54 protein-coding genes (2 of these 54 only partly in view) are annotated in these 57,671 nt (G+C 47.0%); 27 read left to right on the top strand and 27 right to left on the bottom strand.

What is annotated here, in order from left to right:
* A protein-coding gene (locus tag C170_RS18905; protein ID WP_036612901.1) for an ABC transporter ATP-binding protein crosses the window boundary here: on the top strand, positions 1 to 296 show its 3' end. It extends 1,432 nt beyond the left edge of the window; the window shows 296 of its 1,728 coding nt (coding positions 1,433-1,728); its start codon lies beyond the left edge, outside the window; its stop codon occupies positions 294 to 296.
* On the top strand, positions 293 to 2,170 hold the full coding sequence (locus C170_RS18900) for an ABC transporter ATP-binding protein (protein WP_036612899.1): 1,878 nt from the start codon (positions 293 to 295) through the stop codon (positions 2,168 to 2,170). The genes C170_RS18905 and C170_RS18900 overlap by 4 nt, the downstream gene beginning before the upstream one ends.
* Positions 2,171 to 2,827: 657 nt before the next feature.
* On the opposite strand, the gene C170_RS18895 is transcribed toward C170_RS18900, so the two are convergent.
* Positions 2,828 to 3,421 carry a hypothetical protein gene (locus tag C170_RS18895; RefSeq protein WP_036612896.1) on the bottom strand — a complete coding sequence of 198 codons (594 nt, stop codon included), beginning with the start codon at positions 3,419 to 3,421 and terminating at the stop codon, positions 2,828 to 2,830.
* Positions 3,422 to 3,736: 315 nt separating this feature from the next.
* On the opposite strand from C170_RS18895, the gene C170_RS18890 reads away from it, so the two are divergent.
* A complete protein-coding gene (locus C170_RS18890; RefSeq protein ID WP_036612894.1) occupies positions 3,737 to 4,633 on the top strand; it encodes a diacylglycerol/lipid kinase family protein in 897 nt (298 codons plus the stop codon).
* A gap of 40 nt (positions 4,634 to 4,673) precedes the next feature.
* Here the strand turns inward: C170_RS18890 and C170_RS18885 are convergent, their stop codons facing one another.
* The gene (locus tag C170_RS18885) at positions 4,674 to 5,264 is read right to left on the bottom strand and encodes a GNAT family N-acetyltransferase (RefSeq protein ID WP_036612892.1); all 591 of its coding nucleotides are present in this window, start codon (positions 5,262 to 5,264) and stop codon (positions 4,674 to 4,676) included.
* Positions 5,265 to 5,421: 157 nt separating this feature from the next.
* Between C170_RS18885 and pdxR the strand changes: the two genes are divergently transcribed.
* Positions 5,422 to 6,888 carry a MocR-like pyridoxine biosynthesis transcription factor PdxR gene (gene pdxR, locus C170_RS18880; RefSeq protein ID WP_327196647.1) on the top strand — a complete coding sequence of 489 codons (1,467 nt, stop codon included), beginning with the start codon at positions 5,422 to 5,424 and terminating at the stop codon, positions 6,886 to 6,888.
* Positions 6,889 to 6,890: 2 nt separating this feature from the next.
* Here pdxR and C170_RS18875 read toward each other — a convergent pair whose 3' ends face one another.
* Positions 6,891 to 7,517 (bottom strand): TetR/AcrR family transcriptional regulator, encoded by a 627-nt coding sequence (locus tag C170_RS18875; protein ID WP_036612891.1) that lies wholly within the window; start codon positions 7,515 to 7,517, stop codon positions 6,891 to 6,893.
* Positions 7,518 to 7,695: 178 nt separating this feature from the next.
* Here C170_RS18875 and C170_RS18870 point away from each other — a divergent pair, with 178 nt between their 5' ends.
* Together C170_RS18870 and C170_RS18865 are read left to right on the top strand one after the other, a co-directional pair.
* A complete protein-coding gene (locus C170_RS18870) occupies positions 7,696 to 9,933 on the top strand; it encodes an MMPL family transporter (RefSeq protein ID WP_036612887.1) in 2,238 nt (745 codons plus the stop codon).
* 269 nt (positions 9,934 to 10,202) lie between these two features.
* Entirely contained in the window at positions 10,203 to 11,156 is a 954-nt protein-coding gene (locus C170_RS18865; protein WP_017691781.1) for a nucleoside hydrolase, read from the top strand.
* 150 nt (positions 11,157 to 11,306) lie between these two features.
* Here the strand turns inward: C170_RS18865 and C170_RS18860 are convergent, their stop codons facing one another.
* The 4 genes from C170_RS18860 to C170_RS18845 form a co-directional block, all read right to left on the bottom strand.
* The gene (locus C170_RS18860; protein ID WP_036612885.1) at positions 11,307 to 13,025 is read right to left on the bottom strand and encodes a methyl-accepting chemotaxis protein; all 1,719 of its coding nucleotides are present in this window, start codon (positions 13,023 to 13,025) and stop codon (positions 11,307 to 11,309) included.
* 273 nt (positions 13,026 to 13,298) lie between these two features.
* Positions 13,299 to 13,832 carry a DUF3105 domain-containing protein gene (locus tag C170_RS30175; protein ID WP_051447286.1) on the bottom strand — a complete coding sequence of 178 codons (534 nt, stop codon included), beginning with the start codon at positions 13,830 to 13,832 and terminating at the stop codon, positions 13,299 to 13,301.
* Positions 13,832 to 14,044 carry a hypothetical protein gene (locus C170_RS18850; RefSeq protein ID WP_036612882.1) on the bottom strand — a complete coding sequence of 71 codons (213 nt, stop codon included), beginning with the start codon at positions 14,042 to 14,044 and terminating at the stop codon, positions 13,832 to 13,834. The genes C170_RS30175 and C170_RS18850 overlap by 1 nt, the downstream gene beginning before the upstream one ends.
* A 321-nt stretch (positions 14,045 to 14,365) precedes the next feature.
* On the bottom strand, positions 14,366 to 15,280 hold the full coding sequence (locus C170_RS18845) for a zinc ribbon domain-containing protein (RefSeq protein WP_036612879.1): 915 nt from the start codon (positions 15,278 to 15,280) through the stop codon (positions 14,366 to 14,368).
* 374 nt (positions 15,281 to 15,654) lie between these two features.
* On the opposite strand from C170_RS18845, the gene C170_RS18840 reads away from it, so the two are divergent.
* The 7 genes from C170_RS18840 to C170_RS18805 all read left to right on the top strand — a co-directional run bounded on the left by C170_RS18840 (position 15,655) and on the right by C170_RS18805 (position 23,173).
* A complete protein-coding gene (locus tag C170_RS18840) occupies positions 15,655 to 15,999 on the top strand; it encodes a Na-translocating system protein MpsC family protein (protein ID WP_036612876.1) in 345 nt (114 codons plus the stop codon).
* Positions 16,000 to 16,250: 251 nt separating this feature from the next.
* Positions 16,251 to 17,321: an ABC transporter substrate-binding protein gene (locus C170_RS18830; protein ID WP_036613093.1), complete on the top strand. Its 1,071-nt coding sequence runs from the start codon at positions 16,251 to 16,253 to the stop codon at positions 17,319 to 17,321.
* Between the two features lie 98 nt (positions 17,322 to 17,419).
* Positions 17,420 to 18,358: a nucleoside hydrolase gene (locus C170_RS18825; protein ID WP_036612871.1), complete on the top strand. Its 939-nt coding sequence runs from the start codon at positions 17,420 to 17,422 to the stop codon at positions 18,356 to 18,358.
* 204 nt (positions 18,359 to 18,562) lie between these two features.
* The gene (locus C170_RS18820; protein ID WP_036612869.1) at positions 18,563 to 19,384 is read left to right on the top strand and encodes an ABC transporter permease; all 822 of its coding nucleotides are present in this window, start codon (positions 18,563 to 18,565) and stop codon (positions 19,382 to 19,384) included.
* 4 nt (positions 19,385 to 19,388) lie between these two features.
* Positions 19,389 to 20,180, top strand: a complete 792-nt coding sequence (locus C170_RS18815; protein WP_017691790.1) for an ABC transporter permease — start codon at positions 19,389 to 19,391, stop codon at positions 20,178 to 20,180.
* Positions 20,181 to 20,198: 18 nt separating this feature from the next.
* Entirely contained in the window at positions 20,199 to 21,257 is a 1,059-nt protein-coding gene (locus C170_RS18810; protein ID WP_036612866.1) for an ABC transporter ATP-binding protein, read from the top strand.
* 176 nt (positions 21,258 to 21,433) lie between these two features.
* Entirely contained in the window at positions 21,434 to 23,173 is a 1,740-nt protein-coding gene (locus C170_RS18805) for an adenine deaminase C-terminal domain-containing protein (protein ID WP_036612863.1), read from the top strand.
* A gap of 82 nt (positions 23,174 to 23,255) precedes the next feature.
* Here C170_RS18805 and C170_RS18800 read toward each other — a convergent pair whose 3' ends face one another.
* The 3 genes from C170_RS18800 to C170_RS18790 all read right to left on the bottom strand — a co-directional run bounded on the left by C170_RS18800 (position 23,256) and on the right by C170_RS18790 (position 24,408).
* The gene (locus tag C170_RS18800) at positions 23,256 to 23,444 is read right to left on the bottom strand and encodes a hypothetical protein (RefSeq protein WP_036612861.1); all 189 of its coding nucleotides are present in this window, start codon (positions 23,442 to 23,444) and stop codon (positions 23,256 to 23,258) included.
* 117 nt (positions 23,445 to 23,561) lie between these two features.
* A complete protein-coding gene (locus C170_RS18795; protein WP_036612858.1) occupies positions 23,562 to 23,993 on the bottom strand; it encodes an SMI1/KNR4 family protein in 432 nt (143 codons plus the stop codon).
* Between the two features lie 151 nt (positions 23,994 to 24,144).
* Positions 24,145 to 24,408, bottom strand: coding sequence for a hypothetical protein (locus C170_RS18790; RefSeq protein WP_051447285.1), 264 nt, complete (start codon positions 24,406 to 24,408; stop codon positions 24,145 to 24,147).
* Positions 24,409 to 24,695: 287 nt separating this feature from the next.
* On the opposite strand from C170_RS18790, the gene C170_RS18785 reads away from it, so the two are divergent.
* A complete protein-coding gene (locus tag C170_RS18785) occupies positions 24,696 to 25,433 on the top strand; it encodes an HAD family hydrolase (RefSeq protein ID WP_036612856.1) in 738 nt (245 codons plus the stop codon).
* Positions 25,434 to 25,504: 71 nt separating this feature from the next.
* Here C170_RS18785 and C170_RS18780 read toward each other — a convergent pair whose 3' ends face one another.
* Positions 25,505 to 25,855, bottom strand: coding sequence for a hypothetical protein (locus C170_RS18780; RefSeq protein WP_036612854.1), 351 nt, complete (start codon positions 25,853 to 25,855; stop codon positions 25,505 to 25,507).
* Between the two features lie 359 nt (positions 25,856 to 26,214).
* Here C170_RS18780 and C170_RS18775 point away from each other — a divergent pair, with 359 nt between their 5' ends.
* Together C170_RS18775 and C170_RS18770 are read left to right on the top strand one after the other, a co-directional pair.
* Positions 26,215 to 26,694 carry a Dps family protein gene (locus C170_RS18775; protein WP_179088680.1) on the top strand — a complete coding sequence of 160 codons (480 nt, stop codon included), beginning with the start codon at positions 26,215 to 26,217 and terminating at the stop codon, positions 26,692 to 26,694.
* A 127-nt stretch (positions 26,695 to 26,821) separates the two neighbouring features.
* Positions 26,822 to 28,033, top strand: coding sequence for a nitric oxide synthase oxygenase (locus tag C170_RS18770; RefSeq protein WP_036612852.1), 1,212 nt, complete (start codon positions 26,822 to 26,824; stop codon positions 28,031 to 28,033).
* A gap of 49 nt (positions 28,034 to 28,082) precedes the next feature.
* Here C170_RS18770 and C170_RS18765 read toward each other — a convergent pair whose 3' ends face one another.
* Entirely contained in the window at positions 28,083 to 29,441 is a 1,359-nt protein-coding gene (locus C170_RS18765) for an MFS transporter (protein ID WP_036612850.1), read from the bottom strand.
* A 255-nt stretch (positions 29,442 to 29,696) separates the two neighbouring features.
* On the opposite strand from C170_RS18765, the gene C170_RS18760 reads away from it, so the two are divergent.
* From C170_RS18760 to C170_RS18745, 4 genes are read left to right on the top strand one after another with little or no spacing between them, the layout of a single operon-like run.
* A complete protein-coding gene (locus C170_RS18760) occupies positions 29,697 to 30,806 on the top strand; it encodes an ABC transporter ATP-binding protein (protein ID WP_036612848.1) in 1,110 nt (369 codons plus the stop codon).
* Entirely contained in the window at positions 30,796 to 31,629 is an 834-nt protein-coding gene (locus C170_RS18755; RefSeq protein WP_017691799.1) for an ABC transporter permease, read from the top strand. The genes C170_RS18760 and C170_RS18755 overlap by 11 nt, the downstream gene beginning before the upstream one ends.
* On the top strand, positions 31,604 to 32,413 hold the full coding sequence (locus tag C170_RS18750) for an ABC transporter permease (protein WP_036612847.1): 810 nt from the start codon (positions 31,604 to 31,606) through the stop codon (positions 32,411 to 32,413). The genes C170_RS18755 and C170_RS18750 overlap by 26 nt, the downstream gene beginning before the upstream one ends.
* On the top strand, positions 32,410 to 33,483 hold the full coding sequence (locus tag C170_RS18745) for an ABC transporter substrate-binding protein (RefSeq protein ID WP_036612844.1): 1,074 nt from the start codon (positions 32,410 to 32,412) through the stop codon (positions 33,481 to 33,483). Before C170_RS18750 ends, C170_RS18745 begins: the two co-directional genes overlap by 4 nt.
* A 330-nt stretch (positions 33,484 to 33,813) precedes the next feature.
* On the opposite strand, the gene C170_RS18740 is transcribed toward C170_RS18745, so the two are convergent.
* From C170_RS18740 to C170_RS18715, 6 genes are all read right to left on the bottom strand, one after another.
* A complete protein-coding gene (locus tag C170_RS18740; RefSeq protein WP_036612842.1) occupies positions 33,814 to 34,314 on the bottom strand; it encodes a hypothetical protein in 501 nt (166 codons plus the stop codon).
* A gap of 252 nt (positions 34,315 to 34,566) precedes the next feature.
* Positions 34,567 to 35,463: an Abi family protein gene (locus C170_RS18735; protein ID WP_036612840.1), complete on the bottom strand. Its 897-nt coding sequence runs from the start codon at positions 35,461 to 35,463 to the stop codon at positions 34,567 to 34,569.
* Between the two features lie 172 nt (positions 35,464 to 35,635).
* Positions 35,636 to 36,637: a cation diffusion facilitator family transporter gene (locus C170_RS18730; RefSeq protein ID WP_143781100.1), complete on the bottom strand. Its 1,002-nt coding sequence runs from the start codon at positions 36,635 to 36,637 to the stop codon at positions 35,636 to 35,638.
* Between the two features lie 144 nt (positions 36,638 to 36,781).
* Entirely contained in the window at positions 36,782 to 37,378 is a 597-nt protein-coding gene (locus C170_RS18725; RefSeq protein WP_036612838.1) for an SMI1/KNR4 family protein, read from the bottom strand.
* A gap of 528 nt (positions 37,379 to 37,906) precedes the next feature.
* Positions 37,907 to 38,677, bottom strand: coding sequence for a DODA-type extradiol aromatic ring-opening family dioxygenase (locus tag C170_RS18720; RefSeq protein WP_036612835.1), 771 nt, complete (start codon positions 38,675 to 38,677; stop codon positions 37,907 to 37,909).
* Positions 38,677 to 39,351: an alpha/beta hydrolase gene (locus C170_RS18715; protein ID WP_036612833.1), complete on the bottom strand. Its 675-nt coding sequence runs from the start codon at positions 39,349 to 39,351 to the stop codon at positions 38,677 to 38,679. Before C170_RS18715 ends, C170_RS18720 begins: the two co-directional genes overlap by 1 nt.
* Positions 39,352 to 39,578: 227 nt before the next feature.
* Here C170_RS18715 and C170_RS18710 point away from each other — a divergent pair, with 227 nt between their 5' ends.
* Both C170_RS18710 and C170_RS18705 read left to right on the top strand, forming a co-directional pair.
* Positions 39,579 to 39,944 (top strand): glyoxalase superfamily protein, encoded by a 366-nt coding sequence (locus tag C170_RS18710; protein ID WP_036612831.1) that lies wholly within the window; start codon positions 39,579 to 39,581, stop codon positions 39,942 to 39,944.
* A gap of 61 nt (positions 39,945 to 40,005) precedes the next feature.
* Positions 40,006 to 40,545: a helix-turn-helix domain-containing protein gene (locus C170_RS18705; RefSeq protein ID WP_036612829.1), complete on the top strand. Its 540-nt coding sequence runs from the start codon at positions 40,006 to 40,008 to the stop codon at positions 40,543 to 40,545.
* A gap of 290 nt (positions 40,546 to 40,835) precedes the next feature.
* Here C170_RS18705 and C170_RS18700 read toward each other — a convergent pair whose 3' ends face one another.
* From C170_RS18700 to C170_RS18680, 5 genes are all read right to left on the bottom strand, one after another.
* Positions 40,836 to 41,555, bottom strand: a complete 720-nt coding sequence (locus C170_RS18700) for a 3-ketoacyl-ACP reductase (RefSeq protein WP_036612827.1) — start codon at positions 41,553 to 41,555, stop codon at positions 40,836 to 40,838.
* Positions 41,556 to 41,633: 78 nt separating this feature from the next.
* Entirely contained in the window at positions 41,634 to 42,533 is a 900-nt protein-coding gene (locus tag C170_RS18695; protein ID WP_036612825.1) for a DUF4097 family beta strand repeat-containing protein, read from the bottom strand.
* Positions 42,530 to 43,123 (bottom strand): HAAS signaling domain-containing protein, encoded by a 594-nt coding sequence (locus C170_RS18690; RefSeq protein ID WP_036612823.1) that lies wholly within the window; start codon positions 43,121 to 43,123, stop codon positions 42,530 to 42,532. The genes C170_RS18695 and C170_RS18690 overlap by 4 nt, the downstream gene beginning before the upstream one ends.
* A complete protein-coding gene (locus C170_RS18685; RefSeq protein ID WP_036612821.1) occupies positions 43,116 to 43,445 on the bottom strand; it encodes a PadR family transcriptional regulator in 330 nt (109 codons plus the stop codon). Before C170_RS18685 ends, C170_RS18690 begins: the two co-directional genes overlap by 8 nt.
* A 295-nt stretch (positions 43,446 to 43,740) precedes the next feature.
* Positions 43,741 to 45,285, bottom strand: coding sequence for an FAD-dependent oxidoreductase (locus C170_RS18680; protein ID WP_036612820.1), 1,545 nt, complete (start codon positions 45,283 to 45,285; stop codon positions 43,741 to 43,743).
* A 369-nt stretch (positions 45,286 to 45,654) separates the two neighbouring features.
* Between C170_RS18680 and C170_RS18675 the strand changes: the two genes are divergently transcribed.
* Complete coding sequence (locus C170_RS18675; protein WP_036612818.1) at positions 45,655 to 48,477, top strand: glycoside hydrolase family 3 C-terminal domain-containing protein; 2,823 nt, start codon at positions 45,655 to 45,657, stop codon at positions 48,475 to 48,477.
* Positions 48,478 to 48,629: 152 nt separating this feature from the next.
* On the opposite strand, the gene C170_RS18670 is transcribed toward C170_RS18675, so the two are convergent.
* From C170_RS18670 to C170_RS18660, 3 genes are all read right to left on the bottom strand, one after another.
* Complete coding sequence (locus tag C170_RS18670) at positions 48,630 to 49,469, bottom strand: methyl-accepting chemotaxis protein (RefSeq protein WP_036612816.1); 840 nt, start codon at positions 49,467 to 49,469, stop codon at positions 48,630 to 48,632.
* Between the two features lie 215 nt (positions 49,470 to 49,684).
* Complete coding sequence (gene nrdG, locus C170_RS18665) at positions 49,685 to 50,194, bottom strand: anaerobic ribonucleoside-triphosphate reductase activating protein (RefSeq protein ID WP_036612814.1); 510 nt, start codon at positions 50,192 to 50,194, stop codon at positions 49,685 to 49,687.
* On the bottom strand, positions 50,191 to 52,152 hold the full coding sequence (locus C170_RS18660; RefSeq protein WP_051447284.1) for an anaerobic ribonucleoside triphosphate reductase: 1,962 nt from the start codon (positions 52,150 to 52,152) through the stop codon (positions 50,191 to 50,193). The genes nrdG and C170_RS18660 overlap by 4 nt, the downstream gene beginning before the upstream one ends.
* Before the next feature lie 481 nt (positions 52,153 to 52,633).
* Here C170_RS18660 and C170_RS30170 point away from each other — a divergent pair, with 481 nt between their 5' ends.
* A complete protein-coding gene (locus tag C170_RS30170) occupies positions 52,634 to 54,271 on the top strand; it encodes an ATP-binding response regulator (RefSeq protein WP_051447283.1) in 1,638 nt (545 codons plus the stop codon).
* A gap of 153 nt (positions 54,272 to 54,424) precedes the next feature.
* On the top strand, positions 54,425 to 55,363 hold the full coding sequence (locus C170_RS18650) for an aldo/keto reductase family protein (protein WP_036612812.1): 939 nt from the start codon (positions 54,425 to 54,427) through the stop codon (positions 55,361 to 55,363).
* Between the two features lie 138 nt (positions 55,364 to 55,501).
* Here C170_RS18650 and C170_RS18645 read toward each other — a convergent pair whose 3' ends face one another.
* Positions 55,502 to 56,614, bottom strand: coding sequence for a GGDEF domain-containing protein (locus C170_RS18645; RefSeq protein ID WP_036612810.1), 1,113 nt, complete (start codon positions 56,612 to 56,614; stop codon positions 55,502 to 55,504).
* A 272-nt stretch (positions 56,615 to 56,886) separates the two neighbouring features.
* On the opposite strand from C170_RS18645, the gene C170_RS18640 reads away from it, so the two are divergent.
* A complete protein-coding gene (locus tag C170_RS18640; protein ID WP_036612807.1) occupies positions 56,887 to 57,282 on the top strand; it encodes a Fur family transcriptional regulator in 396 nt (131 codons plus the stop codon).
* On the top strand, positions 57,258 to 57,671 hold the 5' portion of the coding sequence (locus C170_RS18635; RefSeq protein ID WP_036612804.1) for a winged helix-turn-helix transcriptional regulator. The gene runs 393 nt beyond the window's last position; only the first 414 of its 807 coding nucleotides appear in the window; its start codon is at positions 57,258 to 57,260; its stop codon lies beyond the right edge, outside the window. The genes C170_RS18640 and C170_RS18635 overlap by 25 nt, the downstream gene beginning before the upstream one ends.

Below are 57,671 nucleotides of genomic sequence, written 5' to 3'. Positions count from 1 at the left end.
TGTCCATCGCTCGCGCACTTGTTCGCCGTCCGGAAGTTTATATCTTTGATGACAGTTTCTCTGCTCTCGATTTCAAAACGGATGCTAAACTTCGTGCTGCGCTGAAGTCCGAAACGACAGAAGCGGCTGTGCTGATTGTTGCGCAACGCGTAAGTACAGTAATGGATGCTGATCGCATTCTGGTTATGGATGAGGGCCGAATTGTCGGTTCAGGAACACATAAAGAGCTGCTGGAGCACAATGAAGTGTATCGCGAGATTGTATCCTCCCAGCTGACAGAGGAGGAGATCGCATGAGTGAACGTACAGAACGTAAGTCGCCTCGTCCCCATGGTGGGCCGGGTCCAGGTCCCGGAATGGGCATGCGACCTCCCGCTGAGAAAGCAAAAGATTTCAAAGGCACACTGCGTCGCTTGATTCGTTATCTCCAGCCCCATAGTTCTCGTCTGCTAGGTGTGCTGGTTGCAGCCATTTTGAGTACCGTATTCAGCATCATCAGTCCAAAAGTTATGGCCGAAGGAACGGATATTCTCAGTAAAGGTGCCATTGCCATCCTTCAGGGTGTACAGGGAGCCGGGATTGATTTTCCTGCATTGATGAAAGTGTTATACCTGCTTGGCGGACTCTATCTATTCAGTGCTGCATTTATGTATGTTCAGCAATACCTGATGGCCGGTGTGGCCCAACGTGTTGTGTATGACATGCGTGAGCAGATCAGTGCGAAGGTTGGACGTCTTCCTTTGAAATATTTTGACTCCCGCACAACTGGGGAGACACTTAGCCGTGCCACGAATGACGTGGACAATATCAGTAATACACTTCAGCAAAGTTTGGCACAGTTCATTACGTCCATCGTCACAATTGTCGGCGTAATTATCATGATGCTGACGATTAGTCCATGGATGACGCTGATCACGATTTTGACGTTGCCACTCAGTGTAGTTGTTGTCATGCTGGTCGCTTCCCGTTCGCAAAAACACTTTGCCGGTCAACAGAAATCCCTTGGGGAACTGAATGGTCATGTCGAAGAGATGTACACGGGACACAAGGTCGTCAAAGCATTTGGACGCGAAGAACAATCCGTACAGCAATTTGAGAAGGTCAATGAAGAATTGTATGAATCTGGCTGGAAAGCCCAGTTTATCTCCGGTATTATTATGCCGCTCATGAGTTTTGTGGGTAACTTGGGTTATGTACTGATCTGTGTGGTCGGTGGGATCTTCGTTACACGTGGTTCTATCTCCATCGGGGATATTCTGGCCTTCACACAATATTCCCGTCAATTTACACAACCGATTAACCAGATTGCGAATATCTCGAATATTATTCAATCAACGATTGCTTCGGCGGAACGTGTATTCGAGTTGTTGGATGAAGAGGAAGAAGTTCCGGAGTCCAAACAACCCGTGCAATTACAGCAGCCTAAAGGTGCGGTTGCATTCCAAGGTGTTAATTTTGGATATAAAGAAAATGAACTGCTCATTCATAACATGAATATTGATGTAAAACCGGGACAGACGGTAGCCATTGTTGGACCAACGGGAGCCGGTAAAACAACCCTGATCAACCTGTTAATGCGTTTCTACGAAATTCAGGATGGTCGGATTACGATTGACGGTGCAGACATTAAGGACATGGAGCGTGGTAAGTTGCGCAGTCTGTTCGGCATGGTGCTTCAGGATACCTGGTTGTTCAACGGAACGATTCGGGACAACATCGCCTATGGTCGAGAAGGTTCTACGGAAGAGGATGTAATCAAGGCAGCCGTTGCGGCACATGCGGATCACTTTATCCGTACACTGCCTGATGGTTATGATACGGTGCTGAATGAAGAGGCGTCGAACATCTCTCAAGGGCAGAAACAGTTGCTGACCATTGCAAGAGCGATTCTGGCGAACCCGGCCATCCTCATTCTGGATGAAGCGACGAGTAGCGTGGATACACGGACCGAAGTATTTATCCAGAAAGCAATGAATGATCTGATGAAGGATCGCACGAGCTTTGTCATTGCACACCGTTTGTCTACCATTCGCGGCGCCGATCTGATCCTGGTTATGGATCATGGTAACGTGATTGAACAGGGTAATCATGATGAATTGATGGCAAGTCAGGGCTTCTACGCCGATCTGTACAATAGTCAGTTTGCGGAGCAACAACCGCAGGCGATCTGATTACACTGTAACTAACTAGAATAGCCGGGAGCACTCTTAGGGGTGCTTCCGGCTATTTGTCGTGTATCCAGAGGAGTCGATTCTAATGTGGAGCAGATTGGATCCGTTTGGATACGATGGATCTATAAGATATGAAGGAACGTTGGCATAGTAATTGGGGTTGTGGTGCTCGTCAGCCTTTCAGTTGTTTGCGTGAGATGCAGACAGGATGAGGGTTCATCCTTCGTCCATGCTAACGAATCGTAGACACCTTATATGGAGGATTATCAAGCACTCCCAATTCTAACGAACTTGAGACATGTTATTTCTCTGATAAGCAACACAAAGCGGTAAAAGAAACTGCAGAATGCGGAAATAAAGTGTCTATGATTCGTTAGAACGCCGGTATTGTGGAATTGTGCCTATTAGAGTGTGCTGAGTTCGTTAAAATATTCTAATAAACCTTAGTCATAATTGTCTTACATATGCCATGCGTGCAAAAATAAAAACGGGACGAAGCGGTGTAACTACACTGCTTTGTCCCGTTTATTTATATTTTGAATTCATTGTACATCAATCTAGATACAAGCATACGAGCATAAGCTCACCGAGTGGGACATCCAGATTAGTCATGAGATACTTTGTATGCCTCTGTTTGAACAGGGCATGACCCGCATTTTACTGATCCTTAGAATCGTTCGCAGGTTCATCAGTGTCATTGCTAGAGACCGACCTTACTTCTGCCTTCACGTCGTCGCTGTTGGCTTCCTCCAGCGCAGACGGAGCGGGTTCACCCGGGATTAATTCGCGCTGCTCAATCATGCGTTTCACAACCTCATAACAGTCATCCACATGTTTGTTACCCACATAGCGCATGGCTGTGAAGCTGAGTGCGGCAGCCAATCCCTGTCCTGCAAAGGGGACAAATTTGGCGACGGATTTGGTGGCTACGCGTACGCCGACTCTTTTCAGAACCTGTACCACCAATTCCTTGGTGATCATACGACCAATGACTTTGCTTCCGATGGACATCACGAATCCATAGATCATGGATTTGGTCTCGGGGTCCATGCCGTCCAACTGTTTTTGTGATAATCCGAATTTATTGTTAATGGCAGGCAACAGCTGCATCAGCATCCCCACATCAGCCAGTACGTCTGTACCGGGCAGCGGAACGAGTGTTGTACCGGCAGAAGCGGTAGCTCTTTTGCGAACCATGGTACGGCATTCCTTGCGAACTTGCTCCAATTGTTCCAACGTTGCCGGAATCATAGGGAATCCCTCCATTCGTATATGGTATAGATATAACCGTTTTGACTCAATTTGAATGGGTTCTCACCAGCAAAATTTGCAACCTTATGACATTAAGGTGCCGAGAAACCCTTTTTCTCATGCATACATCTGGTTAAACAAGGAAATGGTTTATGGATAAACGGGCCATCTAGCTATTACGAATGAATGAGGATTAGGATGCATACCTGATTGGGAAACCTATTTGGAATCATGATGTGTACTTAGCGAAGGGCTTGTTTACGGCTTCAACCTTTGTGGGTAAAGGTTTACAAGCATTGGAATGGAGGAAGAGGGATGGAGTTTAACAAAGCGTTGTTAATTCATCATCATCATTCGGGCAAGGCCAATCGTGAGAATACAGTGGGCCTTGTGGCTGGTGTGCTGGCTCCTGCTGTTCATGAACTCGTCATTGTACGCACGGATGAACCGGGTGAGGGAGAGATGCTGTGTCGTGAACGCGGGGAGCAATTCGATGTGGTCTTCATCCTGGGTGGGGATGGCACGGTGCATGAATGCGTGAATGGACTGGCTGATCTGCAACATCCTCCGTTGATTGGTATATTGCCTGGAGGCACCTGTAATGACTTTGCGCGTTCGCTCGGGATTTCACCGGATGCAGAGATTGCGGCACAAGAAATGCTGGCAGGTCGGGTGGTATCTATTGATGTTGGACGAGCTAATGATCGGGTGTTCACGAACTTTTTTGGCATTGGCTTGATCAGTGATGCATCGCAGAATATTAACGAGAATCTGAAAGGCGCGCTGGGGAAGCTCAGTTATTTTATCAGCACTTTACAGACAATTAGTCATACAGAGCCGTTTCGTTACCAACTGGAGGCGGATGGGAAAGAGATGGAAGGCGAAGCGGTGATGATCTATGCAGCCAATGGCCGTTTTCTGGGAACAAATGCATTGCCCTTTGCACCGGATGCGTTGCAGGATGGCGAACTGGACGTGCTCATTATTCATGAGACAGGCATTCCGCTGCTACGAGAGATTCTGTCGCACAAGCCAGAGGGAGAATGGCAACCTCAGAGTGAGAGTATTTCATACTTCAAGGCATCTACGTTAAAAGTGAAGACGGATGCGCCGATGTCAGCTGACACGGACGGCGAATTGTATATGGAGACACCCGCCGAGCTGTCGGTGCTGACGGGTCATCTGAAGTTTCTAACCGGGGAGGTTTATTAGATCCCCCGGTTTTTTAGTTTGATTTTAGTTGATCGAAAACTTAAACATTCCCTGGCTGATCTCTCATATCACGTTGCCTGAACTCATCCTCAAGCATGCTCATCTGAATGGCATCATGGTATTGATGATTGTAGAACAAGACATCCCGCTTCACACCCTCGCGCTGGAATCCAAGCTTCTCATACGTGCGAATGGCTCGCTCGTTGAAGGCGTACACCTCAAGCTCGATTCGATGCAGGTTACAGATTCCGAAGCCGTAGTCCAGCATAAGTAGCAACGCCTCGCTACCGTAACCTTTTCCTTGATGTTCCGACTGATCGATGGCAACCCGGATATGTGCACTGCGATTCTTGGCATGCATGTCCATCAGGACGACATCTCCGATGATCTGGTCATTTTCCTGTAAAGCAATAAGTAGCATGAGTCTGGTGTCATCTTGTGCAGCGCTCTCAACATAACGTTCGACCTGAGCGCGTGTGAAACTGTTCTGTGTTCCCGTCAGCCTACGCATCTCGGCGTCAAACAGACCGGGGAAGTATGCATCCACATCTGTAATCTCGAAGGGACGCAGATATATGCGCGACGTTTCTAGCAGACGTGGGATACGTGGGGAAGGTTTTGAATGTGACATTAGTTGTTCCTCCTATAGGTTCAAGGCGGGACTGATCGAGATGGCCCTGCCTCTTAAAGTTGGCGTTACACATTGATGATGACATGAGTATATCCCAATACTGTATACTTCCAAATATACAGTTTTAATTAATTTTGCAGGACAGATGAGGTGCATCATGATGATTACATTACCGAAGCTAGACGAGAACGATAGTGCGCCAATCTATGTACAGCTCTCGGATCATATCAAAAGGGAAATCATTCACGGGGATTGGGCTGAACATAGCCGATTGCCTTCGGTGCGAAAACTTGCCGAGATGCTTGGAATAAGCACTACTCCGGTGGAATGGGCCTATCAGCAATTGATCGCCGAAGGATATATATACAGTCAGCCACGTCGTGGCTATCATGTTCGTGCCATGGTGGACAGCGATCATGCCATGCAGATTGGGCAAACAGATAAACAGACAGCCGGACAAGCTCCCGTGGCCCAAAAGACGTGGTCAGACCATCAGGCAATACGCCCTGCCCGAGCAGTTCAATATGATTTTCATATGTCACGCAATGATTTCAGCCTGTTTCCAATTGCCAAGTGGCACCAATATGTTAATCGAATCTGGCGGGAAGAAGCGAAGGAGTTGTTGTTCTATGGAGACCCTCAGGGAGAATGGGGACTACGATGTGAGATTGCTGTCTATCTTGCGCAGTTCAGGGGAGTCAGCTGTTCTCCAGAGCAGATTGTTGTGGGTGCTGAACAGCATCTGCTAATGTCTCTATTAGCACAGACCCTTCTTCACAAAGGAGAATCAACGCATTCCATCGGTGTAGAGAATCCTGGATACCGACTGTTACCTGGTACATTCCACAATTATGGTTATCGGGTTGTCCCGATCTCTCTGGATCCTGATGGCATAAACTTAACGGAGCTGGAACAGGCCGGGGTAAAATTGGCGGGTGTGTCACCCTCTCACCAATTTCCACTAGGTATGACCATGCCGATCACTCGCAGATTGGCGTTGCTCGAATGGGCGGAACGAACAAAGGCATACATTATCGAGGATGATTACGATGGAGAGTTCCGGTATCATGGAAGACCAATCCCATCAATGCAGGGGCTACGCGAGAGAAGTCGCGTATTCTATATGGGTGGTTTCTCGCAGGTGCTCGCACCTGCTCTTTGTATCCATTACATGGTGCTTCCGAGAGAATTAATGGATGATTTTCGCGAAATGTATAAGAATGTTCTATTCGAGCAATCAGCCTCCCGACTCCATCAGCGAACATTGGAGATGTTCATGCGTGAAGGAGAACTGGGCAAGCATATCCGTAAAATGCGTAATGTCTACAAACGAAAGCATGACCTGATCGTTCAGGCCATTCAGATGCATTTTGGAGATCGGGTTGAAATAAGGGGTCAACATTCCGGATTCCATCTGGTATTGCGAATGGTAACCAAACAGTCAGCCACAGAATTGGTAACCGCAGCGATAGAGGCAGGGATACAGATCAGTTCAACGGAATATTTGTGGGCGAACGGGAGCAGACCAGCAGACGGCAAAAGAGAGTTCATTATCGGTTTTGCCGGAATAGAGCTGGAACGCATTGACCCGGGTATTGCCGCATTGGCTAGAATCTGGAGCTAGCATCAGTTCCGTTTAACCGCTCCATCCAGAAACAGCGCCACCAGTTCCTGCGCAAGTTCCTCGATGCTGCCGCCATTCATGTTGCGTACATCTTCGCGGTTCGCGAGCATCAGCAGTGACGTAAATGCATGGGCAAGCAGCATAGGGTTCCCGACCCGCAAATAACCATTATCCATCTCCTTCTGAAAATGGGTAGCTAGTACTTCGAATATGCGAACCTCTGCTTCCCGAATCTGAGCGAGCTGCTCCGTGTCCAGATGTTTCTCGGCTTCTCGCATCATGGTCTCCGTTTCAATATGGGAATGCTGCATCTTGGCTTCGGCAACCTTAACCAGTCGTTCTTGCAACGTACCAGGTTCATCCAGACGGAGCGAAGTCTGCTGCATGCCCATCGCCATCATGCGGGTGATGGCAACGGTGAACAGGTCGGCTTTGCTGGTGAAATGATAATAGATTGATGCTTTGGTCACATTACATAACGAAGCGATCTGCTGGAGAGAGACGGGTTCATACCCGTATTCCATAAACAGACGTGACGCGGTCATCAATATGTTTGATTGCACAGATGCTTGATCCACACCAGTTTTGGGTCTACCCGGTGAACGGGGAATGTTTGTTTTTTTGCTCATAAGTACATACCTCTTTACGTATTTAATTGCTTGTTAGAAGTGTTCACAAAATTAGGCATTGAAAAATTAACCTTCCGGTATATATAATTAACTCGATTATACTATGACCCGTGGTTCATTACTACACCATCATATATATTAGGGCTTCATAGAAACAGAATAGGGAGATGAAGAGACAATGCAGGAAGGTTCGGGTTACGGCCGCTGGGTTGCCGGCAAACGAAGCAAATGGATTACGCTGTTGGTATGGATCATTATCGCCGTTGTGCTTGGCATGGTATGGCCTGCTGTAGGTGATCGTGAAACCAATAACGCACAGGATCTGAGTGAATCTAAACCATCGGTTCAGGCAGCTGCACTTGCCGAGAAGGAATTCCCTGGTGGTGAAGGATTGCCCGCGCTGATCGTATGGCGTCAAGCCGGCGGTCTAACGGATGAGCAGATTGAGAACATTCAGGCATTAACGGAGCGACTGGATCAAGATCCGGTAGAACAACAACAGTCCGTTGTGCCACTCTATCAATTGCCACCACAGGCATTGAAAGGCCAGCTTTCGGAAGACGGAAGTACTTTGGTTATGCCACTTTTCTTCAATGAAGGTGCCGATTCAGAACAATTGAAGGAAGCTATTGAAGCACTTGAGCAAAAAACACAAGACATCTTCGGGGCAAATCCGTTCGATGTAGCCATAGATGATACCAATACACTGATTGCCCGTGTGACAGGGCCAGTAGGGATATCCATTGATGCGAGCGGGCTATTCTCCTCCGCCGATGTATCCTTGCTGATCGCTACGGTTGTACTGGTATTAGTACTGTTGCTGTTGATCTACCGCTCGCCTGTACTGGCAATTATCCCGATTATTGCGGTTGGATTCGCGTATATGGTGACAAGCCCCATACTCGGATTCATGGCAGATCAGGGCTGGATCACGGTGGACGCACAATCGATCTCGATCATGACCGTATTGTTATTTGGAGCAGGAACGGATTACTGCCTGTTCATGATCTCCAGATACCGCCAGATTCTCTATCATGAGCCGGACAAAAAGAAAGCCATTTTCCAGGCAATTACCGGATCATCTGGCGCCATTGCCATGAGTGGATTCACGGTCGTTGCAGCACTACTGGTACTGTTGCTGGCTGAATACGGTGCATATCATCGCTTTGCCGTACCATTCAGTCTGTCCATCTTTATCATGTTTATTGCAAGTCTGACACTGGTTCCGGCGCTTCTGGCGATCTTCGGTCGGGGTTCATTCTATCCGTTCGTACCACGTACACATGAGATGGAAGTGGAGCGTGCGAAGAAAAAAGGCAAACCGGCTCCTGCCCCGCGCAAAGTGAAGGAAAGCTGGATTGGCCGTGTTGTAGTAACAAAGCCATGGACCGTTCTTGCAATTACGTTGGTATTGCTGGGAGGACTGGCGGCATTCTCTACTCAGGTTAAATTCACGTATGATCTGTTGTCTTCCTTCCCGGAGGATGTGCCTTCCCGCGAAGGTTTCACCGTCATCGGTGAACAATTCTCCCAAGGTGAGCTGGCTCCAGTCAAAGTGATCGTTGATGCCGAAGGCAAAGAAACTGATCTGAAGCAACGTCTCGAATCGCTGGATTACATTAGCAAAGTAGGCGATGCTCAGCAGGGTGCCGAGAATGCCAACATTACCGCCTTTGATGTGGAATTTAATCTGAATCCATATTCCATGGAGGCGATGCAGCATATTCCAGATCTGCGAGCTACTGCGGAACACGCGCTTCAAGACGCTGGTGTAGCTAATGTGGACAGTCAGGTCTGGATCGATGGTCAGACGGCTGAACAGTATGACATTGAAGTAACCGGAGAACGGGATGCCAAGATCATTATTCCCGTGGTCATCGGCATGATTACTTTGTTATTACTATTATACCTGCGTTCAGTTGTAGCTACGGCGTATCTGATTGCAACGGTTGTTCTGTCGTATTTCTCTGCACTGGGTTTGGGTTGGATCATCATTCACTACGGACTTGGCGCAGATGCCATTCAGGGAGCGATTCCGCTGTATTCCTTTGTATTCCTCGTGGCACTGGGTGAAGACTACAACATCTTCATGATCTCTAGCATCTGGCAGAAACGCAAAACGATGCCGCTTCGTCAAGCGATCAGAGAAGGTGTTGGCGAGACAAGCTCTGTTATTACATCTGCAGGTCTGATCTTGGCAGGAACGTTTGCGGTACTTGCTACATTGCCAATTCAGGTGTTGGTGCAGTTTGGTATAATCACAGCCGTTGGTGTGATGTTGGATACCTTCCTGGTTCGTCCGTTCATGGTACCGGCGATCACCGCATTGCTGGGTAAATGGGCCTTCTGGCCAGGAAAGTATGTGCCAATTGCAGAGAAGAATGAAGAGAAAGAGAAACAGAACCAGTCCATGTAATGCATGGAATGGGTGAGATGGACGGCGGGGCTTCAAGCCTGCTGTCCATTTCTTTGTTTTCCGAACGATGATGACCTCTACCAGTTGTCCTCCTGAGATGGAATGGTGGAACTGTAAAATATCCGCAGGATGAGGCGTGATCCTTGTTTTCTTTGTATGGGGAAGGTTTACGTAACCAAGGGTTATGGGACATAATAGAGAGAGCGTCGGCCTTGGGCAGACGGATGATCAACATCAATGGGACAACCAGGGGAAGGATGAAAGCAAGCATGACGAACCAACTTAATGTGTATTTTAACCATGACGGCGGCGTGGATGACCTCGTATCGCTGTTCATGCTTCTGCAAATGGACAATGTACATGTAACCGGCGTATCGGTTATTCCGGCAGACGGATATCTGGAGCCAGCAACAGATGCCAGCCGTAAAATTATCGATCGTTTCGGTACATATTCCGTAGAGGTATCCAAATCCAACTCCAGAGGGAAAAATCCATTTCCTGCGGCGTGGAGACTGCATTCCTTCTATGTAGATGCACTTCCTGTACTGAACGAGTCCGGCAAAATGGAAGCACCACTTTCTGCCGTTCCTGCACACCAGCATCTAATCGAGAAAGTGCGCAATACCGAAGGCAAAACGTTGCTCCTGTTCACAGGCCCACTGACTGACCTTGCGCGTGCACTGGACGAAGCACCAGACATTGAAGAGAAAATCGACAAGCTGGTATGGATGGGCGGTACATTTGAGCGTGGTAACGTAGAAGAACCTGAGCATGATGGCACAGCAGAGTGGAACGTATTCTGGGACCCGGAAGCGGCTTACCGTGTATGGCAGAGTGGTATCCAGATCGATCTGGTTGCACTGGAAAGCACGAACAAAGTACCTCTGACTCCAGCCGTTCGTAACCGCTGGGCAGCAGAGCGTCGCTTCGAAGGCGTTGACTTCTTGGGTAACTGTTACGCAGGTTGTCCGCCACTGGTGTACAGTGAGACGAATTCCACATACTATCTGTGGGATGTGCTGACAACGGCTTCCGTTGGACGCGAGGACATCGTGAAGAAAAAAACCGTAAACTGTATTGTCATCCCGGATGGTCCTAGCCAAGGCCGCACGGTGGAGCAAGCAGACGGACGTCCAGTACAACTGGTGTATGATACCGATCCGGAAGCGTTCTTTACGTATATGACGGATTTGGGTAAAAAAGCTGCTCCGCAGCGCTACTAATTCAGGCAGCCGTAAGGCTTGCCAACATTAAAGGTACAACAAAAATAAAGCCGCAGGCAGTGGTCTGGGTATGGGGTTGAACCCCATGATCCCTTCCCTGCCGTGCGGCTTTTTGTTTTGTGCTGATTTATATAGTAATCTAGCTGCCCGCTATATTTTAAATCGACCAATCAATCCGTTCAGCTCACTGGACAATACCCGCAGAGATTCGGCGGATGCACTCATCTCATCCATGGATTGCAGCTGGCTACCGGTAGCGTGCGATACCTTCTGGATACTTGAAGAGGATTCACGCGAGATATGCTCCATGTCCTCCACGGAAGCGGACACTTCTTCTGCACTGGCAGACAGCTGCTCAGATGCTGCGGATACTTCGTGCAGACGTTCATTCATCGTCTCAATCCCGGTATGAATGGATGTGAATGAACGGCCTGCCTCCTGAACAACAACGAGACCGGATTGGACTGCTGATGTGCTGGCAGACATATGTTCTGACAACAGGGCAGTCTGGCGTGTCATCTCGGCGATCAGTTCGGTTACATGCTGGGACGATTGCTCTGATTCCCCCGCAAGCTTGCGAACCTCTGAGGCAACCACTGCAAACCCGCTGCCATACTCTCCTGCACGAGCTGCTTCAATACTTGCATTAAGTGCGAGCAGATTGGTCTGTGAAGCGATACCTTTCATCAGATGTGCCACCGACTCAATTTTACCTGAGTACTGCTCCAGCTGAGAGGTGGAGGCCACCATCTGCACATTCGCTTGATGAATTTTGTCCATACTGTCCATCGCCGTGTTGATGTTGGCCTGACCTTGCACCGCGTTATTGGTCGTTTCCTGTGATACATCCGCGACTATAGAAGAAGAATTCGCAATATGCTGCATGCTGCGTGTGATCTCTTCCATGGCTACCGTAACTTCGCCAGCACGAGCCACCTGTTCAGCAGCTCCACTGGCCGTATGATTGGTATGCTCGGCAATGCGCTGGCTGGCTTCGGCAGTTGCCTGCGAATGTTTGGATACTCCTTCTGCAGCTTGTAGCAGAGAGTCGGAGCTTTGACGGATGCCCGTTATGACATCACGGGTACCTGTAACCAGATGTTTGAACTCGGAAGCGAGCTGTCCCACCTCGTCCTTGCGACTAAGTTCAACGTTGACGGTCAGATCGCCTTTTCCTACCTGGGTAATTAACTTCTTCAACTTCACCAATGGTCGGGTCAAGTAATGGGCGAATCCATACACCAGCAAGACACTCAGCAGAACAATAGCCAAGGCTGTCCAGATCATGGTCATACGGTTGCGGGACATCAGTTCATAGACCGCAGTGGAATCCAGATCCGCACCGACCAATCCTAGTACTTTCCCGTCAGCCCCATGGATCGGCACATATGCTGTAATGGTAGCGCCATATTCATCCTGTGTGAGTTCGCCCCGAATAGGCTCATTCTGTTCAAAAGCTTGTAGCATTCCTTCATAATGGGTCTCTTCTGCGGAACCGTAAGGGGAGAAGTCATCCTCTGCCACATCGGCAGCTGCCCCATCCACAACGTAGAAATATGTATTTGTTCCATTTTCTTCGCGTGTACCAAGGGTATACAGATACTTGAGTCCATTGGCCTCGCGCAACTGACTGAGCTGCTCACGCAATATGCCGTAATACGCTGTCTCGTCCTGTCCGGTACTGAGTGGTGCATACAGAGAGGTGTCAATTAATGCAGCTGCCCGTTCACCCACAGCCTGTGCCTGCATCCCCATGGATTGCTCGACCAGTTGGGCCGATGAACGGTACATGGTAATGCCAAGAACCGCACCCGCGGCTAGCATCAGACAGGAAAAAAATAAAAAGATCCTCATAAACAAACTGTTCATTGGTAAAAGTGTTCCCCCTTGATCTGTTGAATCAATCTTCTCTTTGTCTCTTTACTTGGTGTTTGTCGTTTTTCTTTGGTTCGTATGTATTGTATATCAAATATACAGTTTTCTACTTGAAATATCGGCATCCGGTCCATAAAGAATTAGCTCCCGAGTCAATTTGATCCGGGAGCTGGTTTTGTTTCAATCCTATATTGACCATGCTCATCATTGGAACAAACCTCATTGTCACTACATAGAGGGGCTTCACATGACTGGGTGATTACGTCATTACATCGTTCCGCCGCCCTGGCGAACAGAGGCAGGAATCTTTTCAGGTCCCTGATTAATATATTTATTGATAAAAGTACCTACTTTGGCATCGTCGAATTGGTCGAGCTTCATCGTTTTGGTCCATGCCGTCACCACGACTTCACTGCCTTCGGGAATATCCTTGTTGGGTACAGCCAGAATACCTGCTCCGGCTTCGCGGAATTTGGCGAGGTATTTCAGATGTTCCTTCAAATCCTCGCTGGCGTTCTCACGATAATAGATGATGATGTCCCCGTGCTCCAGATTGTGTACCAGATAATTATAGCCCGGGAAGTCGGTGTAAAATCCAAACTTGATATCATGCGGATTATGCGGTCCCGATGTTGGAATTGTCATCTCATACTGAATGGGGTCCTCCGTATGGTTTGCCCCGTAATATTTATCGTCCGTCACGTCGATTGTCGCGTTGGACTTCAGATCGGCTACATTATATGTTTTACCTGCCCCTTGCATGAAGAACAGACCAAACGTAATAATCGATACAGCCATCATTACATGTGCAGCCAGCCGAAGGGATCGACTTTTTTTTGGATGTCCGCCCGCTCTTTCTTTTTCATGTGGCCCAGGATTTTTCCCTGTGTGCGTGATGCCCAGATATAGGTGGCGATGGAGAACAGCAATACAATTACACCTACGATGAGCCACAGGTAGGATGTACCTGCCTCGTGCTCCATTTGCATATGATTCATATGAGTCATGTCCATAGAGAGTTCCTCTGCTTTCTTTGTAAAATGAGTGATTAATACACTACATAATGTAGTGTTGGTGGCAGTGGTGAATCCACTCATTACGTAACGGGAGTTGCTAGTTCCGTGTTTGTTACGTAAATAAGAACATACCTGTTGCACTACACATTATAGTGTATGATACATGCTCGGCGCAACGCTGCCATAGAAAACCTAAAAAAGGCCTTCCCGGCATGAGCAAGGAAGGCCTTAATACAAATCTAATGAGATAACAGCGATCGGAAGTTGTTCTGTCATCGAAGTAACGAGTGTAAACAGCTTTATTCCAACTGATATAGTTTACAGACGTCCAAACGGCGAAAGCATCAAGCGGATCAGCCCAATAACAATCTCACCCAACAATCGATACAGAATAAAGAATACGACCACATTGGCGATCAGCACGCTGTACATGCTGTCGATGGCTGCTTGGGTACGATTCAGTGGATATTGGAACAGCACCGCGTTCAGCGCAACAAAGATAATAATATACGAGACAGCAAGTAATGAGATCGCGATGGAATACGAGATGATAATAAACAGATTCGCCAGAACAAGGGATACGACAGCAGGAACAAGCAATGTACCAAACTGGGCAACCAGTGTTTTGGGACGGAAGGTTATTTTTTCAATCTTCAGAATAGCGTACATCAGTGCAATAGAGGCAATCAGGATAATGACGGTGAACAACAACGGTCTTAAAAATCCACCAATGAACAAGCCGTCCATGCCTATGCGACTAAAGGTAATTAAGAAGTATGTAGAAGATAGAACTGCAATTAGCGCCATCGTTAGCCATCCGTTTAGGGAATGCTGGTCACCAACGGTTTTCATCGTCTGATAAGGACGGGCCAATACACTGAGGAAATAGGATAGATACTGTTTGCTTACTTCTTTGGCTTGCTGAACTTTCTCATTCTGCACAATATTATTCCACTGATTGGAGCTATTGTCTCCTGCAGAAGCATGGTCATTGGTACCTGTTGATTCTCTCGCCTGTTCCTTGTGAATGGAGACGGATGGTGTGTTGGGTGGAACGGATGCCTGGGAAGAGGTAGCCTGCGTGCTGGACCAACGGGTATATTCGGGTTCGGAAGCAGCAGATTCCGAGTTCGGTACAGGAGTTGGTGATGAGGTTGTTTGCGTTAGATTAGAGCCGCACCTCTCGCAAAAATGGGCATCTCCATTTTCGTGATTACATACTGGACATTTCATGGTATAAGCCTCCAATTTCTAGAAAATAAAAACATGTCAACATTGTGTCTCATTTTAACGGTTAATGACGAAGTTTGTCTATGTTTCGCAGGAATTAGTACCCATTTAGGGAAAGTTGAAACAAAGCCTCGAATCCTGTGTATGAAAACGGAGTATAGAAGCAACAATAGTATAGGAATGACATGCAGGCATATTAATGTAAATTCACTGTGGTTTAAGACGAATTGTTTTTAGTTGTTAATGTCTCATCGTTCGCTTTTATGTGTTATTATCATGTTAACTATATCTTTTGGGTTGCCTATGATCGTATATTTATGTATAATCAATCGTGTTAACACGTCGAATGTACGGTAGTAAGAGATGTGGGTGAGTTCATGGAACTACTGGACAGCAATGAGAGCAAGAAGAAGATGTGCCAGTATTATAACGAAATTTCGAAGGAACTGTTCGGATTTGGCACCACTCTCCTGAGAGTGACCATTGACCAGAATATTGTGACCTTCTACGCAAAGCACCGACGTTCACCGCGCTCTGACGCCCTGGAAGGGGAGGCCCCCGGCTTAAAGCTGGAAGTGGACTTCCGCATGTCTGTCTTATATAAGAAGAAATTCCGGGAGAAGCTCGAGCAACACATGGGTATGCCAATTGAAGCTATATTGCGGGATTATGATGCGTCCACTCAGTGGGCAATCACAAATGTGATTCTGGAACAGGCCTAAGGATGGATCGGCAGGATTGATTCTTGTTGATGTATGCAGAGGTTATGGCCCGGATTCAGGATTAGGTTCCGTACAAATTTCATATGATGGCGTCTGTCTTTGGATTGATTCTGAAGCAGAAACCGATGATGTACCGGCAGCGGGTGTCGCTTTCCTTTGTTTACGAAGAAAAGTGTTCTTGTTTATACAAGAGCACTTTTCTTTTTGTTTTTTCATACACATCACATATATCAGGGGGAATCAGGATCATGATGAAAAAGTGGATTAGCGGTTTGGCAGCAGTGGCAATGACATCAGTATTACTTGCAGGTTGTGGCAGCAGCACGGATGATGCAACAGGCGGATCAGGCAGTGGGGGAACCGCAGCGAACAAATTGGTTATCTCCACTTGGGGCTTCTCTGAAGATTTCTTCAATGAAGAAGTATTTGGTCCATTCGAAAAAGAACATAATGTAGACATCGTGCTCGAAGTCGGCAATAATGCTGAACGTCTGAATAAAATTCGTCAAGGAACATCAAATGTCGATGTTATCTACCTGTCTGATTACTATGCACAACAAGGTATCGATGAAGGTCTGTTTGAGAAAATTGACCGCTCCAAAATTCCAAATGTAAATGACATTTATGATATTGCCAAAGCACCACTTGGTGAGGATTATGGCCCGGCCTACACGGTTGGACAGCTCGGTATCGCTTATAACCCGGATCTCGTATCCAAAGAAGTGACTTCATGGAGTGACCTGTGGGACCCGGCGTTCGAAGGTAACCTGACCATCCCGAATATTACGGCAACAGCAGGCCCAATGGTTGTGGATGCAGCTTCCCGTGTAGCCGGTAACGATACGTTTAATGAAGATGCGGCATTTGCTGAACTGAAAAAACTGAGCGGCAATGTGGTGAAATTCTATAGCCAAACGTCCGAGTTCGTGAACATGTTCTCCCAAGAAGAAATTGCGGGCGGACCGATCATGGAAATGTATTTCAAAGATCTGAAAGCAGCGGTGCCTAATGCAAAGTTTGTTACACCTAGCGAAGGTGCATATGCCGTGATGAACACAATCAATGTCGTGAAGGGTAGCAAAAACAAAGAGCTCGCTGAAGAGTTCATCAACTGGCAGCTGAGCCAGGATGTACAAGCGAAATCTGCCAAAGCCAAAGTCGATTCCCCGGTTAACACAAAGGTTGAACTGACTGCTGAAGAAGCAGAAGGCGTAACATACGGCGCTGAAGTTGTTGAGAAGCTGAACAAGCTGGATATGGAATTCGTGAATCAACAGGTTAAAGGCTGGACAGATCGCTGGAACCGTGAGATTGCACAATAAACAAGTACCGACTGACTTAAAAGTTATCTTTGGTCAACATGTTTAACTTATATCATTTGCAGCAAGCAACCATATCACCGCATAGGAGTTGAGAACGGATGAGTGAAGCGCAAAATCGCATCATTCTGGACGTGGACACGGGGATTGACGATGCACTGGCGATTTTGCTGGCCGTCAAAAGTCGGAAGTTGGACATTCTCGGCATCACCACAGTCTGTGGGAACGTATCACTCCAGCAGGCAACAGAGAATACGTGCAAAATTCTTGAACTCGCGGGTGCACCAACGATCCCGGCCATTGCCGGAGCAGCTGGACCACTCACTCGCAAGTCTCATTATGAACACCGGGTACATGGACAGGACGGATTGGGCGGTGCGCTGCCTGATCCGGCCGTGTCTAAGAAAGCCGAGGAAGGTTTTGCGCCAGACTTTATCGTGGAACAAGCCAAGCAATATCCGGGCGAACTGACATTAATCATGACCGCACCCTTAACTAACCTGGCACTCGCGCTGATGAAGTGTCCTGAATTACCTTCTTTATTGAAGGAAGTCATCTTCATGGGTGGCGTAGTTCGTGGACATGGCAACATTACACCAACCGCCGAGTACAACACCTACGCTGATCCAGAGGCCGCACGCATCGTACTGCACGCAGGCATCGAGAAGCTTACCCAAGTCGGATTGGATGTGACGCGTCAAACATTGCTGAATGAAGCAACGATTGAGCGTCTCACTGATCCTGCACTTCGCGCGTATGTCGCTCAAAGCACAGAGATTTATATCAACCGATATGAACAAATGAACGGCGTCCGCGCTTGCGCTTTACATGATCCACTAGCTGTGGGCGTAGCCCTTGCCCCGGAACTGGTAGGACGCAAATCGTATTACGTCGATGTCGAAACTGCCAGCCGCCTGTGCGATGGCCAGATGGTATGCGACTTCCAAAACCGTTTGGGTGAGCAGCCCAACACCCTCGTCTGCGAAACCGTAGATGCGGAAGCATTCCTTGAACTGTTTATCAACGCGTTAAACGCGTAGTTGCTCTGCCCCAATTAGATATTTATACGATTGCGGAGAGTGCAGAACCGATCTGGAGAAGCGAAGCGTTCCCCTTTATCCCCCGATTTTTACCTATGAAAGTGAATCAATAAATCGGGGGATAACAGGGATCGAAGGACGGTACTGCAATCGGAGTATTCAAGTATCAATCTCGAATTAAATTTACAAGTCAGGAGTATCGCGATGAAGAAATCAGTAATCTACTGGCTATTGCTGCCGGGATTCGTGTTTTTGGCGGCATTTATGATCATTCCGATTGTCCTGACGATCGGGTCGACGTTTTTCCAAGAAAACTCCTTCACGTTTGAAGGATACATGCATTTTTTCAGAGACCCATACTTTTTGAAAATATTGCTTACGACGCTGCAAGTCAGCGTGGTCACCACCATCGTCTGTGTGGTGCTCGGATTCCCGACAGCTTATTATATTTCGCAGAAAGCGCCGCGTCGCAAAGGTATTTTGCTGGCACTGGCGATCTTCCCACTGCTGACGAGCCCGGTCGTGCGCTCGTTTAGCTGGATGATCATTCTTGGACGCAAAGGGTTGATCAATAACACCCTTGTTGGTCTGGGTATCGTGGACAAGCCGCTGGATATTCTGTATACACCAGCAGCGATGATGATTGGTCTGACGCATCTGTTCCTGCCACTGATGATTATCTCTCTGGTGGGCGTGCTGGAGAACATTGACGGTGACCTGCTCAAAGCAGCACAAAGTCTGGGTGCATCGCGCATTACGGCATTCCGCCGGGTCGTGTTCCCGCTGGCTGTGCCAGGACTTGTGATCGGAGCCGTGCTTGTCTTTGTCGGAAGCCTGACGGCGTATACCACACCTGCCCTCCTTGGAGGAAAACAGCGTGTAATTGCTACGTTCCTGTATCAAAACGCCATGACCCTCAACGACTGGTATCTGGCCTCGGTTGTTGCCGCGATTATGATTGTGATTACATTTGTCGTGGTTGGTGTCATGAACAAAATGGCCAAAACTTTAAATCCGAAGGGGTAGACATATGCGGGAGAAACATATCGGGCTGGGCCTGTTCAGTCTGCTGGTCTTTATCTTTCTGCTGGGCCCGCTTCTGATCATATCGGTCACTTCGTTTGAACCGGGAACGGTACTCAAATTTCCGCCGGAAGGGTTCTCCTTCCGCTGGTATGAGAATATTTTCAACACAGGCGGTTTCCTCCGCACATTCCAGACGTCCATCATCATTTCCTTACTGGGAAACTTGTTGGCACTGGTGCTCGGAGTTCCGGCTGCGTATGCACTTAGTCGTTACGATTTCAAAGGCAAGTCCGTGCTGAACGCACTGTTCCTGTCCCCGGTACTGATCCCGGGAATCGTGCTTGGTTTTACATTGATGAAATACCTGATCGTAATCTACCATCTGCCGATGTACCTCGGATTGCTGATCGGTCATACGATTATCATGCTTCCATTTATCATTCGGGTTATCGCGTCGAGTCTGTCGAGCTTTGACTTTGCAGTGGAAGAAGCTGCGCTGAGTCTTGGTGCGGGACGGGTAAGAACGTTCTTCACGATCGTGCTGCCTAATATCCGCTCAGGAATTATCGCTGCCGTGCTGATTGCTTTCCTGGAGTCCTTCAACAACGTGGACATCTCGGTGTTCATGACCGGACCAGGGGTAAGCACATTACCGATCCAGATGCTGACGTATGTGGAGAATTATTTTGACCCAACGATTGCAGCGATTTCCGTGCTGTTGATGGTACTGACCGGACTATTAATGTTCGTGATCGAACGGATCATGGGCGGATTTTCATACTTTACTAAACGTTAATTGGAGGCGCAGAACGCTATGGCATTGCTGACATTAGACCACGTATCCGTGGCATACGATAAGCAGACAATCCTGAAGGATTTTCAGTTGGAGCTGGAAAAAGGTAAACTGCTCTCCCTGCTCGGACCGAGCGGTTGCGGCAAAACAACTACGCTGCGCCTCATCGCCGGATTTCTGGAAGCATCACAGGGCAAGTTTATGTTCGGCGGCAAGGATTATACGAAGGTTCCGGCGAACAAGCGGAACTTTGGATTTGTATTTCAGAGTTATGCGTTATTCCCGCATCTGTCTGTCTATGACAACGTGGCCTTTGGCCTGCGGATGCGCAAGGTGAAAGACAAGGATATCTCTTCCCGTGTGATGCGAATCCTGGAAGTCGTTAACCTGAATGGATTTGAGAAACGTTTTCCACAAGAACTGTCCGGTGGACAGCGTCAGCGTGTAGCCATTGCTCGTGCATTGGTCATTGAACCTGACCTGCTCTTGTTCGACGAACCACTCAGTAACCTGGATGCCAACCTGCGCCTTAACATGCGGGTGGAGATTCGCCGTATTCAGCAAGAGTTGGGCATCACAACGCTGTATGTCTCTCATGACCAGGAAGAGTGTTTCTCGATCTCGGATCAGGTAGCGATTATGAACAAAGGCGTGGTTGAGCAGCTCGACCGCCCGGAAACCATTTTCAAATATCCGGCAACGGAGTTTGTAGCACGATTCATCGGGTTCCATAATTTCATTGAATTCGCGGAGCGCAGTGATGCAGGTGAATTAATCACACTGAGTGCAGGTGGACGCACATTTACAGCAACCGCACATCCTGGAACAGCACGTCCTGGTGCACGCAAAGGTGCGATTCGCCCGGATGATCTGATCGTTAGTGGAGATACTTCTGCGGATGTGGTGAATGCTTTGCCGGGGATTATCAAGGTCAGCACGTATCTGGGACGCAGTTATCAGTATGTGATCGAGACGGAACTCGGTGATTTTACAGCAAATCAGGAGATGGAAACACCATACCTTAGCGGGCAACGTGTTAGCCTGATCTTCCCACAGGACAAGCTTGTATTGGTAGAGTAGTCGTGAATGTAGCGAGTAGCTTTAAGAAATAAGAGCAGTAAAGAAGGCAATTCATGCGATGATTTCCGGACGATGGCAGTGGTGCGCAGTCATGTGCAGTACAGCAGATTAAAGTGCAGGTTCATTGTCCGGTTCGCATCGTGGTGAAATGCTTGTGAAGAAGGAGATTATGCCCCATGCGTGCAGATCAACTGATTGTGAATGTACATGTGTATAACAGTTATTATAAACGGTTTGAAATGAACAACGTCGCTGTATTGGACGGCAGATTTCTATATGTTGGACCCGGCGGACCTGAGATGATTCAGGCAGACGAAGTCATTGATGCGCGGGGAAGATACATGATTCCTGGCTTGATCGATATCCATCTGCATATCGAAAGTACGATGGTGACACCGGAAACCTTTTCCCATGGTCTGATTGGCTGCGGGGTAACGTCCATTGTCGCAGAACCGCATGAGATGGCGAATGTGTTCGGGCTGGAGGGTGTGCAGGAGATGATGGCTGTGAGTCGGGAGACGACAGTAGATATGTTCTATGCGATCCCGAGTTCCGTTCCGGCAACCCCGATGGAGACAACAGGCGGTTCGATTGAGATTGAAGATATGGACGTGTTGCTCGCGACTGGAGAGATCATCTGTCTGGGCGAGATCATGAACTATGTCGATGTCATCCGTGATCCGGAGTGCAAGACAAACCAGATTTTACAGCATATTCGCAAAAACTATCCCGACCTGGTGATCGAAGGTCATACACCGAAACTGCTTGGACTTGATCTGCATCGACTGATCTACGCTGGCATCGATTCCGACCACACTCATCAGAGCATTGAGGGATTACAGGCGCGGATTGCGGCAGGTATGTTTATTGAAATTCAAGAGAAATCAATGACCTCGGAAGTCATGGAGTACCTGATTCAACATGATGTGGCGCAGCACTTCTGCTTTGTAACAGATGATGTAATGCCGGATTCACTGGTGGAGCGTGGTCATCTGGATCATATCGTACGCAAGGCAATTCAGATGGGGATGCGTCCGGAAGACGCGATTTATGCAGCCACATCAACCCCTGCTTCCCGGATGAAAATGACCGATCGTGGGAGCATTGCCCCAGGCAAAGTGGCCGATTATGTGTTGTTATCTAACCTGGAGGATCTCTCTATTGATCAGGTGTACAAAAACGGCCGCAAAGCTTATGACGATTACGAACCGTATAAGCAGGAACGCATAACCGGGCAGTTTCCACCTCACTTCTATAAGAGTGTACAGTTGGAGAAGTTGGGCGTAGCAGATTTTGCAATTCAGTTGTCAGACCCAAAAGTCAGTGGATCAGGTGTTGATCTCGCTGGTGAAGGTGAGTACCAATGCCGTGTCATGATGGTGAAGGATGGTTCTACTTTTGTGGAAGAACATATTGCACCGATTCAGTCTGCGGATGGTGAATTACGCTGGGAAGAAAGCGGATATGCGCAGATCGCGACCTTTGAACGTTATGGTGTGAACGGCAATCGTGCACATGGTCTGATCGGTGGAGACACTATCAAACGTGGTGCTATTGCAACGACATATTCACACGACAATCACAACCTGCTGGTTGTAGGACGTAATCGTGAAGATATGATATTGGCAGCTAACACGGTAATTTCGAGCCAGGGCGGCTTCTGTGTAGTGGAAGATGGCAAGGTGCTGTCCCATCTGGAACTTCCCGTAGGTGGCATTTTGACGGAAGAACCACTCGCAGTAGTGTCTCATCAAGTGAAGGAACTGAGAGCAGCGATGTTGTCTCTTGGGTACGTGCATTACAATCCGATCATGTCGATTAGCACGCACTCCCTTGCGGTAAGTCCCGCGCTGAAGATTACGGACTATGGCCTGATTGATGTGAATGCAGGTAAGGTTGTATCGTTGATTGTATAGTTTGAAGACACATATGTCGTGAAAAAACACCCTATATCACAATTGTGAGCTAGGGTGTTTTTGTCTGTGCTTGTTGGAATTATTATTTTAGCAACTTCTCTGGGTTCTTCACTTTAATGGAAACTACTTCGCCGCAATCAAGACAAACCGTGTACATTTTTTCCACACCGAGAGTCATTTTTTTATCCAATGGACGAAGGTTGATGTAATCCGATGCTTCTACGAAAGATGTTCCTCCGCAATCATGACATTTCTTTTCTGATATACTCATAAGTTCATTCCACCTTTTATTCATTTGTAATGTGTTCATTAATATAATATTCATTAAATGGAAATACAAAATTATCTAATTATCCATCGTAGATTAGGGTCCGTTAGTCCGTGTAACCTAAATTTTTATTTTGCCTTCTAAAGTCCACTCCAAATATTTGGACACTGAAGGTGCGACCCATTTTCGGCTGTCATTTTCATGATTCCACACAAACACGTCATCTCTACACGTTCCATCCCCTGTCACAGGAAAAGCAAATAAATCCCCAATCCCACTTTCCCCGAAGAAGAGCAGGTGATCAAAGGGCATGTAGTAATCTTGGGAGTGGTCATCCCGATAATGTCTGTTTTCATTCTTAATTCGATCTTCTGACCAGATAAGTCCCAAATCGTAAATAGCTCTGACTCCATTGGTTTCGAGCAATATTTCTTTTAATTCACGAGGGAGCGTAACCTGTAAGGAGTCTTCCACCTTTGCAATGTCATCACCAGATGCAGGGGGACTGAACGTATACTCCTTCGAAATGCTATGAAGATGCTCTTTCCACATGAATAAAGGCCTCCTCGATATATTCTAACTGTCAGTAACGAATGAAACGGTATGTAATTGATTGAAAAAAGAAGTCCTTCTTAACTTAAAAGGCTACTGATTTTGATGTAGCGCAGTAATGTTATGTAAGGACTACTCTTCTAACTCCAGTTTACCAAGTTAGCCAACCGCTCGTTCGTTTATAGTTGTGCAGAAGATCGTATTGCTCGTGGTGCATGAGACGCTTCATTTTGGTTCTATACAGACGATAATCATGTTTACGATCGGGTTTACTTTCTTTGTTGTAATGCGTGCTCTTGATTCCTTTACGGTGATCTTTCAGCTTTTCTTTTCTTGGATCAATGAACTTCTTGTTGTGTCTCTGTGCAAAAGCTGTTTCATTTTCCCATGATTGAATCTCTTCCTGTGTGAACATCTTCATCCCCGTTGTACCGGGCTAGATTTTGGCTTGAGTAGCCAGTGCCTTGAGCACAACTAATAGAAGAAGAATTTTGGGTTGAACATCGTCATCACCTCAGATTTAATCACCCTTATTTTAACATATAAAGCCGTCCGATCAATTCTGGTCTAAGCGTTATTATGGGTACTGTTCTGAGTAGAGATGATCACGCAACAAATCCCTTTTGGACGAGGGATAGGAATACATATATAGTAGTAAGAAAAGAGTGTTTGGACGCAAAAGCAGGAGGATAGACAACCATTATGAGTGAAATAAATAATGCTAAAACCATATTTTTCGACGTAGATGATACGTTATATGATCACTTGCAGCCACTTCGTGGCACGTTGCAGGACGTTCTCGGCCTGCCCGATGAGTTCCCTTATGCTGAGGCCTATCATCGTTTTCGTTATTATAGTGACTGGCTGTCTGCACAAGAAGATCTGTCCGCTGTACCAGAAGCGGATGCAGTAGAGCGAATGCGCCGTCGGAGGTTTGAGTTGACGATGGAAGAGTTCGGACTCCCCCTACAATCGGGACAGGCTGAAGAACTACAAGCACAGTATCTGAGCAGACAGTTTGAGATTGTACCTTTTGAAGGAGCGTATGAGCTGATCAGAAGGCTTCAGGCAGAAGGCCATACTGTTGGTCTAATCACCAATGGAGAAGGAGAGCATCAGCGCCGCAAGCTTGAAGCACTGGATGTGCTCAGTTTCGTGGACAAGCATCTGATTTTCATCTCCGGTATGACTGGTTATGCGAAGCCGGATCGCAGGTTGTTCGAATATGTGAATAAGCAGTCCGGGACAGATGCCCGTTCCAGCTATTACATCGGAGACTCGTGGCGTAATGATGTGGTAGGTGCAGTGGATGCAGGATGGACAGTCATCTGGTTCAACCATCGGGAGGCGCTGCCGGAGTCCGATCATCAACCTCATTTTGTTGCATCAAGCTATGAAGAGATCAGTCGTATTCTGACTTTTGAGTGTGTTCAAGCTTAAGGAGATTTATGTTTAAAGGAGCAGTCTTGTTACCGTCTTAGGTGCAGGTCTGCTTTTTTATATTATACCTTCTATAAAGGCATCATTAATGAGGTGTCTAACTCTTCGCTTTCAATTACAATTGCCATGAGTCCAGCTTCTGTTTTGGTTTCGTGCCATTCATGTTTATCCCAGTGAACCGCTTCGCCACAACGAACTTTGATGTATTCATTTGCTTCCCCTCTAACCCAACCCTCTCCACTTACTATTAAAAGGAGTTGAGGAACTACAGCTTGGTGATAACCTATGACCCCACCCTCAGCTAAATGCATACATCCGATATGAGCTGCTTTTTTGGTCTGCGTTATACGTGACATTACGAAATTAGAATCGAATTTGGTAATCTTTTTCCCTGACTCTTGTTTAAATTGAAATATCCTCATGTTTACCTCCGCAATAGTGACTAAGTTAACTTCCTATAATGGTAACTATCTTTATGATGGGTATCATCCTATTTCACTAATTTATGGATAATCCGATCAGATGAGTCTATCATAACTCCAATAGGTTGGGGAGAGTTTGCTTAAAATCATCTTTTTTATTAGCCTGCGCCAATGTTTCTATGAAGCTGTGCTTCATGAAATCTTCATTTGAAAGAGTAGTTCAGAGCCTTCCCAAACAGGATATGCGGTGTTATAATTAAAACAAGATTTAGATTAAGTCTAAATTAAAAAGAAGCGAATCAAAGCAATCCATTATAAAATTCAAATTCTATTTTTATATTCGAGAGGGGATAAATTTCATGAGCACAATCCAAACTAGAAACAACACTTTTGCTAACAATGCCACCGCACTTCAAGAGGTCCTGAACCGTCAGATCGCAGGTTGGTCCGTATTGTACACGAAACTGCATAACTTCCACTGGTATGTCCAAGGGCCTCATTTCTTCACACTACATGCCAAATTCGAAGAACTGTATAACTTGGCTACGGCAAATATGGACGAAGTTGCAGAACGTTTGCTTGCTATTGGTGGACGTCCGGTAGCTACGATGACTGAACAGCTACGTCTCTCTCCGATTGAAGAGGCACAAGGCCGGTTGTCTGCTGAACGTATGGTAGAGTCGGTGGTTGCTGATTTGCACACGATGGTGGAAGTGATTCGTCAAGGCATTCACGAAGCAGGAGAAGCGGAAGATAACGCAACGGAAGATATGCTGATTGGATTCACCGCTGCGCTGGATAAAGAGGTCTGGATGTTAACCGCATTTCTGGGCAAATAAGCAAAGTCACCCTACATCCTGACAACGATATGTAGAGTCCGTGAACAAAGTGTCCGTTCGCTTACAAATCCGGTGTGCTTGCCGTATAATGATGGCATTCAAGATGTACAGAATGGTGGAATGAACGATGCGGTCAGACCTGGAACAATTGCAGGAAGAAGCTGAACGGTTTATATATACATGTTATGAAGAGCTGGGCCATTCGCGTGAAGACGCAGAGGCCCGGCTTGTTGCCGTTATGGGAGAGATCGAAGTAACTGGTACTTATGTGCATACCACAGAGGAATTGGAGCAGGGTTGTAAAATGGCATGGCGGAACAGCAACCGCTGCATCGGGCGTCTGTTTTGGGATAAATTGCGGATCGTGGACGCCCGTCACGCTGATACGGCAGGAACGGCAGCAGAAGCTGTGCTGAATCATATCCATGTGGCATCCAACGCTGGCAAAGTAATCCCGATGATTACCATCCTTCCAGCGGATGGGCCGAATGGAACTCCGGTACGCCTCTGGAATCATCAGCTTATTCGTTATGCGGGATATGAGACAGAGCAAGGTATTATCGGAGATCCTGCTTCGGTGGAGCTGACCAAGGCGGCGATGTCACTTGGCTGGCAAGGGGCAGGTAGCCCCTATGATGTGTTACCGCTCATTATTCAGGCACAAGGACAAGCCCCAGAGTGGTATGTTGTACCTGAAGAAGAGATTGTGGAAGTGATAATTGAGCACCCGGAGCAGAAGGAGATTGCTGAGCTGGGTATGCGTTGGTACGGCGTTCCGATGATCGCCGATATGCGTCTTGAGATTGGTGGCATATCTTATCCGGCAGCGCCGTTTAATGGTTGGTATATGGGTACCGAGATCGGCGCCCGTAATCTGGCGGACACGTTCCGGTATAACAAGCTGCCTGCGGTGGCGGAAGCGTTTGGATTGAATACGTCGAGTGAAACGACATTGTGGAAGGATCGTGCGTTAGTAGAGCTGAATGTGGCTGTGCTGCATTCGTTCAAAAAAGCAGGTGTGAGCATTGTAGATCACCACACGGCGGCAACGCAGTTCGATTTATTTGAACAGCGGGAAGAGAAGGCTGGGCGTGAACTGACCGGAGATTGGGTGTGGCTGATTCCGCCAGTGTCCCCGGCGACAACACATATTTTCCACAGCTCCTATCGTAATGAGATCGTGAAGCCGAACTTTTTCCATCAGGATCAGGCGTATACCCTGAAAGATGGCGTGGCATCTGCCGCAGAACTGCGAAGCAGTGAGCAGCAGAATGCACAGGTAGAGAATCACCAGCCGCAGGCCGGAGATGCACCAATGAAATGCCCGTTTGCACATTAAATTGTGCAGGCGGGTTATTTTTTGTGATCCTTTTTTATCAAACGAAGAACTACCCCTCTTTCAATCGATATCGACTGCGCATCACGGCCTGAACTACAATGGCAGCAGCAATCAGCACCAGATTGAACACAAACACGGAGTACAGCGATCCAACTTCCGTAAGCAACGCAGCAACCAGTGGAGACAAGATGGAGCCGATCTCAGCGGCAGAGACAATTTTGCCTATGACAGAACTTCGATTCTCGTCCGGGACATGATCACCAATATGAGCAAAGAACGAATCCATGTAACATGCTCCGCCCACCCCGCCAATCAACATGCCGACGTAGACCCATAGATGGGAGGACGTGCTTAGAAATACAGCAACTTCGATTCCAATTAGGAACATGCCGAGCATGCAAAGCAACAGACGATCGCCTAACCGGTCAGAGAGATAACCGACAAAGGGAGCAGCGGCAAGCGTAGAAATCCCTGAGACGGTGAAGGCGAGACTGGTTGCAAACGGGTCCCAATGCATGATGTGAGCTGCATACAGTGCAAAATAGGTGAGAAACACCGCATAGGCGCTCATCTCCAGAAAATGTACCGTGCCGTAGCCGATCAGCTGTTGACGCTGGGTAAGCTCTGTATGCACCTCCTGAGTATGCTTTGCATCAGACGGTGATGAAGATAAAGGAGGCGCAGTTGATACAGTAGTATCAGGGTGGGAGTCACTTGTGGTGGAATCTACAACAACTTCATCCGTGGAGATAAGTGAATGTGTTAAGTTGTCCAGAGGTTCTTGCTTTACGCCAGCTGAAGGCTCTTCCATCAGAGGATCACTTAGCGTATCCCCAGACTCATGATTAGCTCTAGCTTGTGCCGTTGTCTTCATCCCCATCGCAGCGACCACGGCCATCAGACAACATACGGTAACGAGTAAAAAAGGCACCGACAATGGCCAGTGCAGCGCGAGCCAGCCACTTATGACCGGACCGAGCACCATGCCGCCGCCCTCACTACTGCTGATATATCCATTGTACAGGCCGCGGTTGTCTACATTACCCTCATCTCCGATGATGGAACGTACGACCACGGTAAGGCCCGTGGAAGCGAGCCCCTGTAGAAGTCGGAGCAGGCCGAATAACACCGCAGCAGTAGACAGCGCGAAACCGCCCATACAGACAGCCAGCAGGATTAGCATCAGGATGAGAGCCTTTTTACCACCTAGTTTCTTATAAATTGCCGCTGCTGGAACGCCACCAATTACTTTCCCCACATAAAAGAGTGCAAAAATAACCCCCATCATCCAGCCGGACAGGCCGAATTCTTCAATAAACAAAGGAAATAGGGGCAGGATCATGAATCCGCCCATCTGACTTAAGAAACAAATGGTCATCAGCAAAGGCAGGTTACGACGAATATCCAAGAGCCAAGACTCCTCTCACACATAAAATGGAATCCTAAAATCCTTCATTTACTCCATATGGGTACGTATTATCGACATTACCCGTAATGTATGCAGAATTTTTGAAAATAAGAAGAAATGACACGCGGCGTTTACATCAAAACCATTGCGGATATACCTGAATCATATATAATAGATGGGTTATCTATAAGGATGCATGAACGAAAAGTGTACAGACTTAAGAGGTACCTCAAGTATAAGGGGGCGATGTGAAGCATGTCAGAACAACAACCGATTATCCGCTTCGAAGCGGTGACTCAGCAATACGATCAGGATGAAGCCGTATTGAAGGCGGTCAGCTTTGAGATTGAGCGGGGTAAATTTTATACGCTTCTCGGCCCATCGGGCTGCGGGAAAACAACGATATTGCGGCTGATTGCCGGTTTTGCGGAGCCGACACAGGGCAGTATTTATTTTAACGGTGCGCTCATCAACCGAGTGCCTGCCCACCAACGGCAGGTGAATACCGTATTTCAGGATTACGCGTTATTTCCACATTTGAATGTATTTGAGAACGTGGCTTTTGGTTTGCGGATCAAAAAGATGAAAACGGCTGAAATTCGCAGCAAAGTGTTGGAAGCCCTCAAATTCGTCAATCTATCCGGGTATGAAAACCGGGAAATTGGCGAAATGTCCGGCGGACAACGACAACGTGTCGCGATTGCACGCGCCATTGTGAACGAACCTGAAATTCTGCTACTGGACGAGCCGCTTTCGGCACTTGATCTGAAGCTGCGGACCGAAATGCAGTACGAGCTGCGCGAGTTGCAACAGCGACTGGGTATTACGTTTATTTTTGTTACACATGATCAGGAAGAGGCCTTGGCAATGTCGGACGAGATCTTTGTCCTGAATGGCGGTGTGATTCAACAGAGCGGTACACCGAATGATATCTATGATGAGCCAATTAACCGCTTTGTGGCAGACTTTATCGGGGAATCGAACATTGTATCAGGCAAAATGAAGCAGGACTTTGTGGTGGAATTCGCTGGCGCACAGCACGAGTGTGTCGACCAGGGTCTCCAGCGGGACGAGCCGGTAGAGATTGTCATTCGCCCAGAGGATCTGGAGATTACAACCGAAGACCAAGGCAAGCTCAAGGTTAATGTGGACTCCCAGTTATTCCGCGGGGTGCATTACGAGATATCCACGTACGATGATGCGGGCAATGAGTGGCTTGTTCATTCAACCAAGAAAGCCGTTGTCGGCGCACGGATTGGACTGTATTTTGATCCGGAAGCGGTACACGTCATGCGCTTTAACGAGACCGAAGAAGAGTTCGACAAACGACTCGAAGCCTACCAAGAGGCCGCTCATGCAGACTAAGGCCAGTACACGCAATGCGTATCTGATTCCATATGTATTATGGATGGTGTTGTTTGTTGTGGCGCCGGTTCTGCTGGTCATCTATTATTCGTTCTTCGATGTGGAGGGTAACTTTACGTTTGGCAACTACGCCCGGTTCTTCACGCCGGTGTACTTGCAGATGACGCTCAGTTCGTTCTGGTATGCATTTCTGATTACGGCGTTCTCACTGCTTATCTCCTACCCGACGGCGTATATGCTGACCCGGACGAAGCACAAGCAACTATGGTTGCTGCTGATCATTCTGCCAAGCTGGATCAATCTTTTGCTAAAAGCGTACGCCTTCATCGGCCTGTTCGGAACGTACGGTCTGACCAACTCCCTGCTTGAAGTGGTGGGTATTGGTACACAGCAGATTTTGTTCACCGATTTCAGCTTTATTTTTGTCTCGGTGTACATCTTCATTCCATTCATGATTCTGCCGATCTTCAATGCGCTGGAAGAGATGAATCCATCGTTGATCTATGCGGCGCGTGATCTGGGAGCCTCATCGTGGCTGACATTCCGCCGGGTTATCTTTCCACTGACGATTAGTGGAGTAAAATCAGGCTGTCAGGCTGTATTTATTCCTGCGCTGTCTCTGTTCATGATTACCCGCCTCATTGCGGGGAACCGTGTAATTACGCTGGGAACAGCGATTGAACAGCATTTTCTCGTCACCCAGGACTGGGGGATGGGTTCAACGATTGCCGTCTTTTTGATTATTGCGATGGCGATTATTATGTTCCTGACTGGATCAGGCAAGAAGGAGGTGCGTAATGGGAAGAAACGGAAAGCTGTCTAACGTCTATCTAGCCGTTGTATTCGCCATATTGTACGCACCGATTGCGTATCTGATCTTCTATTCCTTCAATAGTGGCGGCCACATGCGCAGCTTCGAAGGATTCACGCTTGAATGGTACAAAGAGGTGTTCGCTGATACTCGGCTGCTCATCATTGTGCTGAATACATTTATCATTGCGCTCCTGTCATCAGCGATCTCGACGATCCTTGGTGTAGCAGGAGCACTGGCGATCTACCATGTGCGTCGCAAACGGACCAAGAACACGCTACTGTCACTCAATAACGTGCTCATCGTTAGTCCGGATGTCATCATTGGTGCGTCATTCCTGATCCTGTTCACCATGATTGGCATCAAACTGGGCTTTACTTCGGTTCTGTTGTCTCATATTGCGTTCAGTGTGCCGATTGTTGTCATCATGGTACTGCCGAAGCTACAGGAGATGAGTCCGACACTGATGGATGCGGCACGGGATCTGGGCGCTGGATCATGGCAGATTCTGACGCGTGTGGTGTTGCCATACGTGAAACCGGGTATTTTTGCCGGATTCTTCATGGCTTTGACGTACTCGCTCGATGATTTTGCAGTAACATTCTTCGTCACGGGTAATGGATACTCCACACTCTCTGTAGAAATATACTCCAGAGCAAGGCAGGGTGTATCGTTGTCAATCAACGCGCTATCAACCCTCTTGTTCCTGCTCACGGTGCTGCTGGTGGTTGGATATTACTTCATTAACCGCCGTGCAACACGGATACCACCCGGAGGAAAGGGGCTGCGTCCATGAAGCAACTGGTACGGACATTTGCGATTGTTTTTGTGGCCGCGTTTGCCCTGATGATCCTGGCTTCGTATCTGAATAAGAGTCAGGGGTATTCTGGCGGCAACACGCTGACCATCTATAACTGGGGCGATTATATCGACCCTGATCTGCTCAAGGAGTTTGAGGACGAGACAGGCATTAAGGTTATCTATCAGACGTTTGATTCCAATGAAGCGATGCTGACCAAGATTGAGCAAGGGGGAACCACGTTTGATGTGGCGATTCCTTCTGAATATGCGATTAGCAAAATGAAAGAGGAAGACCTGCTCGTTCCAATTGATCACAGCAAATTGACTAACCTGAGCAACATCGATCCGCGGTTCTTGGACTTGTCCTTTGACGAAGGCAACAAGTACTCGATCCCTTATTTCTGGGGAACGGTGGGGGTTGTGTACAATCCCGAACTGGTGGATGGATTAACGTTTGATAGCTGGAATGACCTGTGGGACCCGCGCTTGAAAAATCAAATCCTGCTCCTTGACGGTGCACGCGAAGTCATTGGTATGGGATTGAACAGTCTCGGGTATTCCTTGAACGATACCAACGAAAATCATCTGCAAGAAGCGCTGAAGAAGCTGTCTACATTGACACCAAACGTCAGAGCAATTGTCGGAGACGAGATCAAGATGCTGCTTGCGAACGAGGAAGCTGCGGTTGGACTCGTGTGGTCCGGAGATGCGTCCGAGATTATGGATGAGAACGACAAGCTGGATTACATGGTGCCGGAAGAAGGCTCGAACCTCTGGTTCGATAACATGGTTATTCCCAAAACAGCGAGTAATATTGAAGGGGCACACCAGTTTATCAACTTCATGTTGGACCCGGATCATGCCGCTCGCAATGCGGAGTATGTCGGATATTCCACACCAAACGCCGAGGCACTTAAGCTGCTACCAGAGGACGTCTCCGAGGATGAACGGTTCTATCCAGACGAGACACTGACAGGTAAGCTGGAGGTCTACGATAATCTGGGTAAAAAAATGCTCTCACATTATAACGACCTGTTCCTGGAGTTTAAAATGCACAGCAAATAACCGCCAATAACGTGTGCACATTTCGTTAGATTGCAAAAAAGACAAAAAGGGGTGCTGCTCGTCATTTCATTTGAATGACGAGCAGCACCCCTTTTTTATTACTTACTTCAGAGCAATAGCGCTTGAAGTGCCATATAAGATGAACATTTAAGATCACACGTTAACGGAGGGGACAGAACAAACGAAGGAAGCGAAGCGGTCGCCTTTATCAACGGATTTTCCCATTGCTAGATGGGATTCAAAAAAATCCGGGGATAACAGCGATCCGAAGTTGTGCTGTCACCGCAGTGACTCAGTTAATCGCACCCCATTCATCTTATATAATTGCCACTACATGCGTTTTTTGCGACCCACCATGATCCATGCCCCACCCATAATCAACACAATTGCCACGAACGGTTGGATAAAGCTCAAGCTGCTCAGCATCGAGCCAATCGACATCACAGCGAAGAACAGCAGCGATATAACTGTTAGAATGTTGATGGGGATCAGCAACCATTTGTTCCGACCACCAAACCAATACAATTCGAACAAACCAACAGCAACAGCCAGGATAAAGCCCGGCCACATCGTACCCCAGTTGTTAAACAGCATAGCGATCTGACAGACGATACCAACCGTGAGCAACAAGCCACCAGGAACCAGTAGTCCAACACCTCTGCCAATCATGGAGAAGTAGAGCCAGTGGAAGAACAGCCCGAGTGGGATCACGAATAACGTGGGCCAGAATGTAGCGAAGATTGTACCCGGACCGAGTGAACCTCCCTGGTTCAGAATCAGGTACACGCCCAGCAAAATGAGAACAGGCGCAAGGATCGTACGTTTAGCCATAATATCTCTCCTTCTTAATACAAGATCAATTTTCCGAACGGTTGTATGTAGAGCAATTACTTTCGTTATTCACAGCATACCATGAACTGGAAAACTCTATCCTCCGTCTTTGGAGTTAAAATGAACCTAGACCAAAGTCTAGGTTCGAAAGATACTCAGTCGTTTTTTCATGCAAACAATCTGTGCCAAACGGTGGTGAACAAGTTACACAGAAAAATGTGATTTAGGCTTGCATGTTGCAAGAGAGAATTATCATTGCTTTCGTAGCAGATGCTCCCAGTTTGTAGGGAATCCCAAAAGGGATATATCAACTATAGTGTAAGCTTCGATTAATGAGGATAGCTCAGTCACCCAACTATCCCAGATTGTTCTATCCTTTATCAGGTACTTCGCATTGTAGATAGCTCCAAAAAGAAAGGCTTTGTCTAAGCCTAATAATTCATCATTTCGTGTGTATCTTATGGTAACAGGGATTCTATAATTAAAAAGTCTGCTGTAGTGAGCACATCTATTCCTAAAAACAGTTAAGACGTGGAACCAGTTCTCAAGTTCCCTATAACTTATGTTTCGAGAAGGGTAGTATTCTCGATCAATAGATTTTTTGTCAGACGTTTTTAAATTTTTATAGAGTGAGGACATCATAGAAATTGTACTAACTTCAAAGGCCGCCCAGATAGGATATCTATCTTGGTAATTCTCTCTATGATGAGCAATAAGCACTTCTTTGTGCTGTTTTTGAATGCATTTTTGCAAATCCTCCATAAAGCGTTGGTGAAATTGAATTTTAGAAAAATTAGCGGCATTCGTATATCCAAGAGCACCATACTTGTGGGCGAGCTTGTATGGAATTTGTGATCTTAAGGCAATCTCGATGTACTCGACAATCTTCATAAAGTGATTTCTAAGGGCTGCATCAAACAAATGATGCTTATACACTTTGTTGAAAGTCGTTCCTTCAATGTAGTTGTCCGAGGTATCCTGTTTAAAAGTTAAGGCATATGCAGTAAACCTGTAATAGTGAATGCGTTTCAGGATTGTAATTGCTTCTACATCATTTTCAATTGTCATTTTTCGGTTTTTAAACTTTTCGAGCTGTTCTTCATATGTAGTATGCGCTTTCATTTCACGTAGCTGAACATCATCTGGCAAGGAAAATACCCCCATAACGCAAAAATGTCTCGCCCTGTTCCACATGCATAAGCAGAGGTGCGGGCGAGATCTGTTATTAAGAATATACGATTCGTTGATTGTTTATTCAACAGTTAAACTTAAATTGAGCAACTACTGAATGGTAAAGCTGAGTCATCCAAAACGAAGCTTGTTATTTCACCACATCCGAATGTTTCTTGCCCCAGCTGTTCACACCGTCATCCTCAATAATGGAGATGGCAGCGTCGGCGATGTCGGGGTTTGTCATCAGTTTCTCCTGAATACGGAACTTGATGTCATCCGCATCGGCAAGACTGAGTCCTTTGGTCAACTCAATCAGACCTTCGACATGATAATAACGGCCTTCCTGAATGATACGCATCATCTGAATGTCAGCAACGTGTGTGTCTGCGAGAATAGTCTGGGACACTTTGTCCTCAATATCCTGCGGAGCCGCAACACCGATCAATCCGATCATATTATCGTAACCGACACGGAAGGCTACAGCGATCATCAGACATCCAATAATCGTTGTCACAATGCCATCGAGCAATGCAAAGTTGGTCAATGCAATTACTACGACAGAGATCAATGCAAGCAGAGCACCGAGTACTGCTACAACATCTTCGTAGAATACGAGACGGGTTGGTGGCGCAGCACGGCCTACATTTTTAATGGCAGCAGGGACCAAGGCAAATCCGGCGGCTTTGGGTGCGCGTGCTTCTTTTAGAATTTCCTTCATGGCTTTGATCAGGATGGCCCCGTCAATGACAATGTTCAGAACAAGCACTCCGATGTTAATCCAGAGACCACCGGTATGACCAACAGGATGCTGCAAAAGATGGATGCCTTCATGGATCGTTTCATACGCCATAATGGTAACAACAATAACGGCGATCATACAGAAAATGTTAATGACCCGTCCGAATCCGGTCGGGAAGCGGCGTGTAGGTTTTTTCTCGGACAACACACTTCCGACAAAGACAAACCCTTGGTTAATGGCATCAGCGAGTGAATGCATCGCCGAAGCGAACATGGCACCACTGCCACTGAATAGGAAGGCTCCCCCTTTGCACACAGCAAGAACAGCATTACCTGCCATCGCTACGGCGGAGGATGTGTTTCCTTTTTTGATGAGAGACATAAAGCTCTCAGACTTCGGTTGTTCAGCCACTTCGTATGTTCCTCCCAGATCAATGTATTAGGTGTAGAAAAGGCAGTCTTATCTATACAGCATGTGCATTTCCACTAAATGTTATTATAACCGCTTTGACATATCCCAGCATTATGCAAAAAAGGTCATATCATTATGCGCATTTCAGTACTCAATGGCTTCCAAGGCACGTAAATTGCGGTTGGATTGTTCCAATAGTTCCGTAAACGTCCCAGCGACATAATATACAAAATCTGGGTCATGCACGTACATAATAATCTGTCCAACCGTTCCTTGCTCTGTCGGATCAAAGTCGAACATCAGATACAGCGAACCACCTCCAAGCATGCCAAACGTGATCCATTTCTTTTGAAAAAGGTAGGGTTTGATTCGGGGATCAAGCTCACGGATCTCTTCTTCGGTAAAATAATCATCCATGCGGTTCTCCACCAGCGTGTACTGCTCCTTTTGGATTTTTTCCAGGGATAACAGGTAAAATGGCTCGGATTCCCGTCCTTCCTCAAGGCTTGGGTACAAGACGTGAAAGCCATAACCACTCCCATTTTTACGTTTATAAAACGCACGAAAATCAGCAGGTAATCGAATACCTTGTTCACGCTCGAATGCGTCGAGCTGCTCATCCGTCACGCCTTCAAACTCGCGATATGCCTCCAAGAGCTCCCGGTTCTCCTCATCTTGTACCTTCTCCTCCAGCAACATATCCAGTTCTTCCATCAATTCATATATACGCTGTTCTGGCATCTAATTCCCTCCGTATGAACTATTCAGATAATATGGTGAGTGATATGCGCGCAAACTGATTCTAATTTCACCTCATATTATAGTTATAATCCGGAAAAGCACACAAGAAACCGGAGTCCTTGCTTTCATACTACAATGGTCTCATTATTCAAGGACGGTTGTTGCATATCAGCACACTTAGCTCCATCACAATCGATTATGTACATCCATCATGGCAGTCACTCTTAACAACAAATAAAGCGTGAGCAACAGGAATGATCCCTGTAACCCACGCTACATTTTTAATCTGCTTTATAAATGAAACTAATCTTTTACACGAAAACGTAGAGGGCAGAAATAACCTGAAGAAGCGAAGTGTTCGCCTAAAAGCTTTCTGCAAGAAAGCTACATCGGAAGCATACGCTTATCACCAGATTTTCACCTTTATATAAAGTAAATAAAAAAATCTGGGGATAACAGCGATCGGAAGGTTGTTCTGTCATCGGAGTAGCGAGTGTAAATACTTTAGTTCGTTTTACATAGTCCTCTTTAATCAAACTTCCAACAGGACAAGCTCAGATTGCCATACTGATAGGCTTTGAACAGGAGCGATGCACGTTTGTTCTGATCTCCCGCACCCATGGCGAGTAACAGCGGTACAAAATGCTCCGGCGTAGGCACGGCGGCTTGAGCTGAAGGTGCCAGTTTATCATAGGAGAAGAGAGACTCCGTATCCCAGCTCACCAGCTTGTCATGCAGCCAGTTGTCGAACTCTGATGCCCACGGGTCAACGCCGTTACTTTCCCAGTTCAATCGACGTAGATTGTGGACGGTTCCTCCACTGCCAATGACAAGAATGTCTTGCTCACGCAAGGAAGCGAGCGCTTGTCCGACCTGATATTGCTGCTCACCTGTCAGATAGCGATTCACGGACAAGGCAATTACAGGAATATCCGCATCTGGGTAGAGCAGGCGTAGAACGACCCAAGCGCCGTGATCCAGTCCACGAACGTCATCGGTCTGTACCGGAATCCCGGCTTCTGTGAATAAACGTTCCACCTCGGCTGTGGTCTCTGCCTGTCCTTGAGCCGGGTACTTGATCTGATACAGCTCGGGCTGGAAACCGCCGAAATCATAAATGGTCTCATAGTTGGCTACCGAGGATACAAGCTGAGTTGTGGATTCCCAGTGAGCAGAGAATAACACAATTGCTTTGGGTTTCGGCAGTTCCTGTCCAAGTTTTTGCAAAAATTCGGTGTACACATTCTCCTCCAGTGCCAGTGATGGGGCACCGTGAGCAATAAACAGAGATGGCATCATTATGAATTCAGTCCTTTCGGGTCTTCGGTAGTCAGATTTGCATCCGTCCGAAGCCAGTGTTGGAATTGTTGATATAGTTCGGGGGTCACCTGGTGTCCACCGTTGTAAGGTACATATGTGACGTGATTGGTGTGTTGACGGAAGAAATTGGCGTTATCTTCGCCCAGTTGCAGCGGGAATAGATGATCTTGATCTCCATGCGAGATGAACACAGACAGCTCCGAATCGGGGTGTAGCATGTACTCGTCTTTCACAAATTGCGGGATGTACCCACTCATCGCTACAATGCCTTTAATTGCATCTCCAATCACCAGCGATAAAGTCATCGCCATAATGGCGCCCTGGCTGAATCCGGCGATATAACGCCGCTTGGGATCAATAGCATATTTGGCGGACAGATCAACAATCAACTGTTGCAGTCCCAGCACGGAGGCATCATACAATTCACGGATGGGGTTGCCAATGCTTTTAATCTGAAAATAAGCATAACCACTACCCTGAACGATAGGCCCACGGATGGCAACAATAATAAAATCAGACTGCATAGGCTCCATTAAACGAAGCATATCCTGTTCATCTGATCCCATCCCATGTAAGGCGAAAATCACGGGATAACGCTGATCTGGATTGTAATGAGACGGTAATCGGATTTCATGTATATAAGGAGAATTCATTGAAAACACCACCTGATTAGGATTGAGTTAATATATCGATTTGACGATAAAGTTCACCAATATGAAATAAATATTCTTATTTATGAACAAAATTTATCATGGTTTCATTGTAGGGTCAATACTTTTTTTGTATGATGAATATATGTTGTTTATAAGAAACCTTGAATGGATTTAAAAGAAGTGTCGTTGCGCATGGTTCATATCTTATTTCCAAGGACGTGATCAGGATGTTAAAGCGTATCGTGCCTATTCTGAGAATATTTGATGAAAATAAAGCTAGAGAGTTCTACCTTGAATACCTGGGTTTCCAATTGGATTGGGAACATCGATTTGAGCAAGATATGCCCTTATATATGCAGATTTCACTCGATTCCATCGTGATTCATCTGTCCGAACATCATGGAGATTGTACACCTGGAGCTGCCTTGCGCGTGGAAACAGATAACTTGGATACATTCCATGGTGCACTTCGTCAGAAAGAGTACAAAAATGCGAGACCCGGTATAGAGGAGACCCCTTGGCAATCAAGAGAAATGACTGTGACGGATCCGTTTGGCAATCGAATTATATTTGTTGAGACAAGGGCCGAATAGATAACCTGAAGTAGCTAAGCTTACGTCTGGTGTCTTATATAGAGAAGGGGAGGGACGCGATATGGATATTGGCTTGGCTATTCGTACGATCCGCAAACAGAAACAGATTACGATCATGCAGATGTGCGAGGGCACGGGGTTGTCCAAAGGTTTTATCAGCAACGTGGAAAATAACAAAACGTCACCTTCCATTGCTACGCTTGAAAGTATTGCGGATTATCTGGAAGTGCCACTGCCCTATTTGCTGCTGACACCGGAGCAACGGATGAACGTGGTACGTAAGAACGAGCGTAAGGAGACGACAGCAGGAAGCGGACAGATCAAAGTGCAGCAGCTTACAGCCAAAGGTGCGATGCGTATGTCCATTGTGGAGTTACCGCCAGGTGCATCGACCGGGGTTAGCAAACATGCCGGAGAGGAAAGCCATCTGGTGTTGCAGGGCAAGATTCGTGCGGAGCAAAGCGAAGATGTGGAAGTTCTTGAAGTGGGTGATTCGTTTACCTGGAATGCGATCGTGCCCCATGAAGTGACCAATATCGGAGAGGAACCTGCGGTGGTGCTCATTGCGGTGTCCAAAGAATTGGGTCTGGATCATTTATAAAATAAAAAAGGACGCTCCCAAGTCATGAACATGCGAACCTGCATACATGTACAATGGGAAACGTCCTTTTATATTTCTAACGAACTGAGTGAGCCCTATTAGATGATTTTAAGCAGATATCGAGATGTAACGAATCTCAGACGCTTTATTTCACTCTTGTGTGTGTAATTTGGCTACATTCCACAGAATTCTGGCGAGATAACCTCGCAGTGATTCGTTACGTTTCTCATTTCCTGCAAAAGAGTACAATAAGGTGCGAGAGATTCCTTAGAAAGGTCAGAAGCACCTGTCTATTGTGGATTAGTTGTCCAGATGCCTGCTGTTTTAACGAAGACACGGTCGGACAGCTTGAGCGTTGCGAGTGCAAGTTCAGCTACATCTTCCGCTTGCATCATGCGATCTTCGTCGCCAATTTTCAGTCCGGCATTGGTCGCAAGCTCCGTATTAACGGTGCTTGGAGTCAGTGCCGTTACACGAATGTTGGACTTGCGCACTTCCTGCATCAGAGATTCGGTCATGCCAAGCAATGCAAACTTGGACGCGCAGTATGCCGAACCTGTAGCGAATCCGCGCTCACCTGCAGTGGAAGCAATATTGATAATGCTGCCGCTACTTTCCTTGATCATGCTCGGAAGGACAGCGCGTGTAACGTAATATGTACCCATAACGTTAACATGCAGGATGCGCTCCCACTCTTCCGGCTCCATCTCCATGAACGTTCCGAACTTTCCGATCCCCGCATTATTGATAAGGATATCCACCGCACCGAGTTCCATCTCGATGGCTGCTACAGCGGCTTCGGCCTGCGTGCGATCCGAGATATCTGCTACTGCACTGGTTACTTTCACACCGTATTCTTGACTCAGAGACTGTTGCAGAGCCTGAAGATCGGAAGCGGTACGTGCAATAAGGCCGAGGTGCACTCCTTCTTTGGCAAGAGCTTCAGCGATCGCACGGCCGATACCTTTTCCGGCACCTGTGATGATCGCTGTTTTATTTTTAAGTTCCATGTGGGTAATTCCTCCTTAGAAATGGACTAGCATTCAATTATACTATTATTACCCACAGTTCGGAAATTGGCTTCATCACTATCTGGTAATCTCGATGCTACCAGAAGAAGTACGGGCCTTGATCACTTCGCGGCTCACCATTGGCGATTCAGGTACATCGACACTTCCGGAAGTAGCCTTAGCATCATAGATTCCGTCAAAATCAGGTGCAGCTTGAATGAAAATATCTCCAGATGTTCCGGATGCATTGATTGGCGCAGCATGGGACTGTTCAATATGAATGCTACCCGAGGTGAATTTAACATCGGCCGCACCATTCAATTCAGTGATCTCAATATCTCCTGATTTAATCTCACTGTTGACTTGACCGACTATCTGATCAGCAGTGAAGCTTCCGGATGTCTGTTTCACGGTCATGTCTCCATCAATCATGGAAGCGTTAATGTCACCAGAAGTTAGAACCAATTCAATATTGGGCGCCTTAATATTTTCCAGACGTATGGAACCTGAGGTATTGTTCAGCTCAAGCTGGTTGGCATTCAGACCTGTCAGATCCCAGTCACTTGAAGAGGAGTCCAGCTTAACCTCATTTAATTGGTGTCCTTCAGGCAGAGCAACCGTTATTGTGGAGTCTTGATCATTCCAGTACAAGGTGAAAAATTGCAATCGTTCACGTGCTGTCTGAGACAGTTGGAATGTGCCTTTGGATAAAGTGGCTTGTTCGAAGCTTTTGACTACGGTAGGGTCCCATTTACCATCCACTTCGATATAACCATTCGAATCGGGGCTTATGACAAATTCAATATCTGCACTGAAATTAGCATTCATGATAATGTTCTGCAATTCATCTGCTTTGAAATCCCATCGTTTAGAATAATGCTCCCGTTCATCCCCGAACTGAACGCCATAGATGGATGTCCCGAGCAAACCTATTCCGATACATATCACGGCAAGCGCAATCCATTTTTTGGTACTCATGCGGAAACATCTCCTTTCATCATATTTTTATTCCATTGAATGTATTGAAGAGTAGTGTTTTTGAAGGCTCTAAAAACATACTTCGATGCGATGGCAAACAAAATGCCGACACCGAAAGCGCCAATCGCAACGAAAATTTCCGGTTTATCGAGTTGGCCCAGGAATACAAAGTCCACAACTGCTGCCACAGGAGCCAATACCAGTAAGGACAGGCTGGCGAGCGTAAGCCATACTGACCATAGCGTGAGACCAAGAGGAATGCCAAGAATCAGATTCAGGAATAACAGGCCGATGGCTGTGAAAAATTTGCGAGTGGCGCTGGTGCTGTTTCTGGGTGACCGCATTTCGCGATACGTCGGTGCATAGAACGCATCTGAACCCGGCGTATGAATGTCATAACGATCACCAAGCGCTTCCTTGGCGATTTCTTCCGGCTGTCCGAGTTCCCGAGCGATCTCTTCTTCCAGCCTGCCTTCTCGTAGTCCAAGCTCGAAATGTTGATCATAGTCGGCGAGCAACTCAGCCCGTTCGAATGGGTCCATCGGCCGTAGATGAATTTCCATGGCTTTCATAAATTGTTGTCTATTCATTGGGGATTCCTTCCTCAATCAGATTTGCGACATTGCGCACAAATTCATTCCATTCTGTCGTCAGTGCCGTCATGTAGTCGCGACCTGTATCGGATAGTCGGTAATACTTGCGCGGCGGGCCTTCAGTTGATTCTTGAAGATAGGTGGTGCAGTAACCGTCATTCACAAGCCGGCGAAGCAAGGGATACAGTGCACCTTCAGCAACTTCGATATGTTTGGAGACCGCCTGAGCCAGTTCGTAGCCATACCGATCCTGGCGGTTAATTAATACCAGGACGCACAGCTCTAATACTCCTTTTTTGAACTGGATGTTCACATTCACACAGGTTCCTCCTTAGTAGCTTCATTTATCGCTATTGTATATTGTTCAGTAGTGGTGAATTCATCATAGCATCCAGTACTGTTTAATGCAAGGTAGTGACTTTAAAATAGTTCCGTATCACGATTGATCGATAATAAGTTCGTTTAATACTGATGATCAGCTGAAGCTGTCTGTTTAGCTATAATTCAGCATACGCAAAAACCGGATCGGTTACTTCCGTCTGGAGGCGGATTCCGATCCGGTCTGTGAGATGAACTTTTGTTTCTTTGGTTACAGGTTAATCGCTAAATGTCGGTTATTCTTGTGCATCCAGGACTTTAAGGTCTTCCACAGCAGGGCCCTCAATGACATGGCCTGCATAATCAAAGCGGGAACCATGGCATGGGCAATCCCACGAACGTTCGCCCTCGTTCCATTCGACTTCGCAACCCAGATGGGTGCAGGTGGTATCCACCAGAAACAGCTTGCCACTGGTGTCCTTGTAGGCGCCAGCACGTTTGCCATTATGACGAACGACGGCTCCTTCGTCTTCACCAATATCGCTAACCTTTTTGTGCACAATGCCTACTTTACCGGAGATTAATTCCTTGGCTACATTCACATTTTCCACAATAAAGTGTTTCATACCAGGATCGGCCTTGAATCTTGCCGGATCGAATATGGCAGCATGAGGGTTGTCACGTCCAGTGATGCGATCCGCAAGAAGGTGTCCTGCCATCGTGCCAGTTGTCATTCCCCATTTGGCAAACCCGGTCGCCACATAGACTCGTTCATGTCTTCCGGTAATCGGTCCGATGTAAGGCACCTTGTCAATGGAGATCAGATCCTGGGCTGACCAGCGAAAAGGAATGTTGCGAATGCCAAATGTCTCCGCTGCGAGCTGCTCTAGGCGTTCATAATGACCAAAGGTACAGATGCCTTGTCCAGTTTTATGATTTTCACCGCCAAAGAGGATAAGTTCCTTACCATCATGTAAGACGGTACGCAAGGAGCGGTACGGTGTATCGTCCGAGATGTACATGCCACCCGCATAGGCTTTCTCCGGTTCGACTAATACAGCGTAGGATCGTTCGGCGTGTAATCGTGTGAAATAAAATCCGGGATCATAGACGGGAAAATGAGAAGCCACGACAATATGTTCCGCTGTTACGGATGGGCCATCTCCATAGGTTCTGACATGCAGGGAAGCATCCTCCTCCACATCGGTTACGGTGGTATGCTCATAGATACGAACCCCTTGTTTCACAGCGGAATCGAGCAAGTAGTGCAGGTAGGCCAACGGATCAAACCGTGCCTGACCCGGCATGCGAATACCTGCCCTTGCGGGAACTGGAATAGGGAGTGGGTCTACCCACTCACCAGGGATATTGAGTTTGCCATAGGCGGTCAGCTCGATTTCCAGTTTTTTGATGTTTTCTTCCGATTGAATGTAGACGTAGGCATCTTCCTCTGCCCACTGGCAATCAATCTGTTTTTCCTTCACGAGATTACGCATCCACTTCGCGGCATCGGCATTGCCTTCATAGTACATCCGAGCCTGTTCTTGTCCGAAGTGATGCATAATTTCATCAAATATGACGCCGTGCTGTGCAGATACCTTGGCAGTGGTATGACCGGTCGTGCCATCCAATACTTTTCCAGCCTCTAGCACGACTACACGCATACCCGTCTGCGCCAGCAAATAGGCTGTAGTAATGCCGGCAATACCGGCACCAATAATCGCTACATCAGCGGTGATATCTTCGGTCAGTTTTGGATAGGCATCGAATTGATGCGTAGCACGCCACAGCGATTCGGGGACCGGGGGCAGACCCGTCTTGGGCTGCTGATTGTCGCTCATTTTTTTTCCTCCTTGATTATCTTCAATCTATCGCATGGGGTGTTGTTCAGCGCACATCGTTGTACTCTTATTCATGATTGCCAGACTATGCCAGGAAAAAACGGTGTTGTTTAGATTTTGCAGAGGGGATGTTCACAATTTCCTGCGCAGAACCTCTGTTTTTTTTGTTAAACATGCTATATGATAAGATTACCGAAATCGTTTTAGGTTTTGAAAAAGAGATCAAGATTTACACCTATAAACGTTGATTATAAAAGGATTAATTGATCCATCGGAAGAAAGATTTTATCCGAATTAACCCCCGATTTTTTATGAGATATGTATTCGCTATCATTTTTATTAACTACCGATAACCAAAGGAGATTCCATATGACGACCAACCAAACGAAATATCCGTTTCAAGATACAGCACTAGAGTTAGACACCCGTGTGAAGGACCTTGTATCCCGCTTGACGGAAGATGAAAAAATTGAATCCATGCTGCAATATCAGCCAGCAGTAGATCGCTTGGGTGTGCCTGCATACAAACATGGAACAGAAGCGGCCCACGGCTTGGCCTGGCTTGGAGAAGCAACATCTTTCCCACAACCGGTGGGGCTTGCATGCACATGGGATACGGATCTGATGAAAGAGATTGGCTCTGTACTCGGAGACGAGGCACGTGTATTTTATAAACGAAATCCGGCAGTGAACGGTCTTACGCTGTGGGCACCTACAGTGGATATGGAACGTGACCCGCGCTGGGGACGGAATGAAGAGGCGTATGGTGAAGATCCGGAACTGACAGCCGAGCTGACAACAGCATTGGTCAAAGGAATTCAGGGTGACCATCCAAAGTATTACAAAGCGGTCGCTACCTTGAAGCATTTCCTCGCCAATAATAACGAAGTGGATCGCGGAAGCGGTTCGTCCAGCATTGATCCGCGCAACATGCGTGAATATTATCTGAAGGCGTTTGAGAAGCCATTTAAGGAAGGCGGCGCACAGTCCATGATGACGGCGTACAACTCTATTAATGGTACGCCAGCGTTGTTGCATCCTTTTGTGAACGAGATTGTCAAAGGTGAATGGGGCATGGATGGTTTCATTGTCAGTGATGCAGGTGACGTAATGGGCATCATGAATGATCATAAATACTATGATTCCCACACACCAGGTACGGTAGAGTCTGTTAAAGCTGGAATTGATAGCATCACCGATGATGCTGAGCTGTCCAAACAGGCACTGCGTGAAGGATTGGAACAAGGTACACTTACGATGGATGACATCGACAAAGCGTTGTTTAATACGTTCCGTGTGCGTTTCCGTCTAGGCGAGTTCGATCCGGAAGAAGGCAACCCGTATGCTGCTATTGGTGAAGAGTCCATGATGACAGAGAAAGCAAAAGAACTGTCGCTCAGAGCTGCCAGAGAACAAGTAGTATTGCTCAAAAACGACAAAGGCACGCTCCCGTTGGACAAAACAAAAGCTGGTAAAGTGGCTGTGATTGGTCAATTGGGCGGAACCGTGTATCGTGACTGGTATGCAGGCACCATGCCTTATAACGTATCCCCGCTTGAAGCGATCCGTGGCAAAGTAGGCAACGATAAAGTATCGTTTAAGGATGGTAATGACCGTATTACGTTAACTTCCGTAGCCAGTGGGAAGAAAATTGGACTGGCAGAAGGTGAAAAATCACCTGTGATTGCTTCGGGAGAAGCGGAGACGTTCATGGTTTCCGACTGGGGCTTCGGAAGTTATACCTTGCAGGCCGAAAGCAACGGCAAATATCTGACCACAGATGAAGAGACCGTTACGGCTTCCGCTGATGAAGTGTACGGCTGGTTCGTGAAGGAAGTATTCCACCTGTTGCCACAAGAGGATGGCAGTGTAGGTCTGACTACTTGGAATGGCAAAACGGTGACTGCACCTAATGGTGGAAACGATGCATTCGTAGTGTCCGAGGAACTGAAAACCTTTGGTGCCACAGAGACGTTCAAGCAGGATGTGGTTGTGAACGGACTTGAAGAAGCGGTAGCAGCGGCTAAGGCTGCGGAAACGGCGATTGTCTTTGTTGGTAATAATCCCCTTGTAAATGGTAAAGAAGAGATTGACCGTCCAAGTCTGGATCTCGCCGAATCCCAGCAACGTCTGGTTGAGGCGGTCTATGCCGCGAACCCGAACACGGTAGTTGTCATCGTGGGTAGTTATCCGTTCACATCCAACTGGGTTCAGGAGAACATCCCGGCGGTATTGTATACTTCACACGCAGGACAGGAACTGGGTAACGCAGTAGCTGACGTCTTGTATGGCGACTATGCACCAGCAGGCCGTCTGAATATGACATGGGTACAATCGGCAAATCAACTGACCGACATCAAGGATTACGATATCATTCAATCTGGTCGGACATATCAATATTTTGAAGGCAATGTATTGTATCCGTTTGGACATGGTCTGACGTATGCAACATTTAAATACAGCAATTTGGAACTTAGCCCAGCTCAAGTGGGTACAGAGGGCAACGTTACGGTAACTGTAGATGTAACCAATACGGGTTCAATTGCCAGCGACGAGGTTGTACAGTTGTACGTTCGTGCAGGCAAATCCCGGGTGAAACGTCCACTCAAAACGTTAAAAGGATTCCGTCGTCTTCATATCGAAGCGGGAGCTACAGCGAAGGTCAGCTTTACTTTGCCTGTTCAGGAACTGGCAATCTGGGATGTAACTCGTGATCGGTATGTCGTGGAAAGTGGAACTTACTCTATTATGGTTGCCAAGTCATCCTCCGATGTTCAGCTGGTTGCAGACCTGACGGTAGAAGGAGAGACGATCCCTGCCCGTAATCTGGGTGTGGCTACTCGTGCCGAGAATTATGATGCTTACCTGGGTGTTGATCTGGATGAAAGCAAAGAGGGCGGAAGTGCTGTCCGTGTAGTTGGTGAGCAAGGATGGATTGCCTTTAAGGATGCCGATCTGGGTAGTGGGGCAGCAGCAATTGAAGCTCGTGTATCCGCGGAAAAAGCAGGCGCTGTGTTGGAAGTTCGACTCGGTTCACCAGACGGTACGCTCGCAGGACGTGTGGAACTGGCACAAGGTGAAGCCCAGCAGTGGTCTACCGTGAAGGCGGAACTCACAGGTGCATCAGGTGCGCAGGATGTATACATTGTGTTGTCTGCGGGTGTGCGCATCAGTCACTTTGAGATTCGTTAAGTCAAATAGCTCATGAAAAAGCCTCCGAATGCATTCGGAGGCTTTTGTTGGTCTATACGCTGGTTGGATCGGGATGCTTCTTCCTGTCCAACTCTTTTATCCTGAGCGGTAACACTAGAATTATACAAAATGCTTTGCCATCGCACGTATTTTTATTTACCGTCAAACGTAATCATTTTTTGCACAAATTGCTTCAATTGTTTGTTGGTTTCATTCAGTTGCTCAATTGTGCTCATGAAATTGTTTACGAGTTCAGCCTGCTCTTGGGAGCTTGCAGTGATCTCACCAAGTTCATTCTCCATGCCTTGAATGGATTGCCGAACCGAGAGAAGAGAATCTTCAATACGGGCCGTTGCTTCTTTGGTATCGACAGACAGTTTGCGAATTTCTTTGGCAACAACGCCAAAACCTGCACCAGCTTCCCCTACACGGGCAGCTTCTATAGCTGCATTCAAGCCAAGCAGATTGGTTTGCTCGGAGATTTCACGAATGAAACTGGCGACCTGAGTGACATTGCCTGATTTCTGTACGGCTTGTTTGGAATTGTTCCGGATCTCTTCGGTTGTGGCACTGAGTTCCTCGGAGTGTGCAGCTACATGCTGTACACTGTCAATTAACTGGTTGGTCAGATTTTCGGTAGCATCCATGAGCTGTTGCAGCTGATCCTGGTCATCCATACTGTAGAGCAGGTTAAACAGGGCGATGACTTCACCTTTTTCATTTTTAATGGGGATAAAAGCCACGTCAAAAGGAACACCGAATAAATCTTTAGGGTAGTGATCGAATCGTTTGACTGTACCGCCGTTGAGATCAGCAAAATTTCGATTTCCATCCAATAGAGGGTCGCCGGGTTGATAATTCAGTTGCTTTAACGATTCCCCTGCTGAGAAATATAGGAATTTCTCATGATCAATCACGGAGAGGGTTACATCCTGACGAATCGTATCTCGAAAGAAAGGCATACATGTAATTAATGCTTGAACAATATCCATATAAAAGATGATTCCTCCCTGGTTACCTTATGTAAACGGTTAAATTTTAAATGCTAACTTAATAACTACCTATATTATATATCGTCATGCAATAGAGAAGAAAATAGAGAGAATGGATAAAACCTATTTCTTAAAGAAGACCGCTATACGCCAACAAGACACGAGTCCGCTGGGGACCCGTGCCTTGTTAGTTGGTGAGGGGAATAAAACCAATGTTACAGCATACTGAGCTGCATTGTAACGATGGTTCGAGTGGCTAGTGTTGCACTGACATCAATCAAACGCTGATTCCGGCTGCCGCGGAAGGGAAGGGAAACATCACGCTCCGCTTCAACGTATCGACCGTCAATAATCACATCGCACAACCGGGCAAGCTCCGCTCTTGCAGGGTCGGTAATCAGTTCTTCATATTCGAATCCCGTGTAGGCCCATACCGTCAAATCAGGACGTGCAGCGCGGAGCTGCTGGACCCAAGACGTACATTCTGCTACCGAGAAAAAGGGATCACCACCACACAACGTAACGCCATCCAGCAATGGATGGGTCGTCACTTCATGCAGAATCTGCTGCTGCCGCTCCTCTGTAAAGGGCTCCCCCGCTCGAAAGCTCCATGAATCCGGACTGAAGCAGCCCGGACAGGCGTGACGGCATCCGCTGATGAACAACACGGCACGCAGGCCGATTCCTTCATTCACCGATTCCGGGATGTAACCATATAGATTCACCGGTGTTTCACCCGATCCCGCACTTCGGCTTGCTTAGCAGCATTGAAGCGTACTTTGTAATCTCCGGTCAGATAGCCAGTTACGCGGCGTAACCGCTGGAAGTGTACATGGTTCTCATGGGCTTCACAGCTTGGGCATACATCCCCAATGACGCCTTCATAACCACATGCAGGGCAGCGATCAATTGGATGATTAATGGAGAAATAACCGATATCCTGCGCCAGTGCATACTGTACAATTCGCAGGAAAGCTGCGGTGTTGGCCCGAACGTTTCCGTCAAGCTCCACATAGGAGATTGCACCCGCGTTACATAACGTATGGAACGGTGCCTCCAGTTCAATCTTCCGATATGCTGGAAGCGTGTGGTAGACCGGGATATGGAATGAATTCGTATAATACTCCCGATCATTCACTCCGGGAATAATGCCATAACGCTCTCTGTCGATCTTCGTGAATTTGCCGGACAACCCTTCAGCAGGTGTGGCAAACAGGGTGATATTCAAGTTATGCTGCTCGCTCATCCGGTCACAGAACTCTCTCATGGTCCGAATAATGTTGAGCGCTTCGCGATGTACATGAGGGTCCTGCCCATGATGGCGCCCATAGAGAGCTGTCATACATTCCGCGAGTCCGATAAAACCAAGAGATAATGTTCCATGCTTTAAAAGCTCGGCAACCGGCTCGTTCGGGCCAAGCTGTTCTCCACCTTCCCATACACCCTCCCGCATCATGAAGTCCGATGCCTTGGCAGGCTGCAATGTCTGAATTCGGTAGCGGTGCAACAGGCCGGAAGCGGCATTATGCATAACTGACTCCAAAGCAGTATAGAATCCGGCTCGGTCAGCGACAGCTCTTGCACCTTGGCAGATGCCAAACCGGATGCCGAGCTTCACGAGGTTAATGGTGTTGAAGGACAGATTACCTTTACCACTTTGACGATTGCGACCAAACCGGTCAGCCAGTGTACGTGTGCGGCATCCCATAGTTGCAATGATCGTATCCGGATCTTCCGGATGATAGAAAGGCAGATTGAAAGAGGCATCCACATTGACAAAGTTAGGATACATCCGCCGGGATGAACAGGTGACTGCGAGCCGGAACAGATCATAGTTCGGCTCTCCTTGAGCCTGATTGATCCCCTGTTTACATTGGAAAATATGTTGAGGGAACACGGGAGTCTCCCCGTTGCCCAGGCCACGAATGGTTGCTTCCAGCAACGAGCGTGATACCAACCGTCCTTCCGCAGAAGTACATAATCCATAGTTCAGTGAAGTAAATGGAATCTGACCACCCGCCCGGCTGCTCATCGTATTCAGGTTATGAATCAGTGATTCAGCAGCTTGTCCTGTCTCCAATTCAGTCTCTTCATAGGCGAAGGCATATGCCCGCGGACATTGATTCTTCGCTTCGATGCTATCCAGATGAAGCTGTTCATCCCCGATCAGAACATTTTCACCAAAGAGCCGTTGCCCTTTGCGGTAGTGTTTGCGGAACGATCGCTGTACATAAGGGGCCAGATCCCAGTCAATTTTATTGGCCGATACACCGCCATATTGACTGTTCTGCTGGGATTGGAAGATGATCGCAACCAGAGCCATGGCAGACATGATCGTCTGAGGTGTGCGAACCGATCCGTTACCTGTGTTGAAACCCGCAGCAAGGAGACGGTCAAACGGGATAAAGATACAGTTGGTCGTTCCAAGTGCATACTGATCCAGATCGTGTACATACAGATCCCCATTCTCCACAGCTTGGGCAAGCTCTTCCGGCAACACATGACGCAGAGCATGCCACTTGGCGGTCTCCGAACCGAGCCTGCTCATCTTACCACTGAAGGAATCCCCGTTCAGATTCGCATTTTCCCTCAGCGTATCGGCGTCTTCTGCGCCAATAATTCGTCTTCCCAGGTCGGATAATAGATCGGATGCCAGTGGGGTGGCATACTCAAGCATGTTCATGTAAGGTTCCTCCTAAAATGATTTTGGTTATCATTCAATTCACGTTAAATACTATATGTAGATTCGTCTTATCCATTTATAAACTATATGTGGTTTTTTGGGTGTGATAATGATCACACAGCTTACTGAACAAAGTGGACTTTCCTTTAATTGCTACGGATAAAGGTTCCCAAAGTCTGAGCGGAAGCGTATAATTTCTAGTTATTCTGCAAGTATAATATCCGAAGTCGGACAAGATGGACTTTAATCAAGCTGAAAAGGCGAGTTGCAATGAATTCGCGGTCGTTAAACCATCCGTTTAAGACCTGCTTTTGTCCACAAATGGGCAATAGGCAGGGAGTATGATTCTCTTATACTTCTACGGTGTTAATCATATAAGTATAGATTGTGACAGCTATTCGGATTTTTGATGACCCCTGTACGTGATTAAACATTCTGAAATACAGATTTGAAAGTGCAGCTAAGATAAGAGGGGTGAATCATGGGGACGGCAGAAGGCATTACAAGAGGCTTCTATGAAGATATAAAGGAAGCTGCGGCCCATATCGTAGACGTATTAAGCGGTATATTGAAGGTCAATACCATCTTTGTTGCCACGAATGACGGGGTGACCAATGTCATTTTGGAGGCCTTTAATCGTACGGAAGAGTTAGTTGTTAAAGGCAGTGCACTTCCATTTACGGATTCATATTGCAGCCTGGTATTAAGAGACAACGGTAACGTGCTTACGATCCCGGATACATGTGAACATCCGATGACACGATCCATGGGCGTTACGAGCGGACTTGGCAATCGCTTCTTCGTGGGCGTGCCTATTATGAGAAGATCGGGCGAAACATTTGGTACCATCTGTCTGATGGATGATCCTGGTTATGTGATCAGCGAAACCGATATGAAGACACTGAAGGCGATGGCTGTATTCCTGGGTTATGTTGTTGATCTGGAAAGCACGTTGCATGTTCAGGAGCAGAAATTGAGTGATTCGGAACAAATGCAAGAACAGCTCCAGGCAGAGAAAGAACGTGCCGAATCTGAGGCTATGACCAAAACACAGATGTTGAAGCTAATGAGTCACGAGATTCGCAATCCTTTGAACGGTATTTTGGGACTGACAGATCTGATGCGCACACCGGATATGCCTGAGGAGCAGTCCGAATATGTGAACATGATTGAGACAAGCGGCAATATTCTGCTTTCCTTGCTGAATAATATGATGAATTTCAACATAAATGAAGCAGGTAAAACGGTTATACATGATGATCCGTTTGATCTGGTAGGTACCATTGAGAATACCGTGTATCTCTATGCCGGGATTGCGACGGGCAAGAACATTGAGCTGGGATTAAATCTTGAACTGAATGTATCTCAAGTGTTCGTTGGTGATGAAGTCAAGATTGGACAGTTGCTTGCACACGTCATTCAATATGCTCTCGATTCAACGCGTGAAGGTTCCGTTCTGATCACAGCAGTGGTGAACGGAGAAGAATTGGAGGAGACCGGTACACTTCAGCTCAAGGTGAAGTACACGGGTCAGATGTTATCGGACAAGAAGAAACCATCCTTTAACAGCCAAGATGAAAAATTGAATATCCAAAAACTGATTGGAAGCAATCTGGGTTTAGCTGTAAGCCAGAATCTTGCCATTCTCATGCATGGCCGTATTCAGGTGAGCAGTGTGAAGGAAAATGAGACGGAATTCAACATTTCACTTCCGTTACGCAGATACTGGGAGTTACCTCAGCTCGCAAGTGTTCAGCAGCGGTTAAAAGGGAAAAAGGTGTTACTTGCCAAGGACCCTGACATTTTGCAAGGTGTCTCTTCCCTGATGCGTAGGTGGGAGATGGATGTACACATGACCTCGGGTTTGACATTAGCGCATGATTGGATCAAGGAAGGATTCATGCCGGATGTAGCCGTTGTGGATATGGGATTAATGGAAGGTGGCGCGGTTGATTTTGTACATGAACTGAAACAGCGACTGGAGAATCTGCCCGTCATTGTTCTTGTTCCTTATGGTATGCACATTGAATTGCATGAAGCAGAGGCCTTTGATGCTGTTCTGACCAAGCCGGTCAGACAGGCTGATCTGTTGAATGCATTGAGCATTACTTTGCCTTAAATCATGATCATAGATCTTTAATCGGCGCACCTTATAGGTGCGCTTTTTTTCGTTTTCCATTTTCTGAGCCAAAGCCCTTTTATTCCGAGCTGGTTACGTTACAATAGAAAGTGAACTTCATCTTTATAACCAATAGAGGAGGATATGCAATCAATGGATTATCGCAGATTAGGTGGAAGCGGACTGAAAGTAAGCGAGATTAGCCTGGGAAGCTGGCTGACGTACGGAGGGTATGTGGAACGTGAGAATGCGGTGAAATCAATTGAAACTGCATTTGATGAAGGCATTAACTTTTTTGATACTGCCAATGTATACGAACGGGGCGCAGCAGAAGAACTGCTTGGGCAGACGCTCAAAGCATATTCCCGTGACTCTTATGTACTTGCAACCAAAGTATTTGGCAAAATGGGTGATGGTCCGAATGACCAGGGGTTATCTCGCAAACATATCAAGGAGCAATGTGAAGCCAGCTTGAAGCGCCTAGGCGTTGAATATGTGGATATCTATTATTGCCATCGTTATCATACCGAAACACCAATTGAAGAAACACTCCGTGCTCTCGATGATCTGGTACGCCAAGGCAAAGTGTTATATGTAGGCGTCAGCCAGTGGACAGCGGCTCAGATGGAAGCTGCGTTGGGTACAGCAGACCGTCTGCTCCTGGATCGTATCGTGGTCAATCAGCCGGTGTACAACATGTTTGACCGTTATATCGAAAATGAAATTATTCCGCTCGGTGAGCGTAAAGGCATCGGACAAGTTGTATACTCCCCGCTTGCTCAAGGTCTATTGACCGGGAAATATACGTCCGTTTCCGATATCCCAGAGAATAGCCGTGCTGCCAAGCTAGGATGGGACGAAGGAAAGATCAATGTGGATCGTATCGGGAAAGTTCGTCAACTGATTGAAGTGGCGGACAAGCTGGATCTGAAGGTGGGCCAACTGGCTCTTGCCTGGATTCTGCGCCAGAACAATGTATCCAGTGCACTTGTAGGGGCGAGTCGTCCCGAGCAGGTAAAAGAGAACGCGGCTGCATCTGGCGTGAAGCTGGATGCTGCCATTGTGGAGGAGATTGAGAGCATCCTTGCTTGATCTCCTGTCAGCAAACAAGCTGAGATGATATGCAATGATCTATAAAGAAAGGGATGTCCTGTGCGCCTGAATAGGCGAACGAGACATCCCTTTTTTGGAGCGTTGAAAGGTTAGATTAATGAAGGGTTAGATCTTACTTTAAAGCGTAAGAGGCAAGGAACGAAAAGTTAAGGCGCACACACGGTTACGCCCTGTATTCTTGGCTTCATATAAAGCACGATCGGCCTGTTCGAAGAAATCGTCATCGTCATGATCATCACAATGATCGGGGTACACGGCTACACCAATGGAGATGGTTAGACGTGTCGTGTGCCCGTCAGGCAGAGCAAAATGGTATTTCTCTACAGCCTGTCGTATAGATTCGGCGGTAGCCACGGCCTGACGGTGTCCACAGTCGAGCAAGAGAATGGCGAATTCCTCCCCACCGTTTCGTGACACGATATCAGCAGAACGTGCATGCTCAACAAGCAGTTGTCCAAGTTGCTTCAGGACCGCATCGCCAGCGGAATGACCATAGGTGTCGTTTACCTTTTTGAATCGGTCAATATCAATGGCAAGCAAGGAAAGCTTCTGTTGGTAATCCCGCGCACGCTGGAGTTCCAGTTGAAGTGATTTTTCGAACTGTCGTCGATTGCTCAGGTTGGTAAGATGATCGGTAGAAGCTCTTTTTTCCAATAGAAATAACATTTCATTGGATTTATTAATGAATTCTGCGATGAAATAGATAAATAATCCACCGGCAAAAGAAATGGTCATTTGTAACGGATATATCTTCATTAATGAATTCATGCTGTCTGTATTCAACATAAGGATGATAAAGATTAATGTCATGCCAAGCAGATTCATTGTAATTATTTTGGTCAGTCTGGACCAAGGAGCATAGGCGAAGTATACACCGGACAGTCCGATCAGAGTCATGACAAAACCTGCATCTATGGCAGAGGATGATAAGCCGAACATCAGAATACGAATGACCGAGATCATGAGTCCCGTAACGACCGAAGCCAATCCTCCCATATATACCGCTGCGGTAACGATGGCCAGATGCCGTAGATCTACAATCGTAGTTTCGTTCAGAGGGAAAGAATAGTTCATGAGTACTGTGCCATATATACCGAATAATAAGCCGCCGATCAACTGAACACGTAACGAGGGAAAAGGCAATCGGATACTATAGAACTTTGCGATGATCCCGGACACATACATAAACGTAATCATGACACAGATATTAATGAAAAAAGTGCTAAACAACCGACATTCCCCCTTTTTACGCACATCCCTATATTTTATCTGAAAAGTGGTGCTGTAGCGAACCATAATATCCCAAATTTATGAGGGGATTGCTGGGAAAGATGTTTTATTTGCATATACAGGATATTAGAGTGATATTGACTTCAATATGCAATGAGATTTATACTTAATCTAAATCAAAATATATTCCTTCTTTTTGGGAAGACCATCATAAGTAGAAGATCAGTGTCTGATTTCATATAAAATGGATCAATAATAAAGGAGAAATGGTTGTGAGAACTTTAAATCTGACGATACAACGGCAAGCGGTATATGATGTGGTGCGCCATTCAGAGGATCACCCGACAGCTGCTGATGTCATGAATCGACTCGTGGAACAAGGATATAATCTTGCTTATGGTACGGTGTATAATTCTCTTCGTTATCTGACGGACAAAGAATTGATACGGGAACTTAAACTCGGAGAGACAGCAAGCCGGTACGATGCCCGTATGGATGATCATCAGCACATTATGTGTGAAGTGTGCGGCAAAGTGGACGAGGTGATGACGGAAGTTCCTCCACAATGGATGAAACAGGTAGCTGAAGAAACCGGATATGCAATCGATCATGCTCATGTGGTCTTTGGAGGTGTCTGCGGGGAATGCAGAAACAAACGGATCAAGTAAAAATAAAACTGCCTGGCCGCCGTTTACCCCTAAGGGTTAAACCAGCCTTGTCTGACTCAACACCCCTTGTGGACAATTGTCCGGTTACACGGCGTGTTATTCTGATCAGCCCGATGCCGGGGCAGGTTCATGAACTGGTAAAGGCCTTAACGGATAGCTGCTTTGATGTACTGGTCTTCCATCGCTGGGAACCGGATCTGCATGAGCGTCTTGTCTTTGATCTGTTGATCTATGATCTGTCTGTTGCTGGAACTATCGATGCATTTGCCGGCATTAGCAGCCGATTGAATCGTGAGGCTGAGCATACAACCCCTTGTTTGTATCTGGTTGGTGAGAAGATGATTGGCAGTGCAAGTGGACCGATGCTTCAGGAGGAATTGCTGGTGTGG

It is taken from the genome of Paenibacillus sp. FSL H7-689, assembly GCF_000517905.1.
Lineage (GTDB): Bacteria > Bacillota > Bacilli > Paenibacillales > Paenibacillaceae > Paenibacillus > Paenibacillus amylolyticus.
Note: the sequence above shows the minus strand (reverse complement) of the source record. Positions and strands in the feature narration are given on the sequence as shown.

What these genes read in the sequence shown, in the direction of transcription:
- C170_RS18690 (WP_036612823.1), bottom strand. Translation starts at nt 43,123, where the DNA reads ATGAATAGACAACAATTTATGAAAGCCATGGAAATTCATCTACGGCCG.
- C170_RS18890 (WP_036612894.1), top strand. Translation starts at nt 3,737, where the DNA reads ATGGAGTTTAACAAAGCGTTGTTAATTCATCATCATCATTCGGGCAAG.
- C170_RS18810 (WP_036612866.1), top strand. Translation starts at nt 20,199, where the DNA reads ATGGCATTGCTGACATTAGACCACGTATCCGTGGCATACGATAAGCAG.
- C170_RS18670 (WP_036612816.1), bottom strand. Translation starts at nt 49,469, where the DNA reads ATGGATATTGTTCAAGCATTAATTACATGTATGCCTTTCTTTCGAGAT.
- pdxR (WP_327196647.1), top strand. Translation starts at nt 5,422, where the DNA reads ATGATGATTACATTACCGAAGCTAGACGAGAACGATAGTGCGCCAATC.
- C170_RS18885 (WP_036612892.1), bottom strand. Translation starts at nt 5,264, where the DNA reads ATGTCACATTCAAAACCTTCCCCACGTATCCCACGTCTGCTAGAAACG.
- C170_RS18845 (WP_036612879.1), bottom strand. Translation starts at nt 15,280, where the DNA reads ATGAAATGTCCAGTATGTAATCACGAAAATGGAGATGCCCATTTTTGC.
- C170_RS18785 (WP_036612856.1), top strand. Translation starts at nt 24,696, where the DNA reads ATGAGTGAAATAAATAATGCTAAAACCATATTTTTCGACGTAGATGAT.
- C170_RS18680 (WP_036612820.1), bottom strand. Translation starts at nt 45,285, where the DNA reads ATGAGCGACAATCAGCAGCCCAAGACGGGTCTGCCCCCGGTCCCCGAA.
- C170_RS18720 (WP_036612835.1), bottom strand. Translation starts at nt 38,677, where the DNA reads ATGATGCCATCTCTGTTTATTGCTCACGGTGCCCCATCACTGGCACTG.
- C170_RS30170 (WP_051447283.1), top strand. Translation starts at nt 52,634, where the DNA reads ATGGGGACGGCAGAAGGCATTACAAGAGGCTTCTATGAAGATATAAAG.
- C170_RS18755 (WP_017691799.1), top strand. Translation starts at nt 30,796, where the DNA reads ATGCAGACTAAGGCCAGTACACGCAATGCGTATCTGATTCCATATGTA.
- C170_RS18650 (WP_036612812.1), top strand. Translation starts at nt 54,425, where the DNA reads ATGGATTATCGCAGATTAGGTGGAAGCGGACTGAAAGTAAGCGAGATT.
- C170_RS18775 (WP_179088680.1), top strand. Translation starts at nt 26,215, where the DNA reads ATGAGCACAATCCAAACTAGAAACAACACTTTTGCTAACAATGCCACC.
- C170_RS18825 (WP_036612871.1), top strand. Translation starts at nt 17,420, where the DNA reads ATGAGTGAAGCGCAAAATCGCATCATTCTGGACGTGGACACGGGGATT.
- C170_RS18780 (WP_036612854.1), bottom strand. Translation starts at nt 25,855, where the DNA reads ATGAGGATATTTCAATTTAAACAAGAGTCAGGGAAAAAGATTACCAAA.
- C170_RS18840 (WP_036612876.1), top strand. Translation starts at nt 15,655, where the DNA reads ATGGAACTACTGGACAGCAATGAGAGCAAGAAGAAGATGTGCCAGTAT.
- C170_RS18815 (WP_017691790.1), top strand. Translation starts at nt 19,389, where the DNA reads ATGCGGGAGAAACATATCGGGCTGGGCCTGTTCAGTCTGCTGGTCTTT.
- C170_RS18660 (WP_051447284.1), bottom strand. Translation starts at nt 52,152, where the DNA reads ATGAACATGCTTGAGTATGCCACCCCACTGGCATCCGATCTATTATCC.
- C170_RS18805 (WP_036612863.1), top strand. Translation starts at nt 21,434, where the DNA reads ATGCGTGCAGATCAACTGATTGTGAATGTACATGTGTATAACAGTTAT.
- C170_RS18875 (WP_036612891.1), bottom strand. Translation starts at nt 7,517, where the DNA reads ATGAGCAAAAAAACAAACATTCCCCGTTCACCGGGTAGACCCAAAACT.
- C170_RS18895 (WP_036612896.1), bottom strand. Translation starts at nt 3,421, where the DNA reads ATGATTCCGGCAACGTTGGAACAATTGGAGCAAGTTCGCAAGGAATGC.
- C170_RS18865 (WP_017691781.1), top strand. Translation starts at nt 10,203, where the DNA reads ATGACGAACCAACTTAATGTGTATTTTAACCATGACGGCGGCGTGGAT.
- C170_RS18850 (WP_036612882.1), bottom strand. Translation starts at nt 14,044, where the DNA reads ATGGACATGACTCATATGAATCATATGCAAATGGAGCACGAGGCAGGT.
- C170_RS30175 (WP_051447286.1), bottom strand. Translation starts at nt 13,832, where the DNA reads ATGATGGCTGTATCGATTATTACGTTTGGTCTGTTCTTCATGCAAGGG.
- C170_RS18795 (WP_036612858.1), bottom strand. Translation starts at nt 23,993, where the DNA reads ATGTGGAAAGAGCATCTTCATAGCATTTCGAAGGAGTATACGTTCAGT.
- C170_RS18760 (WP_036612848.1), top strand. Translation starts at nt 29,697, where the DNA reads ATGTCAGAACAACAACCGATTATCCGCTTCGAAGCGGTGACTCAGCAA.
- C170_RS18705 (WP_036612829.1), top strand. Translation starts at nt 40,006, where the DNA reads ATGGATATTGGCTTGGCTATTCGTACGATCCGCAAACAGAAACAGATT.
- C170_RS18790 (WP_051447285.1), bottom strand. Translation starts at nt 24,408, where the DNA reads ATGTTCACACAGGAAGAGATTCAATCATGGGAAAATGAAACAGCTTTT.
- C170_RS18695 (WP_036612825.1), bottom strand. Translation starts at nt 42,533, where the DNA reads ATGAGTACCAAAAAATGGATTGCGCTTGCCGTGATATGTATCGGAATA.
- C170_RS18900 (WP_036612899.1), top strand. Translation starts at nt 293, where the DNA reads ATGAGTGAACGTACAGAACGTAAGTCGCCTCGTCCCCATGGTGGGCCG.
- C170_RS18870 (WP_036612887.1), top strand. Translation starts at nt 7,696, where the DNA reads ATGCAGGAAGGTTCGGGTTACGGCCGCTGGGTTGCCGGCAAACGAAGC.
- C170_RS18675 (WP_036612818.1), top strand. Translation starts at nt 45,655, where the DNA reads ATGACGACCAACCAAACGAAATATCCGTTTCAAGATACAGCACTAGAG.
- C170_RS18745 (WP_036612844.1), top strand. Translation starts at nt 32,410, where the DNA reads ATGAAGCAACTGGTACGGACATTTGCGATTGTTTTTGTGGCCGCGTTT.
- C170_RS18710 (WP_036612831.1), top strand. Translation starts at nt 39,579, where the DNA reads ATGTTAAAGCGTATCGTGCCTATTCTGAGAATATTTGATGAAAATAAA.
- C170_RS18770 (WP_036612852.1), top strand. Translation starts at nt 26,822, where the DNA reads ATGCGGTCAGACCTGGAACAATTGCAGGAAGAAGCTGAACGGTTTATA.
- C170_RS18860 (WP_036612885.1), bottom strand. Translation starts at nt 13,025, where the DNA reads ATGAACAGTTTGTTTATGAGGATCTTTTTATTTTTTTCCTGTCTGATG.
- C170_RS18715 (WP_036612833.1), bottom strand. Translation starts at nt 39,351, where the DNA reads ATGAATTCTCCTTATATACATGAAATCCGATTACCGTCTCATTACAAT.
- C170_RS18740 (WP_036612842.1), bottom strand. Translation starts at nt 34,314, where the DNA reads ATGGCTAAACGTACGATCCTTGCGCCTGTTCTCATTTTGCTGGGCGTG.
- C170_RS18725 (WP_036612838.1), bottom strand. Translation starts at nt 37,378, where the DNA reads ATGCCAGAACAGCGTATATATGAATTGATGGAAGAACTGGATATGTTG.
- C170_RS18750 (WP_036612847.1), top strand. Translation starts at nt 31,604, where the DNA reads ATGGGAAGAAACGGAAAGCTGTCTAACGTCTATCTAGCCGTTGTATTC.
- C170_RS18700 (WP_036612827.1), bottom strand. Translation starts at nt 41,555, where the DNA reads ATGGAACTTAAAAATAAAACAGCGATCATCACAGGTGCCGGAAAAGGT.
- C170_RS18800 (WP_036612861.1), bottom strand. Translation starts at nt 23,444, where the DNA reads ATGAGTATATCAGAAAAGAAATGTCATGATTGCGGAGGAACATCTTTC.
- C170_RS18830 (WP_036613093.1), top strand. Translation starts at nt 16,251, where the DNA reads ATGAAAAAGTGGATTAGCGGTTTGGCAGCAGTGGCAATGACATCAGTA.
- C170_RS18820 (WP_036612869.1), top strand. Translation starts at nt 18,563, where the DNA reads ATGAAGAAATCAGTAATCTACTGGCTATTGCTGCCGGGATTCGTGTTT.